Origin of the sequence: Bradyrhizobium sp. (assembly GCF_035309285.1) — a bacterium.
Taxonomy (GTDB): Bacteria; Pseudomonadota; Alphaproteobacteria; order Rhizobiales; family Xanthobacteraceae; genus Bradyrhizobium.
Genome location: NZ_DATGFH010000134.1, coordinates 1 through 56,384, shown reverse-complemented (window position 1 = coordinate 56,384; position 56,384 = coordinate 1). Strand labels below are relative to the sequence as shown.

54 protein-coding genes (1 of these 54 running past the window's edge) are annotated in these 56,384 nt (G+C 63.4%); 31 read left to right on the top strand and 23 right to left on the bottom strand.

Going from position 1 to position 56,384, the window contains the following annotated elements; all coding sequences use genetic code 11:
• The 3 genes from VKR55_RS25305 to VKR55_RS25295 all read left to right on the top strand — a co-directional run.
• A protein-coding gene (locus VKR55_RS25305) for an HD domain-containing protein (RefSeq protein WP_324407652.1) crosses the window boundary here: on the top strand, positions 1-395 show its 3' end. Its footprint begins 466 nt before the window's first position; 395 of the gene's 861 nt are visible here — the last part of the coding sequence; its start codon lies beyond the left edge, outside the window; the stop codon is at positions 393-395.
• Between the two features lie 71 nt (positions 396-466).
• Positions 467-907, top strand: a complete 441-nt coding sequence (locus tag VKR55_RS25300; protein WP_324407650.1) for a MarR family winged helix-turn-helix transcriptional regulator — start codon at positions 467-469, stop codon at positions 905-907.
• Positions 904-1,677 carry an enoyl-CoA hydratase gene (locus VKR55_RS25295; protein ID WP_324407648.1) on the top strand — a complete coding sequence of 258 codons (774 nt, stop codon included), beginning with the start codon at positions 904-906 and terminating at the stop codon, positions 1,675-1,677. The genes VKR55_RS25300 and VKR55_RS25295 overlap by 4 nt, the downstream gene beginning before the upstream one ends.
• Positions 1,678-1,683: 6 nt before the next feature.
• On the opposite strand, the gene VKR55_RS25290 is transcribed toward VKR55_RS25295, so the two are convergent.
• Complete coding sequence (locus VKR55_RS25290; RefSeq protein WP_324407646.1) at positions 1,684-2,889, bottom strand: OpgC domain-containing protein; 1,206 nt, start codon at positions 2,887-2,889, stop codon at positions 1,684-1,686.
• Positions 2,890-3,318: 429 nt separating this feature from the next.
• Here VKR55_RS25290 and htpG point away from each other — a divergent pair, with 429 nt between their 5' ends.
• Positions 3,319-5,187, top strand: a complete 1,869-nt coding sequence (gene htpG / locus VKR55_RS25285) for a molecular chaperone HtpG (RefSeq protein WP_324407644.1) — start codon at positions 3,319-3,321, stop codon at positions 5,185-5,187.
• 46 nt (positions 5,188-5,233) lie between these two features.
• Here htpG and VKR55_RS25280 read toward each other — a convergent pair whose 3' ends face one another.
• From VKR55_RS25280 to VKR55_RS25260, 5 genes are all read right to left on the bottom strand, one after another.
• Positions 5,234-8,371 carry a multidrug efflux RND transporter permease subunit gene (locus tag VKR55_RS25280; RefSeq protein WP_324407643.1) on the bottom strand — a complete coding sequence of 1,046 codons (3,138 nt, stop codon included), beginning with the start codon at positions 8,369-8,371 and terminating at the stop codon, positions 5,234-5,236.
• 225 nt (positions 8,372-8,596) lie between these two features.
• Positions 8,597-9,295, bottom strand: a complete 699-nt coding sequence (locus VKR55_RS25275; RefSeq protein ID WP_324407642.1) for an ABC transporter ATP-binding protein — start codon at positions 9,293-9,295, stop codon at positions 8,597-8,599.
• On the bottom strand, positions 9,292-11,169 hold the full coding sequence (locus VKR55_RS25270) for an ABC transporter permease subunit (protein ID WP_324407640.1): 1,878 nt from the start codon (positions 11,167-11,169) through the stop codon (positions 9,292-9,294). Before VKR55_RS25270 ends, VKR55_RS25275 begins: the two co-directional genes overlap by 4 nt.
• Positions 11,170-11,182: 13 nt before the next feature.
• Positions 11,183-12,058, bottom strand: a complete 876-nt coding sequence (locus tag VKR55_RS25265) for a branched-chain amino acid ABC transporter permease (protein ID WP_324407639.1) — start codon at positions 12,056-12,058, stop codon at positions 11,183-11,185.
• 116 nt (positions 12,059-12,174) lie between these two features.
• A complete protein-coding gene (locus VKR55_RS25260) occupies positions 12,175-13,518 on the bottom strand; it encodes a substrate-binding protein (RefSeq protein WP_324407637.1) in 1,344 nt (447 codons plus the stop codon).
• A 260-nt stretch (positions 13,519-13,778) separates the two neighbouring features.
• Between VKR55_RS25260 and VKR55_RS25255 the strand changes: the two genes are divergently transcribed.
• From VKR55_RS25255 to VKR55_RS25220, 8 genes are all read left to right on the top strand, one after another.
• Positions 13,779-14,387, top strand: a complete 609-nt coding sequence (locus tag VKR55_RS25255) for a hypothetical protein (RefSeq protein WP_324407635.1) — start codon at positions 13,779-13,781, stop codon at positions 14,385-14,387.
• A gap of 185 nt (positions 14,388-14,572) precedes the next feature.
• Complete coding sequence (locus VKR55_RS25250; protein WP_324407634.1) at positions 14,573-14,965, top strand: MarR family winged helix-turn-helix transcriptional regulator; 393 nt, start codon at positions 14,573-14,575, stop codon at positions 14,963-14,965.
• Positions 14,966-15,042: 77 nt separating this feature from the next.
• Complete coding sequence (locus VKR55_RS25245) at positions 15,043-16,842, top strand: long-chain-acyl-CoA synthetase (protein WP_324407632.1); 1,800 nt, start codon at positions 15,043-15,045, stop codon at positions 16,840-16,842.
• 156 nt (positions 16,843-16,998) lie between these two features.
• Positions 16,999-17,244 carry an acyl carrier protein gene (locus tag VKR55_RS25240; RefSeq protein ID WP_324407630.1) on the top strand — a complete coding sequence of 82 codons (246 nt, stop codon included), beginning with the start codon at positions 16,999-17,001 and terminating at the stop codon, positions 17,242-17,244.
• Positions 17,231-18,613, top strand: coding sequence for a class I adenylate-forming enzyme family protein (locus VKR55_RS25235; RefSeq protein ID WP_324407628.1), 1,383 nt, complete (start codon positions 17,231-17,233; stop codon positions 18,611-18,613). The genes VKR55_RS25240 and VKR55_RS25235 overlap by 14 nt, the downstream gene beginning before the upstream one ends.
• Positions 18,606-19,331 (top strand): SDR family NAD(P)-dependent oxidoreductase, encoded by a 726-nt coding sequence (locus tag VKR55_RS25230; RefSeq protein ID WP_324407625.1) that lies wholly within the window; start codon positions 18,606-18,608, stop codon positions 19,329-19,331. The genes VKR55_RS25235 and VKR55_RS25230 overlap by 8 nt, the downstream gene beginning before the upstream one ends.
• 76 nt (positions 19,332-19,407) lie before the next feature.
• Complete coding sequence (locus VKR55_RS25225) at positions 19,408-20,124, top strand: MgtC/SapB family protein (RefSeq protein WP_324407623.1); 717 nt, start codon at positions 19,408-19,410, stop codon at positions 20,122-20,124.
• A gap of 46 nt (positions 20,125-20,170) precedes the next feature.
• The gene (locus VKR55_RS25220) at positions 20,171-21,808 is read left to right on the top strand and encodes a metallophosphoesterase family protein (RefSeq protein WP_324407621.1); all 1,638 of its coding nucleotides are present in this window, start codon (positions 20,171-20,173) and stop codon (positions 21,806-21,808) included.
• A 7-nt stretch (positions 21,809-21,815) separates the two neighbouring features.
• Here the strand turns inward: VKR55_RS25220 and VKR55_RS25215 are convergent, their stop codons facing one another.
• Positions 21,816-22,610, bottom strand: coding sequence for an RMD1 family protein (locus tag VKR55_RS25215; RefSeq protein ID WP_324407619.1), 795 nt, complete (start codon positions 22,608-22,610; stop codon positions 21,816-21,818).
• Positions 22,611-22,818: 208 nt separating this feature from the next.
• On the opposite strand from VKR55_RS25215, the gene VKR55_RS25210 reads away from it, so the two are divergent.
• Positions 22,819-23,973: a DUF3095 domain-containing protein gene (locus tag VKR55_RS25210; RefSeq protein ID WP_324407617.1), complete on the top strand. Its 1,155-nt coding sequence runs from the start codon at positions 22,819-22,821 to the stop codon at positions 23,971-23,973.
• Positions 23,974-24,005: 32 nt separating this feature from the next.
• Here the strand turns inward: VKR55_RS25210 and VKR55_RS25205 are convergent, their stop codons facing one another.
• Entirely contained in the window at positions 24,006-24,533 is a 528-nt protein-coding gene (locus VKR55_RS25205; protein WP_324407615.1) for a GNAT family N-acetyltransferase, read from the bottom strand.
• A 104-nt stretch (positions 24,534-24,637) separates the two neighbouring features.
• Between VKR55_RS25205 and VKR55_RS25200 the strand changes: the two genes are divergently transcribed.
• The 9 genes from VKR55_RS25200 (at position 24,638) to VKR55_RS25160 (ending at position 31,800) form a co-directional block, all read left to right on the top strand.
• Positions 24,638-25,237 carry a superoxide dismutase gene (locus VKR55_RS25200; RefSeq protein ID WP_324407613.1) on the top strand — a complete coding sequence of 200 codons (600 nt, stop codon included), beginning with the start codon at positions 24,638-24,640 and terminating at the stop codon, positions 25,235-25,237.
• Positions 25,238-25,600: 363 nt separating this feature from the next.
• The gene (locus tag VKR55_RS25195; RefSeq protein ID WP_324407612.1) at positions 25,601-25,795 is read left to right on the top strand and encodes a hypothetical protein; all 195 of its coding nucleotides are present in this window, start codon (positions 25,601-25,603) and stop codon (positions 25,793-25,795) included.
• A 5-nt stretch (positions 25,796-25,800) separates the two neighbouring features.
• Positions 25,801-26,556, top strand: coding sequence for a metal ABC transporter ATP-binding protein (locus VKR55_RS25190; protein ID WP_324407611.1), 756 nt, complete (start codon positions 25,801-25,803; stop codon positions 26,554-26,556).
• 50 nt (positions 26,557-26,606) lie between these two features.
• Positions 26,607-27,431, top strand: a complete 825-nt coding sequence (locus VKR55_RS25185) for a metal ABC transporter permease (protein WP_324407691.1) — start codon at positions 26,607-26,609, stop codon at positions 27,429-27,431.
• A gap of 3 nt (positions 27,432-27,434) precedes the next feature.
• Complete coding sequence (locus tag VKR55_RS25180; RefSeq protein WP_324407610.1) at positions 27,435-28,304, top strand: metal ABC transporter solute-binding protein, Zn/Mn family; 870 nt, start codon at positions 27,435-27,437, stop codon at positions 28,302-28,304.
• A 60-nt stretch (positions 28,305-28,364) separates the two neighbouring features.
• Positions 28,365-29,411 (top strand): CobW family GTP-binding protein, encoded by a 1,047-nt coding sequence (locus VKR55_RS25175; RefSeq protein WP_324407608.1) that lies wholly within the window; start codon positions 28,365-28,367, stop codon positions 29,409-29,411.
• Complete coding sequence (locus VKR55_RS25170) at positions 29,411-30,430, top strand: WD40 repeat domain-containing protein (protein ID WP_324407606.1); 1,020 nt, start codon at positions 29,411-29,413, stop codon at positions 30,428-30,430. Before VKR55_RS25175 ends, VKR55_RS25170 begins: the two co-directional genes overlap by 1 nt.
• 69 nt (positions 30,431-30,499) lie before the next feature.
• The gene (locus tag VKR55_RS25165) at positions 30,500-30,853 is read left to right on the top strand and encodes a hypothetical protein (RefSeq protein WP_324407690.1); all 354 of its coding nucleotides are present in this window, start codon (positions 30,500-30,502) and stop codon (positions 30,851-30,853) included.
• Positions 30,854-31,059: 206 nt separating this feature from the next.
• On the top strand, positions 31,060-31,800 hold the full coding sequence (locus tag VKR55_RS25160) for an acetoacetate decarboxylase (RefSeq protein ID WP_324407603.1): 741 nt from the start codon (positions 31,060-31,062) through the stop codon (positions 31,798-31,800).
• A 41-nt stretch (positions 31,801-31,841) separates the two neighbouring features.
• Here the strand turns inward: VKR55_RS25160 and VKR55_RS25155 are convergent, their stop codons facing one another.
• The 7 genes from VKR55_RS25155 to VKR55_RS25125 form a co-directional block, all read right to left on the bottom strand.
• Positions 31,842-33,449, bottom strand: a complete 1,608-nt coding sequence (locus VKR55_RS25155; protein ID WP_324407601.1) for a lyase family protein — start codon at positions 33,447-33,449, stop codon at positions 31,842-31,844.
• Between the two features lie 135 nt (positions 33,450-33,584).
• Positions 33,585-35,015, bottom strand: coding sequence for a homospermidine synthase (locus tag VKR55_RS25150; protein WP_324407599.1), 1,431 nt, complete (start codon positions 35,013-35,015; stop codon positions 33,585-33,587).
• 44 nt (positions 35,016-35,059) lie between these two features.
• Positions 35,060-35,449 carry a RidA family protein gene (locus VKR55_RS25145; protein WP_324407598.1) on the bottom strand — a complete coding sequence of 130 codons (390 nt, stop codon included), beginning with the start codon at positions 35,447-35,449 and terminating at the stop codon, positions 35,060-35,062.
• A 79-nt stretch (positions 35,450-35,528) separates the two neighbouring features.
• Positions 35,529-35,696, bottom strand: coding sequence for a hypothetical protein (locus VKR55_RS25140; protein WP_324407597.1), 168 nt, complete (start codon positions 35,694-35,696; stop codon positions 35,529-35,531).
• Between the two features lie 10 nt (positions 35,697-35,706).
• On the bottom strand, positions 35,707-36,474 hold the full coding sequence (locus tag VKR55_RS25135) for a GNAT family N-acetyltransferase (RefSeq protein WP_324407595.1): 768 nt from the start codon (positions 36,472-36,474) through the stop codon (positions 35,707-35,709).
• A gap of 123 nt (positions 36,475-36,597) precedes the next feature.
• Positions 36,598-37,740, bottom strand: a complete 1,143-nt coding sequence (locus VKR55_RS25130; RefSeq protein WP_324407593.1) for a type III PLP-dependent enzyme — start codon at positions 37,738-37,740, stop codon at positions 36,598-36,600.
• Between the two features lie 696 nt (positions 37,741-38,436).
• Positions 38,437-38,697 (bottom strand): hypothetical protein, encoded by a 261-nt coding sequence (locus VKR55_RS25125; protein WP_324407592.1) that lies wholly within the window; start codon positions 38,695-38,697, stop codon positions 38,437-38,439.
• A gap of 132 nt (positions 38,698-38,829) precedes the next feature.
• Here VKR55_RS25125 and VKR55_RS25120 point away from each other — a divergent pair, with 132 nt between their 5' ends.
• On the top strand, positions 38,830-40,914 hold the full coding sequence (locus VKR55_RS25120; RefSeq protein WP_324407590.1) for a M3 family metallopeptidase: 2,085 nt from the start codon (positions 38,830-38,832) through the stop codon (positions 40,912-40,914).
• A gap of 86 nt (positions 40,915-41,000) precedes the next feature.
• Here the strand turns inward: VKR55_RS25120 and VKR55_RS25115 are convergent, their stop codons facing one another.
• Together VKR55_RS25115 and VKR55_RS25110 are read right to left on the bottom strand one after the other, a co-directional pair.
• The gene (locus VKR55_RS25115) at positions 41,001-42,719 is read right to left on the bottom strand and encodes an FAD-dependent oxidoreductase (protein ID WP_324407589.1); all 1,719 of its coding nucleotides are present in this window, start codon (positions 42,717-42,719) and stop codon (positions 41,001-41,003) included.
• A 16-nt stretch (positions 42,720-42,735) separates the two neighbouring features.
• Complete coding sequence (locus tag VKR55_RS25110; RefSeq protein WP_324407587.1) at positions 42,736-43,134, bottom strand: MAPEG family protein; 399 nt, start codon at positions 43,132-43,134, stop codon at positions 42,736-42,738.
• Positions 43,135-43,221: 87 nt separating this feature from the next.
• Between VKR55_RS25110 and hemH the strand changes: the two genes are divergently transcribed.
• The 3 genes from hemH (at position 43,222) to VKR55_RS25095 (ending at position 46,038) form a co-directional block, all read left to right on the top strand.
• Complete coding sequence (hemH, locus tag VKR55_RS25105; protein WP_324407585.1) at positions 43,222-44,259, top strand: ferrochelatase; 1,038 nt, start codon at positions 43,222-43,224, stop codon at positions 44,257-44,259.
• 309 nt (positions 44,260-44,568) lie between these two features.
• Positions 44,569-45,567 carry an SPFH domain-containing protein gene (locus VKR55_RS25100; RefSeq protein ID WP_324407583.1) on the top strand — a complete coding sequence of 333 codons (999 nt, stop codon included), beginning with the start codon at positions 44,569-44,571 and terminating at the stop codon, positions 45,565-45,567.
• 24 nt (positions 45,568-45,591) lie between these two features.
• Complete coding sequence (locus VKR55_RS25095; protein WP_324407581.1) at positions 45,592-46,038, top strand: NfeD family protein; 447 nt, start codon at positions 45,592-45,594, stop codon at positions 46,036-46,038.
• Between the two features lie 10 nt (positions 46,039-46,048).
• Here the strand turns inward: VKR55_RS25095 and VKR55_RS25090 are convergent, their stop codons facing one another.
• Positions 46,049-46,375, bottom strand: coding sequence for a winged helix-turn-helix transcriptional regulator (locus VKR55_RS25090; protein ID WP_324407580.1), 327 nt, complete (start codon positions 46,373-46,375; stop codon positions 46,049-46,051).
• A gap of 85 nt (positions 46,376-46,460) precedes the next feature.
• Between VKR55_RS25090 and VKR55_RS25085 the strand changes: the two genes are divergently transcribed.
• Positions 46,461-47,000 (top strand): carboxymuconolactone decarboxylase family protein, encoded by a 540-nt coding sequence (locus tag VKR55_RS25085; RefSeq protein ID WP_324407579.1) that lies wholly within the window; start codon positions 46,461-46,463, stop codon positions 46,998-47,000.
• Here the strand turns inward: VKR55_RS25085 and VKR55_RS25080 are convergent.
• Positions 46,997-47,989: a KpsF/GutQ family sugar-phosphate isomerase gene (locus tag VKR55_RS25080; protein WP_414642448.1), complete on the bottom strand. Its 993-nt coding sequence runs from the start codon at positions 47,987-47,989 to the stop codon at positions 46,997-46,999. The genes VKR55_RS25085 and VKR55_RS25080 overlap by 4 nt on opposite strands.
• Before the next feature lie 223 nt (positions 47,990-48,212).
• Between VKR55_RS25080 and VKR55_RS25075 the strand changes: the two genes are divergently transcribed.
• Complete coding sequence (locus VKR55_RS25075) at positions 48,213-49,976, top strand: outer membrane beta-barrel protein (protein ID WP_324407688.1); 1,764 nt, start codon at positions 48,213-48,215, stop codon at positions 49,974-49,976.
• Positions 49,977-50,945: 969 nt separating this feature from the next.
• On the opposite strand, the gene VKR55_RS25070 is transcribed toward VKR55_RS25075, so the two are convergent.
• Positions 50,946-51,929: an ABC transporter substrate-binding protein gene (locus VKR55_RS25070; protein ID WP_324407575.1), complete on the bottom strand. Its 984-nt coding sequence runs from the start codon at positions 51,927-51,929 to the stop codon at positions 50,946-50,948.
• 517 nt (positions 51,930-52,446) lie between these two features.
• Here VKR55_RS25070 and VKR55_RS25065 point away from each other — a divergent pair.
• Together VKR55_RS25065 and VKR55_RS25060 are read left to right on the top strand one after the other, a co-directional pair.
• Positions 52,447-53,379, top strand: coding sequence for a hypothetical protein (locus tag VKR55_RS25065; RefSeq protein WP_324407573.1), 933 nt, complete (start codon positions 52,447-52,449; stop codon positions 53,377-53,379).
• Positions 53,380-53,514: 135 nt separating this feature from the next.
• The gene (locus VKR55_RS25060; protein ID WP_324407572.1) at positions 53,515-53,679 is read left to right on the top strand and encodes a hypothetical protein; all 165 of its coding nucleotides are present in this window, start codon (positions 53,515-53,517) and stop codon (positions 53,677-53,679) included.
• Between the two features lie 246 nt (positions 53,680-53,925).
• Here the strand turns inward: VKR55_RS25060 and VKR55_RS25055 are convergent, their stop codons facing one another.
• On the bottom strand, positions 53,926-54,093 hold the full coding sequence (locus VKR55_RS25055; protein WP_324407570.1) for a hypothetical protein: 168 nt from the start codon (positions 54,091-54,093) through the stop codon (positions 53,926-53,928).
• 594 nt (positions 54,094-54,687) lie between these two features.
• Between VKR55_RS25055 and VKR55_RS25050 the strand changes: the two genes are divergently transcribed.
• Positions 54,688-54,894 carry a hypothetical protein gene (locus VKR55_RS25050; RefSeq protein WP_324407569.1) on the top strand — a complete coding sequence of 69 codons (207 nt, stop codon included), beginning with the start codon at positions 54,688-54,690 and terminating at the stop codon, positions 54,892-54,894.
• A 319-nt stretch (positions 54,895-55,213) separates the two neighbouring features.
• On the opposite strand, the gene VKR55_RS25045 is transcribed toward VKR55_RS25050, so the two are convergent.
• A complete protein-coding gene (locus VKR55_RS25045; RefSeq protein WP_324407567.1) occupies positions 55,214-55,402 on the bottom strand; it encodes a TadE/TadG family type IV pilus assembly protein in 189 nt (62 codons plus the stop codon).
• A 746-nt stretch (positions 55,403-56,148) separates the two neighbouring features.
• The coding region (locus tag VKR55_RS25040) for a hypothetical protein (RefSeq protein WP_324407566.1) at positions 56,149-56,384 on the bottom strand (236 nt) is incomplete at its 5' end.

Sequence of the window (56,384 nt, the reverse complement as noted above, 5' to 3'; positions counted from 1 at the left end):
ACCGCATCGCGCGCGCCATCGAATATACCCGATTTCCCTATCCGTCGGAATCCAACAACAATGGGCCCGTGGACGACCTGAACGAGGAGGAGGGCCTGCTGTTGCGCGCAGCCGACCTGATCGGCCAGCTCGGCGATCCCAACTACATGCGCAAGGCCAATGCGCTGTTCTACGAGTTCGAGGAGATCGGCCTGAACAAGAAGCTCGGCTACAAGACGCCGGCCGATGTCGTCTACAAATACCCGCAGTTCTACTGGAAGAACGTCGCGCCGCAGATCCCGACCGCCATCCGTTATCTCAATGTCACGTCCAGCGGCCGGCAATGGGTCGCCAACCTCTACAGCAACGTCTTCCGCGCCGAACGCGAGCTGACGCAGTCGGGGCCGCAGATCTAGCATGCCGATTTTTTGAATTTTTGCGTGACATCAGGTCACTTCACGATTAAATACTTCGCATGCGAACTAATTTGAGGCAAAAACCCGACCGCCGGCTGATCTTCCTGCTCAACGTCGCGCAGCGGCGGCTGCAGCGCTTCATCGCGGCGCAGACGAAGGAAGGCGGGGTGACCTCGGCGCAGAGCGGGCTCCTGTTCGTGCTCGGCCGGCGCGACGGCGTGCTGATGGGCGAGGCGGGAGCCGCGCTCGATCTTGGCATGCCCGGCATCTCCGGCCTTGCCGAGCGGATGGTGGAAGCCGGCTTGATCGAGAAGCGCGCCGACCCCGACGACGGTCGCGCCTGGCGGCTCTGGCTCACTGCCGCCGGCCGCAAGGCGCTGGCGCGAACAAAAGCGCGCGTCGGCGAACTCAATGCCCGCCTGACCGAAGGCTTCAGCGACGCCGAGATCGACGCTGTGTCGCGCTGGCTCGCCAGCGTGCAAAGCAAATTTCCCAAAGGAGAAGACGAATGACCGAGCATATCAAGATCGAAAGCAAGGACCACGTCCTGACGCTGACCTTCGCGCGTCCCGACAAGAAGAACGCGATTACCAATGCCATGTATGGCGCGCTGGCCGATGCGATCATCGCCGCCGAGACCGATGCCGCCACGCGCGTGATCGTGCTGCGCGGCGAAGGCGATATGTTCACCGCCGGCAACGATGTCGGCGAATTCGCGATGATGGCGACCGATGCCTTCAACGGCGAGCGCCACGTCTCCCGCTTCGTCGAGGCGATCGCGCGGTCGACAAAACCCCTGGTCGCCGCCGTGCAGGGCCGCGCGGTCGGCATCGGCACCACCATGCTGCTGCATTGCGATTTCGTCGTGCTCGCCGAGGACGCACAGCTCTCCACGCCCTTCGTCAATCTGGCGCTGGTGCCGGAGGCGGCCTCCACACTGCTGATGCCGCTCCGCGTCGGCTATGCCCGGGCCTATGAGATGTTCGCGCTCGGCGAAGCCATGGATGCAAGGGCTGCGCTTCAGCTCGGCGTCGCCAACCGCGTCGTGCCGCTTTCCAGGCTGCATGCAGAAACCGCATCGGTCGCCGCGCGGCTCGCCAAGCTGCCGTCGGGCTCGCTTGCCGCGACCAAGCGGCTGATGCGCAACGCCGAAGTCCTGACCGCGCAGATCAGCGCCGAAAGCGAATGCTTTGCCGCGCGGCTCAAGACCGCCGAGGCGCGCGAAGCCTTCTCCGCCTTCGCCGAAAAGCGGCCGCCGGAGTTCACCAAGCTGGCGTCCTGAACGGTGCTATTCGGCGGGCAATTGCGGCGGCAGGGTACCGGCGAGCCCAGCATCATGCGATTTCTCCGCTCGGCGGCGCGCGGAGACGGATTTGTCGTCCTGTCGCCGTGACCAGGAGATGTAATAGGCGATCGCCGTCATGATCGCGATCCCGCTGGCGCTGACCAGCATCTGGATCGCGATCGAATTCGGTTGGGTGATCAGCACGAAGTGTCCGGCAAAGGACAGGAACACGCCGACGCAGAACGAGGCGAGCCATTCCTCGCCGCACTTCATCACCGGCTCGAGCCACCTCGACTGCAGCGCGGGCCAGTCGCGTGGCACGAAATAGGTAAAGAGCAGGGCGAGCGCGAGCAGATGCACGACGCGATAGAAGGCGAGGTTTTCCTTATCGCCAGCCGTGAGCAGATCGAGCCCGGGATGCTGCGCGAGGCCGGCGAGCGCAGGCACCTGCAGCCCTACCGTGATGGCCAGCGCGAGGAGGAGATAGCTTGCGGCGGCGATGCGCAGCCAGGACAGACGATGCGCGGCAGCAGTCAGCTTCGCGCCATCAACTGCAAACCAGCCGCCGAGCACGGCGAGGAGCTGCCAGCAGAACGGATTGAAATACCAGCTTCCGCTCGGAAATGCCGGCAGGCTCCAGTCGAACGCGCGCGCGGCGACATAGAGCGCGATCGAGCCTGCGAGCGTGAGGTTCGGCCGGCGCAGCATCGACCACAGGAGCAGGGGAAACACCAGCATCAGCGCCACGAACAATTGCAGCGTATCGAGATTGAGCGGCTTCGCCTGCAAAAGCAGGCCGTGCATCAGCGTCCGTATCGGATGATCGACGATGCCGGTGACGTTGTATTCGTCGAAAATGTCGGTGGTGGCGTACCGCGTGGCGACATTGCTGATGATGTCGATATAGATCACGAACAGCACGACATAGGCGGCGTAAAGCTGCCACGCCCGCCGGAAGATCCGAGTCGTCGTCACCAGGAAACCCCGGTCCAGCGCCATCTGGCCGAAGAAGACCGTGGCGCCGTAACCCGCGACGAACACGAAAACGTCAGTGGCGCCGCTGAAGCCGAAATTCCGCAAAGTCAGCAGGTTCACCACGTTGTGGGGGATGTGGTCGAGAAGAAGAAACCAATTGGCGAACCCGCGCAGCAGATCAATCCGCTTATCGGAGCCTTGAGTAGCAAGATTTTTCTTTACAGAGGCGTTCATGCGGTCGGACGTAAAAGAGGACGGAGCAATATCTATGTTAGCAACGCAGCGAATCCAGCGGCGTGGATCGATCAACTCTGAGTAGACTTTGCGTGAAGTCACCGGCTGCGATCTCGCCCTGCGAAACGGGAGCGCCGAATCGGTTAATCATGGGTTACGATGACGCCTGCTTGCGCGTCAAATCTCCGGCGCGGGCGCACTCACTCCTCCTTCGCCGTTGGCACAATGCATTTCGGCACAGCCTCGGCAATCGAGACCAGCCGGATCGCCGCGGAATGTTGGCAGGGACGCAAGCCGGGACGCGGTGGACAAGGGCCCGGCAACGGCCAGAATTGATGGCCTCCGGTCCAAGCCTGCCGCTTCAAGGCTTGATCCCACGAATAGCGGCGCTATATCGACGTTTTCCCACTCAATGATCCGGGTAAACGCATGTCGATGAGCGATAGCGCCACCGTGTCTCAGCCGTTCCAGGCCGAGGTTTCCGAGCTTCTCTACCTGATGGTGCATTCGGTCTATTCGGAGACCGATATTTTCTTGCGCGAATTGATCTCGAACGCGTCGGACGCCTGCGACAAATTGCGCTACGAGGCCATCTCCCGGCCCGAGCTGATCGCCGACGGCGATGCGCCGAAAATCCGGATCATCGCGGACAAGAAGGCTGGCACGCTTACTGTCGCCGATACCGGCATCGGCATGGATCGGCAGGAGCTGATCGACAATCTCGGCACGATTGCGCGCTCCGGGACCAAGGCCTTTGTGGCGAAGCTCGCGGAGGCCAAGGATGGCGCCCGACTGATCGGCCAGTTCGGCGTCGGCTTTTATTCGGCGTTCATGGTGGCCGATCACATCGCGGTGACCAGCCGCCGCGCAGGCTCCAGTGAAGTCTGGACCTGGTCGTCGTCGGGCGGCGCCGGTTTTGAGGTCGCATCCGCCAGTGAGGAAGATGCGAAGCGCGTGGCACGCGGCACCGAGATCGTGCTGCACTTGAAAGAGGACGCGAGGAAATATCTCGAGACCTATGAGATCGAGCGTATTGTCGGTGCCTATTCCGACAACATCCAGTTCCCGATTGAGCTCGTTCCCGAAGAGGGTGAGCCGCGCCAGATCAATTCGGCGAGCGCGCTGTGGCAGCGCTCCAAATCAGAGCTGAAGCCGGAAGATTATGCGCAAGCCTACAAACAGGTCGCGAACGCCTTCGACGAGCCGGCGATGACGCTGCATTACCGCGCCGAGGGCCGCTACTCCTATGCGGTGCTCCTGTTCGCACCTTCCACAAAACCGTTCGACCTGTTCGAGCCGGCGCGCAAGGGCAAGGTGAGGCTTTATGTGCGGCGCGTCTTCATCACCGACGACGCCGACCTGCTGCCAGCTTACCTGCGCTTCATCCGCGGCGTGATCGACAGCGAGGATCTGCCGCTCAACATCTCCCGCGAGATGCTGCAAAACAATCCGCAGCTCGCGCAAATTCGCAAGGCGGTGACCGGCCGCGTCATCGGCGAATTGGAGACGCTCTCCGAGAAGGAGCCGGAGAACTTCGGCAAGATCTGGGATGCGTTCGGCGCCGTGATCAAGGAAGGCATCTACGAGGATTTCGAGCGACGCGAGAAATTGCTGGCGCTGTCGCGATTTTCCTCGACTGCAGGCGACAAGCGTACGCTCAAGCAATATGTCGCCGACTTGAAGCCCAACCAGACCGAAATCTATTTCCTCGTCGGCGACAGCATCGAGCGGCTGAAATCCAATCCGCGGCTGGAGGCCGCGAGCGCCCGCGGCATCGAGGTGCTGCTGCTCACCGATCCCGTCGACGCGTTCTGGACCTCGGCGCGGCTCGATTTCGAAGGCAAGCCCTTGAAGTCGCTGAGCCAGGGTGATCTCAATTTCGATCTTATTCCCCCGCTCGAGGAGCAAAAGGACGAGGCCGCGCCGGCCGCCGACGAGGCGGCGACGATTGCGATCATCAAGGCAAGCCTTGGCGAGCGCGTCACCGACGTGAAGGCGTCAACGCGGCTTACGACCAGCGCGTCCTGTCTTGTTGCGGGCAGCCAGGGGCCGGATCGCGAGCTGGAACGACTGTTGTCACAGCAAAATCGCGGCATGCGGACCAAGCCGATCCTGGAAATCAACCTGCGCCATCCCCTGGTGTCGGCGATCGCAGCTAAGGGCAGCGACAAGAGCATCGCGGACGATCTCTCGCTGCTGCTGTTGGAGCAGGCGCAAATCCTCGACGGCGAACTGCCGGAGGACCCCGCCGCCTTCACCGCGCGGCTCAACCGCCTGGTGCTGCAGGGCCTGGCGTAAAGCATGATCGGAAAAAGCGGGCACGGAAGCGCCGCAAAAAGCGGGGTTACTCTGCGGCGTCCTTGAGCGACCCGGTTTTCTTGTCGGTCCCGTCGGACCGCTTGCCGGTCCAGCGCAACAGCCAGTTGGAGAACGTGTCGAGATAGAGATAGACCACCGGCGTCGTGAACAGCGTCAGCGCCTGGCTGACCAGGAGGCCGCCGACCATGGCATAACCGAGCGGCTGACGGATCTCCGATCCCGTGCCGGTGCCGAGCATCAGCGGCACGCCGCCCAGGAGAGCGGCCATTGTCGTCATCATGATCGGGCGGAAGCGCAGGATCGCGGCCTGCCGGATCGATTGCTCCGGCGTCAGATGCTGGTCGCGCTCGGCGGCGATGGCGAAGTCGACCATCATGATGCCGTTCTTCTTCACGATGCCGATCAGGAGAATCATGCCGACCAGCGCAATCAGGCTGAAATCGAATCCGAACACCATCAGCATCACCAGCGCGCCGACGCCGGCCGACGGCAGCGTCGATAGAATCGTGAGCGGATGGATGTAGCTCTCGTAGAGGATGCCGAGGATCAGGTAGACCACTACGAGCGCCGCGATGATCAGGAGCGGCACCGTGCCCAGCGATTGCTGGAATGCCTGCGCTGTGCCCTGGAAGCTCGAGCTCAGCGTCGCCGGCGCGCCCATCGTCGCCATCGCGGCTGCAACCGCGCCGGTCGCCTGTCCGAGCGCCGTTCCCTGGGCGAGGTTGAAGCTGATGGTGACCGCAGGGAACTGGCCCTGGTGCGCGATCGCGAGCGGCCGCACCGGTACGCTGGTCCATTTGCAGAACACCGAGAGCGGCACTTGGTCGCCGGTGATCGGCGACTTCACATAGATCTTGTCGAGCGTATCGATCTTGCCCTGTAGCTCGGGCAGGATCTCCAGGATCACGTGATAGCTGTTGAGCTGCGTGAAATATTGCGTGACCTGGCGCTGGCCGAACGCGTCATAAAGCGTGTCGTCGATGAGCTGCGGTGTGATGCCGTAGCGCGAGGCGGTATCGCGATCGATGGTCAGTTGTACCGTCGTGCCCTCCGTCTGCTGGTCGGTGGCGACATCGCGCAGCTCCGGCAGCGTCTTCATCCTGGTCAGGATCCTCGGCGCCCACTCGTTCAGTTCGGCGAGATTGGCGTCCTGCAGGGTGAATTCGAATTGCGTGCGGGTAGCGCGACCGCCGAGTCGCACGTCTTGCGACGCTTGCATATAAAGTTTGGCACCCTCGACCTTCGCGAGCTTCGGCCGCAGCCGCGCGATGATCTGCTGTGCGCTGGCATCGCGCTGGTCGTGCGGCTTCAGCGTGATGTACATGCGCCCCGAATTGAGCGCGGTGCCGCCGCCGCCGATGAACATCGCGATGCTTTCGACGGCGGGATCGGCCTGCACGATGCTGCTGAGCTCTTCCTGATACTGCTTCATCTGGGCAAAGGAGACATCCTGGGACGCCTCCGACACGGCGGTCAGGAAGCCGTTGTCCTGCTGCGGGAAGAAGCCCTTGGGGATGATCGTGAAGAGGTAGACGGAGAGCGCAACCGTCGCGAAGAAGATCAGAAGCGTCGTCCGCTTCCAGCGCAGCGCGCGATCGAGCCCGCGCTCATAGGCATGCAGCATGCGATCGAACAGGCGCTCGCTCCATTGATAGAAGCGCCCGTGCCTGGTTTCGCTGTGCGCGCGCAGGAAGCGCGAGGCCATCATCGGCGTCAGCGACAGCGACACGAACATGGAGACGAAGATGGCCATGGCCAGCACGATCGCGAATTCGCGGAACAGACGGCCGATGACGCCGCCCATCAGCAGCAGCGGGATCAAAACTGCAACCAGCGAGATGCTGATCGAGACGATCGTAAAGCTGATTTCGCTCGCGCCCTTGAAGGCGGCCGCCATCGGCTTCGCTCCGGCCTCGACATAGCGCGTGATGTTCTCCAGCATCACGATGGCGTCATCGACCACGAAGCCGACCGCGATGGTGAGCGCCATCAGCGAGAGATTGTCCACCGAATAGCCGAACACCCACATCAGCGCGCAGGCCCCGAGCAGCGCGAGCGGCACGGTGACCGCAGGGATGACCGTCGCCCAGAAGCTGCGCAGGAAGATGAAGATCACCATCACGACCAGGAAGATCGTGATCCCGAGCGTGATCTGCACGTCCTCGACCGCGGCACGGATCGTCACCGTGCGGTCGGAAATGATCTTGATCTTGATGGCGGGCGGGATCGCCGCGATCAGGCGCGGCAACTGCGCCTTGATCCTGTTGACGGTGTCGATGACATTCGCGCCGGGCTGCTTGAAGATGACGAGGAACACGCCGCGCTTGCCGTCGGCCCAGGCGGCCTGCTTCATGTCCTCGGGCGCGGCGACGGCCCGTCCGATGTCGCGTATGCGCAACGGACCGCCGTTGCGATAGGCGATGATGACGTCATTCCATTTCTCGGCGTCGACGAGCTGGTCGTTGGCGTAGATCGTATAGGCCCGCTTCGTTCCGTCGATATTGCCCTTGGGGCTGTCGACGGTGTTGATGGTGATCTGGTTGCGCACGTCCTCCAGCGATAGGCCCTTGGCGACGAGCTTCGCGGGATCGATCTGCACGCGGATCGACGGCTTCTGCTGGCCGCCGATGAACACCTGCGCGACGCCTGAAATCTGGCTGATCTGCTGGCCGAGCTGGACGTCGATCGCATCGCTCAAGCGGATCAGCGGCACCGTGTCCGACGTCGCCGACAAGAGCATGATCGGCGCGTCCGCCGGGTTGACCTTTCGATAGGTCGGCGGCGAGGGCAGGTTTTTCGGCAACTGGCCGCTGGCAGCATTGATCGCGGCCTGGATGTCGTTGGCGGCGCCGTCGATCGAGCGGTTGAGGTCGAACTGGATGGTGACCGCGGTCGAGCCGAGCGAGCTGGTCGAGGTCATCTGCGCGATGCCGGGAATCTGCGCGAGCTGCCGCTCCAGCGGCTGCGCCACCGAGGATGCCATGGTCTCCGGGCTGGCGCCGGGTAGCGACGCGTTGACCTGGATGGTCGGGAAGTCAACCTGCGGCAGCGGCGCGACTGGCAGCAACGGATAGGAGACGAGGCCAATGAACAGGATGCCCGCCATCAACAGCGAGGTCCCGATCGGAAAGCGGATAAACGGCGACGAAATACCTTCGTTCATGGCGAGACCTCTGGGAGGCCGGCGCATCTTGTTCCGCGCCCCGCTGCACAGGCGCGAACGTGCGTTTCCTCAACCCCGCCAAGCGGTTCCCGGAAATCCGGGCCCGCTCTTTGGCGTGCAGCATACCCGCTCCGGGAGTCGTTGAGAACGGAAACGGGGGCAGCTCCATTCGACCTTCGTTCTATCGTCGATTTCGTCCGGTCGCGGGGCGCTCCGACCCGGTGGCTAGACGCCGAGGTAGCGTTGCAGCACCTCCGGCTGGGCCTTGATTTCTTCTGCCGGTCCTTCGTGAACGATATGTCCGTTGTTGATGATGTAGATGCGCTGGGCGAGCGCCAGCGTCGCCGCCAGGTTCTGCTCGACCAGCACGATAGTCTGGCCGGCCGCGGCCAGATCGCGGCAGACTTTCATCAGGTCGCGCACGATGATCGGCGCCAGTCCCTCGAACGGTTCGTCGAGCAGCAGGATCTTCGGATCGCGGACCAGCGCCCGCGCGATCGCCAGCATCTGCTGCTCGCCGCCGGAGAGATCGGTGCCGCGGTTGGTCCGCCGCTCCCTCAGTCTCGGAAACATCTCGTAGATGCGGCCGAGCGGCCAGCGTTGCGACGCGGTCAGGCCCGCGATGATCAGGTTCTCCTCGACGTTGAGGCTGCCGAAGATCCGGCGCTCCTCGTGCACGAGCTGCATGCCGGCCTGTGCGATGGTGTGGCTCTTGCGGCCCGCGAGGTCCATGCCGTCGAGCATCACTGAGCCGGTGCGCGGCGTCACGACGCCCATCAGGCTCTTCAGCGTCGTGCTTTTCCCCGCGCCGTTCCTGCCGAGCAGGGCCACGACCTCGTTGCGTTCGACGCGCAACGACACGTCGAACAGAATGTGGGAATCTCCGTAATAGGAGTTCAGCGCGTTGACCTCGAGCAGGTTCATGCGTCGATCACTCCATGCACGCCGCCGAGATAGGCTTCCTGCACCGCGGCGCTCTTCCTGATTTCGTCAGGTGTGCCCTCGGTCAGGACCTTGCCCTCCTGCAGCACGGTGACGCGTTCGGCAAGCTCGAACAGCGCATCCATGTCGTGGTCGATGACGACCATGGTGCGGTCGCGGCCGATCGACTTCAAGAGGCTCACCGTCTCGACTCGTTCGCGCGGTGACATGCCGGCGAGCGGCTCGTCCAGCAGCAACAGGCTGGGCGAGGTCGCGAGCGCAAGCCCGATCTCGAGTCGCCGCTTCTCGCCATAGGCAAGCTCCGACACCGGCGTGAGCCGCCGGGAAGAAAGGTTGACCAGCGCGAGCGTGTGTTCGACCCGTTCGTTCAGGCCCGGGATCCGGTCGAGGCTGGAAAACATGTCCAGCCGGAATTTGCCGCGAAGCCCCGCGAGCGCGGCAATGACGATGTTGTCGCGCACCGTGAGGCCGCTGAAGAGCTGGTTGACCTGGTAACTCTTGGTCAGTCCGAGCTGGCAGACGTCGGTGACGTTCATACCGGTGATGTCGCGCCCCTCGAACACGATGCTGCCGGAAGTCGGGGGAATTTCGCAGGTCAGCATCTTGAAGAAGGTCGACTTGCCGGCGCCGTTGGGACCGATGATGCCGCGCAGCTCGCCGCGATTGACCGTGAAGTCGATATCGCGATTGGCTATGATGCCGCCGTATCGCTTGGTCAGCCCGGTCGCCCGCAGGATCGGGCCCGAACCTTCGTCGCGGTTGGCGTGTCGCAACGGCGTCGCGGCGGCTGGGCCCGGATTTGCGATCTTGGCCTCCGCCACCTTTTGCTCGGCCTCGGCAGTCGGGCCGGACGAGGCTTCCTCCTCAGCAGGGACCTTCAGTCGCTGGCCCACGACAAGGCGATAGAGGTCTGCGAGGCCGCCGATGATGCCGCCGCGCAGGAAGCATACCAGCAGCACGAACACAACGCCGAGCACCAGCTTCCACGCAGCGCCAAGGCCAAGCGCACCCTGCAGGAAGTCCTGCAGGAACAGCCAGACCGCGGCGCCGACCAGCGGACCGAACAGCGTGCCCCTGCCGCCGATCGCGGTCTGCATCACAAGCTGGCCGGAGGTATCGAAGGTAAAGGCGTCGGGCGGCATGAAGGCCTGCAGCACGCCGAGCAGGCCGCCGGCGAATCCCGCGTAAGCGGCGGCGATCACGAAGGCGGTCAGCTTGTAGCCGTGTCTGTTGTGGCCGACGGCCGTGGCACGCAGCGGATTGTCGCGGATCGCGCTGAGGATCGCACCAACCGGCGAGCGCACGATGCGCAACGCAATGACGATACCGATGAAGTAGCACAGCGCGATGAAGATATAGAGCGACCAGCCGGTGGTGAACTGGTACGTGATGAAGCCGAGGTTGAAGCTCGGCGCCGGCACGCCGGGCAGGCCATTCTCGCCGCCGGTCCAGTCGGAAAGAGGATTGAATTCGACAAAAAAGAAGACTTCGGCGATCGCAACCGTGATCATGGCAAAGTAGATGCCGATGCGCCGCAAGGCAATCAGCCCGACGAGGTAACCGGTCGCGGCGGCGGCGATCATGCCGATGATCAGCGCGCCGACCACGTTGGTAAAGCCGGTGCGGGTCAGCAGGTAGGCGGCGACAAAGCCGCCGGTGCCGTAGAATGCCGACTGGCCGAACGAGAGCAGGCCGGTGAAGCCGAACAGGAGATCGAAGCCGATGCCGAACAGGCCCCAGACCAGGATGCGGTTGACAGTGTCCGGTGCAAAGCCGAGATAGGGCAGCAAGAAGGGCGCCGCGATCAGCCCGATGGCCGTGAGCGTTTCGATCAGGAAGGGTCGTTGTCTCAGCATCTTGCGGTCACGCTTACTCGCGGCCCTGCACGCCGAGCAGGCCGTGCGGTCGCACCACGAGGACGAGCGTCATCGCCGCAAACAGCATCACATAGGCGTAGCCGGGGTTGAACATGGAGGTGACGCTGATGATTTCGCCGGCGATCAGGCCGCCGAGGATGGCGCCGGGGAACGATCCGACACCGCCGATCACCACGACCACGAAGGTCTCGACCAGGATGTCGTCGCCAACGCCCGGCGTCAGCGAGACGACCGGCGCATTGACGATGCCGGCAAAGCCGGCGGCCATGGCGCCGATACCGAACACGATCATGAAGACGCGATAGACGTTGATGCCGAGCGAATCCACCATCACGGAATCCTCGATGCCGGCGCGCACGATCATGCCGAGCCGCGTGCGGTAGAGGACGAGGAACAGCGCGGCAAGCGCGACCGCGACGATGCCGACCACCCAGAGCCGATAGGTCGGATAGAACGCGAAGCCGAGATTGGTGATGCCCTGGAACAGTGCCGGAGGCGGCACGATTTTCGAATCGCTGGAAAAGATCAGGCGGACGATTTCGACAAAGCAGATGCCGAGCCCGAAGGTGACGAGGAGTTGATCCTCGTGCGGGCGGCTGTAGAAATGCCGGATGATGACGCGCTCCATGACGAGGCCCAGGATCATCACGAACAGCGAGCCCGCGATGACCGCGACGGCGAACGAGCCCGTATACTGGTAGGCGACGAATCCGGCATAGCCGCCGATCATGAACATCGCGCCGTGCGCGAGGTTCAGCACCCCGAGGGTGCCGTAGATGATGGTCAGGCCGGAACTGATCAGCGCGAGCAAGGCGCCCAGCGCCAGCCCGTTGAAGAGTTGAGAAACGAAGTTGGGCCAACTGATCATGAACGACGATTATGGTGGTGATTTGCAAACGGGCAAGCCCCGCGTGAGAGGCCGCACAAAAAGTTGGCGCCGCGGCAAGCGCATGCCTGCCAGCGGCGCCAGAAGTCAAGCTATGTTCAAGTGTAATCGCCGAGCTTGCAGCCAAACGCGTCGGGTTTCTGCATCAGGCCGGCGCCCGGCACGATTTCGACGACGTCCCAATAGTCCTCCTTGTTCTTCATGTCCTTTTGCATCTTGCCCTTGACGATGATGACAGGACGGACGCACTGGTGGTCTTCCGGGCGATAATGCACGTCGCCCACGAATGAGGGCACCGTTTCGCCCTTCTCGTAGGTCTTGATGACATCAGGCGGATAGAAGCTTTTGGCCTCCTCCACCATGTGGGCCCAGTGCGCGAAGCTGATATAGGCGTTGGCCGCGCCCCACTCCGGCTTGTAGCCGAACTTCTTGTCGAAGGCATCGTTGAACATCTTGGCGAGCGGGTATTTGTCCTCGAGCGTCCACCAGTAGTCGGTGGCGGCGAAGACGCCCTGCATCAGTCCATTGGTGTCCCTAGCGATGAACGGAATCTGGTAGGGGATCACCAGCTTCATCTTGTCCAGCACGCCGAATTGCTTGGCCTGCTGGGTCGACAGCACGGCATCGTGTCCCCAATTGACGTTGAGCAGCACGTCGGCGCCGGAGTTGGCGACATTGAGGAGATATGACGAGTAGTCGGGTGCGCCGAGCGGCGCGACCTGATTGGTCGCGGTGGTCCATCCCGCGGTCGCAAGATAGTCCTCCATCGACTTGGTGACGGTGTGGCCGTAGGTGTAGTCGGGCGTCAGGTAGGCCGCCTTCTTGTTCTTGCCAAAGTTCTTCACCACGATCGGACCGATCGCGGCGGCCGCGGTCTGGCCGTAGAAGTCCTGACGGAAGCCGTAGCGGACGCAGTCCTTTCCGGTGGTGTCGTTCGAGCCCGAGATACCGGCGAGATAGAGCACCTTCTCGCGCTGGGCGAGCTTGTTCAGTGCGACCGCGACCGCGCTCGACGTCGATCCGGTCAGCAGTATCGCCTTGTTCTCGGTGATGAAGCGCTGCTGGGCCTGCACCGCGTCGTTGGGCTTGGCGGCCGAGTCGGCGATGCCGAGCTTCAGCTCCTTGCCGAGCACGCCCTTGGTGGTCTTCGGCGAGATCTTCTTGATCAGCTCATTGCCGCTGTTGATGTGCTCGACCGCAAGCTGCCAGCCCTTGAGTTCGTCCTCGCCCTGAACGGCGTAGGTGCCGGTGCGCGGCACGGCGACGCCGATGAATACCGACGAGCCCGATGAGCCCGCCGGATAGGTGCCGAGCGCGGGATGATCCTCCGCGAGTGCGATCGGCATGCCGGCGGGTAGCATCGCGCCCCCTGCCAACCCTGCCGCGCCCTGCAGCAAACCGCGACGCGAAAGCAAAAAGAAATTGCTGGTTCTTTTCGTCATCAGCCAACGTCCTCCCGAAGATATTGTGATGTTGTAGTATTTTGCCCGGCGCAGGTCCCGTCAGACCTCCGGCCCGTCGCGAGTTCCGACATGCCGCAATCGCGACATACTATGCTTGCGTGAAACATATCGTTCCACGACAGATAGTGCTGTCAATGTCACCTTTCGTCGAAGGCGGATCAAAATGCACGCCACAACGTCGCAGGGCAAGATATTGTAGTGGGCCTCAACCGTTTGTCGTTCAGGCCAGGACGTGAAGCATGGCTGCAAGCAAAGGAGCTGCCCACGCTCGCCCGCCAGGGAGAGGAGCCACCCGTGCCCGCCCGTCCCTCGCCGCGCCGGCGGACGAGGAGATTCCGCCGGTACATATCGTCAATACCTGCTTCGGCCTTGCATTGGCCAGTCCGGCCAAACACCCGTCGGGGAATGCCCCGGCGGGCGCGGGGGACGATCATGTGCTCAGCGTGCGGGCGATCAATGTCCTGAAGATTCTGGCTGATGACATCATGGGAGAAATCCCACCGCAGGACGATTGGGTCCCGCCTGACGAGCTGCTTCGAAAGATCACGGTGGAGCGCCTGTCTATCGCGCGGAATTGCGGTCCGCGCACGGTTGAGGAAATCACTCGCTGGGCCCAGGCGCGCGGCGTGACGATCCAGCCGCTGTTTCACGCCGGCAAGTCCCTTTCCGAAGCCTGGCGGGACCTGGTCGCAAGATTCTCGGCCGGCGAGCTCACCAAGGCCGAGCTCGCAGAGGCGCTCGAAAAATCGGTGCGCCGCAATAGCACTCGGGTACCCGTGGCGATTCAACGCATCCTTCTGAGATATCTGAACAAGGCGGCCGACGATCGGCGGGGAGGGCGATCCTGACCGCCGACGCGGTGTGGGCAGCGGTCCACAGATATTGCCGGTATCGATGTGGCGATTGCCAAGGGGTTGGTGTCAACGTCCTCTGAACGACAGCGGGTACGGGATCAGGAATGCGAACTCCGACCGGAAGCAAGCAGCGTCCGACGAAGGCCCGTGCGTCCGGTGGACGCGGCCGCAAGGGCTCGGTGGACTACGAGGCGCTGGCCCGGTTTCGCTACGAGCTCAGGCGCTTTCAGGCGTTCAGCGAGGCGGCGGCCAACAAATCGGGGCTAACGGCGCAACAACATCAGGCGCTGCTGGCGATCAGGGGCTTGTCCGGCCGCGACCCGCTATCTGTCGGTGATCTCGCAAACTATCTCCTCATTCGGCATCACACCGCGGTCGAGCTGGTCGACCGGATGGCGAAGCTCAAGATCGTGAGCCGGAGCATCGACCCTTCCGATGGCCGGCGGGTCCTCGTGCAACTCACAAAAGAGGGCGAGCGGCGTCTGCAGCGGCTGTCGCGAATCCATTTGCAGGAGCTGCGGAATATGGGGTCGACATTAACGAAGATGGCGAAATTGATCCGGCGGTCGTGAAATCTCAGCCCCGGCCGAGGCATTTTTAACCGTTCCGCTTAACACCTGGTCAGGCCAATCCGCTTATGAAAGAGGTCATGACCACCGGCCTCATCGATCGACCCACCGAAGCCCCGGTGCCGCGCGCAAAACCCTCGGCGGCAAAGGCGTGGCTGAAGGCGATCGAATTGACCTCGCGCATCGAGGCCGCCCCGCGGCGGCTGTTTGCCGATATCGTGGAGGAATGGGCGGTGCGGCAGGGTGACTTCCCGGCGCTCGTGTCCGACGCCGAGACCTTCACGTACGGCGCGCTCGCCGGGCGCGTGAACCGCTTCGCGCGCTGGGCCCTGGCGGCGGGCATCAAGAAGGGCGACACGATCAGCCTCATGATGCCTACGCGGCCGGATTACGTCGCCGCCTGGCTCGGCATCAGCCGCGTCGGCGGCGCGGTGGCGCTGATCAACACCAGGCTGGTCGGGCAATCGCTCGCGCATTGTGTCAATGTCGCCGATGCCGATCATATCATCGTTGCAGCTGAACTCACCGAGGCCTTCGAAGCGGCGCAGCCGCTGCTTGCGCACGCGCCGAAGGTCTGGACGGACGCCGCCCTCGGCGCGGCGCTCGCCGGGCTTGACGGCAGCCCGCTTTCGCCCGGCGAGCGGCGCGACATCACCATCAACGACCGCGCGCTTTTGATCTACACCTCGGGCACGACCGGCCTGCCCAAGGCCGCCAGCATCAGTCATCGCCGCATCCTGAACTGGGGCGGCTGGTTCGCAGGTCTCACCGACGCGAGGTCGGACGATCGCCTGTACAACTGCCTGCCGGTCTATCACTCGGTCGGCGGGGTCGTCGCGCCCTGCAGCATGCTGTTCGCCGGCGCCTCAATGGCGCTCGCAGAACGATTCTCGGCCACGCATTTCTGGAGCGATCTGGTCCGCCTCGACTGCACCCTGTTCCAGTATATCGGCGAGCTCTGCCGCTATCTGTTGAAGGCGCCTTCTTCCGAATTCGAGACCAAGCACCGCCTGCGCCTGGCCTGCGGCAACGGCCTGCGCGGCGATATCTGGGAAGAATTCCAGGCGCGCTTTGCGATCCCGCGGATCCTCGAATTCTACGCGGCGACCGAAGGCAACTTCTCGCTCTATAATGTCGAGGGCAGGGTGGGTGCGATCGGCCGGATACCGTCGCTGCTCGCGCATCGTTTCCCGGCGGCGATCGTGAAGGTCGAGCCCGAAAGCGGCGCTTCCTTGCGCGACGCCGACGGCCTCTGCATCGGCTGTGCCCGCGGTGAAGTCGGAGAAGCGATCGGCCGCATCGGCACCGCAGACGAGGGCGGCGGCCGCTTCGAGGGCTATACCGACAGGTGCGAGACCGAAAAGAAGATTCTGCGCGACGTCTTCGCCAAAGGCGATGCCTGGTTCCGTACCGGCGATATGATGCGGCTCGACGAGCAGGGCTTCTTCCATTTTGTCGATCGTGTCGGCGATTCCTTCCGCTGGAAGGGCGAGAATGTCGCAACCAGCGAAGTCAACGACGCGATCCGCGAGTATGAAGGCGTGCTCGACGCCACGACCTATGGCGTCGAAGTGCCTGGTACCGACGGCCGTGCCGGTATGTCGGCGATCGTTACGCGAGAGGACTTCGATTTCAAAGCCTTCGCCGATCATCTCGCGCGGCGGCTGCCTTCTTACGCGCATCCGCTCTTCATCCGCGTCTGCGCGAAGCTCGACGCCACCGAAACATTCAAGCAGAAGAAGCAGCTCTTGATGCGCGAAGGATTCGATCTTGCGGTCGTCGGCGAGCCGCTCTATCTCAAGGACCCGCAATCCGGCGCCTATATTCAGCTCGATGCGGAAATGTTCGAGCGCATCGCGAGCGGCGTCATGCGCCTCTAAAGTTTTACAAAAACTTTCCGCGTTATTCGGAACTCTGCTGATCGAACTTGCAAGGTGTTTACCAACCAAGGCGAAAGGCCGAATGCGAGGCTCAGTTAATTCACACTTGCACAGTATGATGCGCTCCAACGATTTAACGAAAAGGCGAGGCAATCCATGTCGGTCAGATTAAGGATCATTGCGGCGATGAAGCAGATCGCGGAGGAGCAGCAGGTCAACCTGCCGCCGCTCAACGACGAGCTCTCGCTCCACGAAACCGGCTTCGACTCGCTTGCTTTTGCGATCCTGGTCGCACGGCTGGAAGACGATCTCGGCATCGATCCGTTTACCATCTCGGAGGACGCAGCGTTCCCGTTGACGGTCGGCGATTTCGTCCGGGCTTACGAAAATGTCCCCGCGTGAGGTTTTTGCGCTTCGCGACTATCTCGGCCCGGAGCTGAAGGGGCGCACGATCTCCGACGCCGGGCATGTCGTATCGCTGACCGATATTCTGTCAAAGACCTGTCTCGATGGCCCCCTAGGCGAGCTGTCGGGACGTTCGGTGCTGCTGTCGGTGACGGGACAGCTCGTCTCGGGCCTTGTGATGATCGAGATCGACGGCATCGCTCGGCGCCTACTGCTGTGCCCGCCCGACGTCAACCCGGATCATCTCGGCGCGCTGATCGAGGACGCCGGGATCGACGCCGTGATCACGGACCGCCCCGAGCAATGGGCGGACAAGGGCATCGCCCTTGTCGTGACTGCGGCCCTGCGGCTGAAGCAGGCCTCGCCTGCGCAGACCGAGCGCGCGACGGAATGGCTGATGCTGACCTCCGGCACGTCGGGCGTGCCGAAGATCGTGGGCCACACGCTCGAAGGCCTGTGCGGCGCAATTGTTGCCGAGGGCCCGGCGCGCGGCACCCCGCCGGTCTGGGCGACCTTCTATGACATTCGCCGTTATGGCGGACTTCAGATCTTCTTGCGCGCCATCATCAGCGGCGGCTCGATGGTGCTGTCGGAATATGGCGAGCCGCTCGCCGACCATGTCGCGCGGTTGCATGCGCGCGGCGTCACCCACATCTCCGGCACGCCGTCGCATTGGCGCAAGCTCTTGATGAGCGGCTCGGCCGCGGGCTTTGCGCCGCGTTATGTCCGCCTCTCCGGCGAGATCGCCGATCAGGCCGTGCTCGATGGCCTCAAGCAGGCGTTTCCCAACGCCTCAGTCGGCCATGCCTATGCCTCGACCGAGGCCGGCGTCGGCTTTGCCGTCAATGACGGCCGCGAAGGCTTTCCCGCAAACCTGATCGGACAAGGCAGCGGTGGCGTCGAGATGAAGATCGTCGACGGCTCGCTCCGCATCCGCTCCAGGCGCACCGCGCACGCCTATGTCGGCAAGCGTGCCGCTGCGCTCACCGACGGCGACGGCTTTGTCGATACCGGCGACATGGTCGATCTCCGCGGTGACCGCTATTACTTCGTCGGCCGCCGCGGCGGCATCATCAATATCGGCGGCCTGAAGGTTCATCCCGAGGAGATCGAGGCCGTCATCAATCGCCATGTCGACGTGCGAATGTCGCGCGCGAAATCACGCCGCAGCCCGATCACCGGCTCGGTCGTGGTCGCCGATGTCGTCTTGACAGCCGATGGCGCGTGCCGCGCGAAGGACATTCGTGACGAGATCTTGAGCCAGTGCCGCGCCTCGCTCGCTTCCCACAAGGTGCCGGCCGTGATCCGCTTTGTCGACGCGCTGGACGTCACGCCGGCCGGAAAGCTTGCCCGCTCCGATGCGTAACGTCCTCGTCACCGGCGGCAGCCGCGGCATCGGGCTTGCGATCGCGAAGCTACTGGCTGCGGCCGGCTTCAATGTGATCGCAGTGGCGCGGCGCGAAAGCGACGAGCTGCACGCGGCGATCGGCGAGGCGAAACAAGGCAATCTGCATTTCCGCGCCTGCGACCTCGGCGTCGTTGACGAACTGCCGGCCTTCGTGAAAGCCATGCGCGATGAGTTCGGCCCAATTTACGGCCTCGTCAACAATGCGGGCATCGGTACCGAGGGCCTGCTGGCGACAATGCACAACTCCGACATCGAGGCTTTGGTGCGCCTTAACGTGCTGTCGCCGGTGATCCTCACCAAGTATATCGTGCGGCACATGATGGCCGACGGCGAGGGTCGCATCGTCAACATCTCATCCATCATCGCCTCCACCGGCTATAACGGCCTGTCGGTGTATGGCGCGACCAAGGCCGCGGCGACCGGATTCACCCGCTCGCTGGCGCGGGAAGTCGGCAAGATCGGCATCACCGTGAATGCGATCGCGCCGGGTTTCATCGACACCGAGCTGACCCAAAGTCTCGGCGGTGAAGGCCGCGAGCGCATCGTCAAGCGCAGCGCGCTGCGCCGGCTGCCGGAGGCTGCCGATGTCGCGCGCATGGTGGAATATCTGTTCAGCGACGGCGGCCGGAATATCACCGGCAGCGTGCTGACCATCGACGCCGGCAACACGGCCTGATTCAACCTTCACATTGCGATCTTGTTCGTAGGTGATATTGGGCGCAGTATCGCGCGCGATCCGATCGAGGTGTTCGGTGCAATTCATCAGGACGTTCGAGCTTCACGATTTCCTTGATACCCTTGTCAGCCTGTTTGCTGCATTCGTGTTGGGGACGCTGATCGGCGCCGAGCGCCAATACCGCCAGCGCAGCGCGGGACTGCGCACCAATGTGCTGGTGTGCGTTGGAGCTGCGGCCTTTGTCGACCTCGCCAATCGCATTAACGGCGCCGAGGGCGCAACCCGCGTGATCGCCTATGTCGTTTCCGGCATCGGCTTTCTCGGCGCCGGTGCGATCATGAAAGAAGGCGTGAACGTCCGCGGCCTCAATACCGCCGCGACGCTGTGGGCAACAGCGGCGGTCGGGGCCTGCGCCGGTGCCGACATGGCGGCGCAGGCGGTGGCGCTGACGATCTTCGTGCTCGCCGGCAACACGCTGCTCCGCCCGCTCGTGAATGCGATCGACCGCATCCCGCTGAACGAGGACACGTCGGAGGCGACTTACGAGATCAGCGCCACGACCGATTCCATGCGAGCGGGCGAGGTGCGTGATTTCATGAACGAGCGGCTGGAGGCTGCGAGCTATCCGGTCCGTGAGACCAAGATCGTGTTTCACGGCGATGACAATGTCGACGTGTCCGCGGTGCTGGTGCCGCTGGCCGCTGAGCCCGACGATCTCGACGGCGTGGTCTCGGAGCTGTCGAAGCTTCCCGGGGTAAGTCATGCGGCGTGGCATATCAGCGCGCTGGAATGACATTTCCGAACCGCCCGTTTGAGCTTGGGACAACGAGGAGGACGCCATGGCGACGCGACGGGAGTTCGTCTGGGGCGCAGCCGCGGCCACACTGCCACGATTGATCACGACCGGCATCGGCGGGCCGGCGGCTGCCGCCGAAAATCCCGCGACGCGCGAGAAGGACTGGGACCAGGGCGCGGTCCAGCATGTGATCCCGACTGTCAGCCCCGACCGCTTCCTGATCAAGGCGTCGTTCCGCGAGGCGCAGGTCGCACCGCCTGAATTGCAGGTGGGCTCTACGAGAGTACGTGGTCAGGCGAACACGTCCACCGGCGATTTCTGGCAGTTCGACGTCACCGGGCTGTCGCCGGCTACGTCCTACACGCTTTCACTCAAAGGTGCGAGCGGCCGCGCGTTGTGCGAGCCGTGGCAGCTTGCGACTTTTCCCGCACCCGAGGCGATGCCGGAGCGGCTGCGGGTGATGATCTATACTTGCGGCGGCGGCCATGACGGCTTCAACCAGGGCCTGCCTGCAGGCAGGATCAATTGGCTGCCTTCGGCGCTACGCCGCCGCCTCCTGGCGCGCGGGCTTTCCTTCAAGCCGGATGCGCTGATCGCCAATGGAGACCAGATCTATTGGGACCTGCGCGCGCCGCGAGCGTCCAAGGGCACTGGCGCGTCGCCGCGCGCCAGTGAGCTCGCCGGCACTTTCGACCGCGCCCAGCCGGTGTTCGGCACGCCGAACGAGGTGGTGTTCCGCCGCGCCACCGGTCCGCAGATCATTCCGCAATATGGCGCGGCTCTCCGCTCGACGCCGGTGTTCTTCATGCAGGACGACCACGATTATTTCGACAATGACGAGGCGACCGACGACATCGTCACCTTTCCGCCCGATCATTTCATGCTGGAGCTCGCCCGCGCCACGCGCAAGCTCTACTACCCGGAATATCTGCCGGACCGGAATCGCCCGCTCGGCCTTCCCGGCGCATCCGCAGCCGACCGGCCGCCCGGCGTGGCCGAAGCCTTCGGCACGCTGCGCTACGGCAAGCTAGCCGAAATCCTGCTCTATGACGTGCGCCGCACGCAGACGCTGGCGGGACCGAGCGCCGTCTTCGTTGACGGCACGGTCGAGGCCTGGCTGAAATCGCGCATGACCGACCGCGAGATGATCCATCTCGTCAACATCCCCTCCAATCCACCGGGATGGAGCGCCGGCAAATGGGGCGAGTGGTATCCGGACGTCCTGGGCAGGGACGGCAAGCTCACCACCGAGAAGCCAAAGCCTTATTGGCAGAGCGGCTGGCTCAAGCAGCACGACCGGCTGATGGCCGAGGTCGCGGCGATGCCGGGACGGATTCCGCTTGTGATCTCCGGCGATCTGCATGCCATTGCCGAGGGCCGAATCCAGCGCAGCGGTGCGCTGGATTTCGGGAAAAATCCCGTCGTTGTGATCCTGTCGGGACCGCTCGGCACCGGCGATCGCGGCTGGCCCTCGGCGTCCCGCGGCATCGGCGCCTCGCCATCGACGCATCTCACCATGGTCGAGGATCTGAAGCCGATCGAGGAGAACGGTTTCATTCTCGCCGACTTCACCAGAGACGGCATCACCGTGCGCTATTTTCGCTTCAGCTATCACACGCAATCGCCTGAGGCGATCGACACCCTGGAGCCGTTCCGTGTCACGGAGCTGAAGCGGCCGTGAAAACGCTTCAATGGCCGCGGCTGAAGATCTCGTAGCCGGTCACCACGATCTCGAACGCGATCAGGAAGATCACGATCAATTCCAGCCGGAGCGAGCGTTGGGCGTCGATGATGTCGGCGAGCGTGGTCGCGGTGTCCGAGATGACCTCGAGCTTGCGGTTCAGAATCTCGACGCGCTCGGAGAGCTCGTATTCGTCCTCGAGCCAGGAATAAAGCCGCTCGAGATCGGGCCGGTCCCAGAGTACGTCGGGCTTCTCGCCGACCGCGACGCGGCCCGAGACGCGATGCTGCACGAGGAGCGAGCTGCCGAGCAGCTTCAGCAAGTCGGACCGGCTCTTGGAAGTCTTGCCCATGGTCGCAAGGTCGCGCGCGAACGGCTCGATGGTGTCGATGACGCTGGCGACCTCGCGCTCGTGGCGTCCGAGCACGACGCTCTTGGCGAGCGCGTCGGAGACGACGAGCAAGCGCTCCAGCGACATCTCGCGCACCGGGATGGGCCCGCCGACCGGGATCGGCCCCTCGGCTTCCTTGGCGACCTGGACCTTCGCCCATTCCTCTTCGCGCGTAGAGATCCTGCCGAATGTGCGAGGGAGCAACTGCTCGAGGAATTCGGCTTCCTGGTCTGCGGTGAGTCCGAGGAAGACGGCGACGCCGTAGCGAAACACCACGGCCAATCCGCTCGCGCCGATACGCACGGCGAGCGGCGTGCTCGACAGAATCTCGCCGTCGAAGCCGGCCGTGTTGATACGGTCGCCGATCTGCACTGCATGCACGGACATCTGTGTCGGAGCCGGGTCGCTCATGCCCTAGACCTAGCAGAGGAGGGGCGGTTTTGCGATGAGGGGTGAGGCTCTTGCATCCTGCGGCGTCCCGTCGCTGCCGGGAACATCTCTGAAGGCATTTGGCTTTCGGCCCTCTTTGCGTTTGATGGCCGGCTTCGATACGTTTCCGTGAACCCGACTCTTCGGCCCAACCGTACCTTCGGCATCTCAACTGCGACGATCGCCACCGATGACCCAGCCAGGCGGCAGCGAAACGTTCTATGGCGGCATTCCCGTCTTCCGCGGCTTCACCAAGCTGATGGAGCCGTCGTTGTATTGGCCCCTGCCGGACGACTGGACCGTCGGGGTCGCCGACATCGTGGAATCGACCAGGGCGATCGCCGACAAGCGCTACAAGGCGGTCAACATGGCGGGCGCTGCGGTGATCGCCGCGGTGACCAATGCGCTGGAGGGCCGCGAATTTCCCTTCGTATTCGGCGGCGACGGGGCGAGCTTTGCGGTGGCGCCTGAGGACCTTGATCGCGTGCGCGAGGCGTTGGCCGCGACCGCGATCTGGGTCAGGGAAGACCTCGACCTCGTCATGCGCGTTGCGCTGGTGCCGCTCAGCGCCATCCGCGCGCAAGGCCTGGACGTGCGCGTTGCGCGCTTCGGGCCGTCGGCGAACCTGTCCTATGCGATGTTCTCCGGCGGCGGGCTCGGCTGGGCGGAGGCCGCGATGAAGCGTGGCGAATTCGCAATCCCAGCGGCGCCGCCTGGCACGCAGCCTGATCTGTCGGGGTTGTCGTGCCGGTTCGAGGAAATCCCGGCCGCGCGCGGCCTCATCCTCTCCGTGCTGGTGGTGCCGACGGCCAGGGCCGACCCGGCAGCCTTCCGCAAAGCGATCGAGGACATCATCCAGCTCGTCGAACGGACTCCGGATGCCGGGCGGCCGGTGCCGACAGGCGGCCCGCCTTTGAAGTGGCCTCCGCAGGGCATCGACTATGAAGCGCGCGCTGCGCGCGGCGGGCCGTTATTCGCGCGCAAGGGCATGGTGCTGGCGCTGACGCTATGGGCCTATGCCATCATGCGCCTCGGCATCAAGGTCGGCAATTTCGTGCCGGCGAACTACATCCGCCAGGTCGTGGAGAATTCCGACTTCCGCAAATATGACGATGGCTTGCGCATGATCCTCGACTGCACCGAGGAGCTCGCAAGTGCGCTGGCCGAGCGGCTTTCGGCTGCCGCCGCCAACGGCGTGGTGCGTTACGGGCTGCACCGTCAGGATGCGGCGATGATGACATGCTTCACGCCGAGCGTGATGCGCGCGGACCATGTGCATTTCATCGATGGCGCGCGCGGCGGCTATGCGTCCGCCGCGACCGCCCTGAAGGCGATGGCGGCATAAGCCCGTTCAGCCGGGTGCGTTGCCGATCATTGCTAGAACGGCGGGCCGTTGAGGTCGATGACGCCATCGCGTGGCGCGCGGCGGATGTCGAATACGAATGGCGCCATGACGTTGAAGCGGATGCGGCCGTCGGGTTGCTCGCAATAGACCTCGCCAGTGAACGGATGCCAGCCGCGCGCCTGGTAGAAAGCGAAATTGTGCGGCTCGCAGAACAGCATCGCAAAGCGCACCGCTTCATTGGCGCGCAGGGTCGCGATCGCCGCATCGAGCGCGATGCTCGCTAGCCCTCGGCCACGGCGATCCTCTCGCGTCATGACGCCGCCGATGCCGCCGACATGGACGTCGTGGCCATTCCAGCCGATGGTGCGGAAATAGATGCCGACATGGCAGGCCAGCCCGCCTTCTGGCGCGTCGATCAGCACGCGCAGATCGGCATGCGCCCACACGATGTGACCCCAGGGCAATTTCTCGACGATCTCGCGGCCAAAGACTGCGTTGTGCAGCGGTTCGGTCCTCGCCCATGAAGCGCTGCCGTTGAGGACGTCGATCTCGATGCTCATTTGGGGATGCCTGTTTCACCAATTTGCGGTGTTTTACACCGATGGAACCTTCTATAAGGGGGTCCGTTAAGTCACGTCTTCCCCTCAGTTGCGGACAAAATCCCATGACCTTTACGCTCCCCCCCCTGCCTTACGCCTATGACGCCCTCGGGCCCCATATGTCGAAGGAAACGCTGGAATTCCACCACGACAAGCACCATCAGGCCTACGTCACCAACGGCAACAACGCGATCAAGGGGACCGAATTCGAAGGCAAGTCCCTCGAGGACATCGTGAAGGGCTCCTACAACAAGAACGCCGCGGTCTTCAACAATGCGGGCCAGCACTTCAACCACATCCACTTCTGGAGCTGGATGAAGCCGAACGGAGGCGGCGGCAAATTGCCGGGCCGGCTCGAGAAGAAGATCAACGAGGATCTTGGCGGGCTCGAGAAATTCAAGACCGATTTCGCCGCCGCCGGCGCCGGCCAGTTCGGCTCCGGCTGGTGCTGGCTCTCGGTCAAGAACGGCAAGCTCGAAATCTCCAAGACCCCGAACGGCGAAAACCCGCTGGTGCACGGCGCGACCCCGGTCCTCGGCTGCGACGTCTGGGAGCATTCCTACTACATCGACTATCGCAATCGCCGTCCGGATTACCTGAAGGCGTTCGTCGATCATCTCATCAACTGGGATTACGTGGACGCTTTGTTCGGCAAGGCGAGCTGATCGTTGCGGTCATTCCGGGGCGGGGCAAAGCACCGAACCCGGAATCTCGAGATTCTCTGGTGCGCGATTGCGCACCAGAGTTCGCGCGGAGCCTGTCAACAGGCCGCGCTTTGCGCGGACCCGTTGGCGCGCCCCGGAATGACGAAAAGAAAAATCAGGGGCGATGTCATCGCCCGGGCACTGTTCGCCTTCCAGCGCTTGCCCTAGTGGGAAATCCCGTTCATGCCGGCCTGCTTCGTCTGGTTCCGGTGCGCGGGTGTCGATCCCGTTCCCTTCCTGGCCGCCACCAACGCCATGGCCATGGGCAAGCCCTAAGGCTTTGAACGCCTTGGCAGATGTAATGTTATAATATAACGTTGGCTCATGGTTCCTGACACCCACCATGACCACGGGCACGCGCATCACCATGCGCATTCCCATAGCCATGGCCCCGCCGCGCCGCATCCGGCGCAGGCGGCGACCTGGTCGATCCTGCGCATGCCGGTGGTCTCCAGGCTCAGCGTCGCGGTTATCGTCGGCGCCGCGCTCTGGGTCGTGGTGTGGCTGGCGATGAGGTGAGGCCCGTGTCCGCGCAACTGCAATTCCGCGACGTTACTCTCGGCTATGACCGCCACCCAGCCGTGCACCATCTCTCGGGTGAGGTCGCGGCCGGCGCACTGCTTGCCGTGGTCGGTCCGAACGGCGCCGGCAAGTCGACGTTGTTTCGCGGCCTCGTCGGTATCCTCAAGCCGCTCTCGGGTTCCATCTCGCTCGGCGGCATCGACGCCCGCGATATCGCTTATCTGCCGCAGACCACCGACATCGACCGCGGCTTTCCGATCACCGTGTTCGATTTCGTCGGCACCGGGCTCTGGCGCGCGACCGGCGTGTTCGGTGGCATCGGCAAGCCCGAGCGCAAGACCATCGGCATGGCGCTCGCCGCCGTCGGTCTCACCGGCTTCGAGAAGCGCATTATCGGTACGCTGTCTGGCGGGCAGATGCAGCGTCTGTTGTTCGCGCGGGTGATGCTGCAGGACGCGCGGCTGATCGTGCTGGACGAACCTTTCAATGCGATCGATAGCCGAACCTCGGCCGATCTGCTCCTCCTCGTCAAGCGCTGGCACGCCGAGGGACGAACGGTGCTGGCAGCGCTCCATGATCTGGAAACGGTGCGCGCGCACTTTCCCGAAACGCTGCTGTTTGCGCGCGGACCTGTGGCGTGGGGGCCGACCGAAGACGTGCTGACACCGGACAATCTTGTGGTTGCGATGCGTATGTGCGAAGCCTTTGACGATTCCGCGGCCGCCTGTGTCGACGACCAACAATCGCGGGCCGCCTGACCGTGCCGCTTACAGACGCGCTGATCACGCCCTTCACCGAGTTCGAGTTCATGCGCCGCGCGCTGGCGGCGGTCATCGCGTTGTCGCTCGGCGGCGCGCCGATCGGCGTATTTTTGATGTTGCGGCGGATGAGCCTCGTCGGCGATGCGATGGCGCATGCGATCCTGCCGGGGGCGGCGATCGGTTTCCTGCTCTACGGGCTCAACCTGCTTGCGATGATCCTTGGCGGGCTCACCGCCGGCTTCCTGGTCGCGATCCTCGCCGGAGTCGTCTCGCGCTCGACCGGGCTGAAGGAGGATGCCTCGCTCGCGACCTTCTATCTCGCTTCGCTCGCGCTTGGCGTGACCATCGTCTCGGTCAAGGGCACCAATATCGACCTCCTGCATGTGCTGTTCGGCAATATCCTCGCGATGGACGACCAGACCCTGCTGGTGGTCGCCTGCAACGCCACCATCACGCTCGTCGTGCTCGCGGTAATTTATCGCCCGTTGGTGATCGAAAGCGTCGATCCGCTGTTCCTGCGCACGGTGAGCCGTGCCGGTACACCGGCGCATCTGGCTTTCCTCGCGCTGGTCGTCATCAACCTTGTCAGCGGCTTTCAGGCGCTTGGCACCCTGCTTGCGGTCGGGTTGATGATCTTGCCGGCGGGCATCGCCAAATTCTGGTCGCGCGACATCTCGGGCATGATCTGTGCCGCCGTGGTGAGTGCGATCATCTCGGGCTATGCCGGACTCGTGCTGTCGTTCCAGACGCGCATTCCTTCCGGCCCTGCGATCATCCTGGTGGCCGCGGTGCTTTACATCGCCTCCGTGCTGTTCGGCAGCGTCGGCGGCGTGGTGCGGCAGCTCTTCCCCGGCCGGCATCTTGAAGCCTGAACCATGCGGCGGCTGTTGCTCATCGCGTTTGTCGCTGCACTCCTGGCAAGCCCGGTGCGCGCGCAAGATCGCGTCAATGTGGTGGCAAGCTTTTCGATCCTCGGCGACTTCGTCAAAAACGTCGGCGGCGACAGGGTCAATATGACGACGCTGGTCGGTCCCAACGGCGACGTGCACGTCTATACGCCGGCGCCATCGGATGCAAAGAAGAACGCCGCCGCAAAGCTCCTCGTCGTCAACGGCCTCGGCCTTGAAGGCTGGCTGCCGCGGTTGGCGCAAGCTGCCGGCAGCAAGGCCACGATCGTTGTGGCCTCGAACGGCATCGCGCCGCTCAAGGTCGGCTCCGAGACTGACCCGCATGCCTGGCAATCCGTTCCGAACGCCAAGATCTATGTTGTCAATATCCGCGACGCGCTGGCCGCGGCTGATCCGGCCGATGCCGAGGTGTTTCGCGCCAATGCCGCGCGCTATCTCGGCGAGCTTGACGTGCTCGACGCGGAGGTGCGGGCGGCGGTTGCGAAAATCCCGCCCGAGCGGCGCAAGGTGATCACGACCCACAAGGCCTTCGGCTATTTTGCCGCCGCCTACGGCATCGCCTTCCTCGCGCTCGTCGGCGTCTCCACGGAAACCGAGCCCTCGGCGCGCGACATCGCGGCCCTGATCCAACAGATCAAGGTCGATAAAATACCGGCGGTATTTCTGGAAAATCTCAGTGACGACCGGCTGATCGGCCGGATCGCGGCCGAGACCGGCGTCAAGGCCGGCGGGACCCTCTATTCGGACAGTCTGACTGACGAAAAGGGGCCTGCCCCCACTTACATTGCCCTCGTCAGGCACAATATAAAGGCCCTGACCAGCGCGCTCGGCAACTAGAGGGCAGGGGCCACCTTGCCCGCCGAGAGTGGCCTGCAAAAATTCCGTTCTGAGGTTGTGATGCCTGAAGCTTCCAAAATTCCCGTGACCGTGCTGACCGGCTATCTCGGCGCCGGCAAGACCACGTTGTTGAACCGGATCCTGTCGGAAAACCACGGCAAGAAATACGCCGTCATCGTCAACGAATTCGGCGAGATCGGCATCGACAACGACCTCATCATCGGAGCCGACGAGGAAGTGTTCGAGATGAACAACGGCTGCGTGTGCTGCACCGTGCGCGGCGACCTCGTGCGCATCATGGAAGGCTTGATGAAGCGCAAGGGCAAGTTCGACGCCATCATCGTCGAGACCACGGGGCTTGCCGATCCGGCGCCAGTGGCGCAGACCTTCTTTGTCGACGAGGATGTGCAGAAGAATGCGCGGCTCGATGCCGTCGTTACCGTGGCCGATGCCAAGTGGCTGGCTGATCGGTTGAAGGACGCGCCGGAGGCCAAGAACCAGATCGCGTTCGCCGACGTCATCGTGCTGAACAAGACTGATCTCGTGTCCAAGGGCGAGCTTGCCGAGGTCGAGGCGCGCATTCGCGGCATCAATCCCTACGCGAAACTGCACCGCACCGAACGCTGCAAGGTCAGGCTGTCGGACGTGCTGGAGCGCGGCGCGTTCGATCTCGACCGTATCCTCGATCTCGAGCCCGATTTCCTCGAGGTCGACGACGATCATGACCACGACCATGACCATCATCATCACGGTCATGATCACGATCATCATCATGATCACGGCCATGGCCTGAAGCACTATCACGACGAGGACATGCAATCCCTGGCGCTCAAGACCGACAAGCCGCTCGATCCGACAAAGTTCATGCCGTGGCTGCAGAATCTGGTGGCGACCGAGGGCCAGAAGATCCTGCGCTCCAAGGGTATCCTCGCCTTCACCGACGATGACGACCGCTATGTCTTCCAGGGTGTGCACATGATGCTGGAGGGCGACCACCAGCGCAAATGGAAGGACGGCGAGCCGCGCGAGAGTAGGCTCATCTTCATCGGCCGCGAATTGCCGGAGCAGGCGATCCGCGACGGTTTTGAGAGCTGCATCACCACGTGATGAGCACGTTCGAGCCGGGCGGCCAGCAGGCCTCCATCGTATCCGTCACCGACCGCGTGCGTCCCGTTAGAATCGGCGCGGCGGTGTCGGCTGTGCATTTCCTTGGCGAGCGCGCCGGCTTCGTCGGTGCCGAGGAGAACATCTCGTTCGTGGATACGGAAGGAGACGTCTCGCGCATCGCCGTGCATGGCGGCGGCATCCTCTGCGCGGTGTCCGACGGCAAGCGCATTGTCACCGGTGGCGATGACGGCAAGGTGGCGGCGATCGATGCCAAGGGTGAGGTCACTCAACTTGCGCAGGATGCGAAGCGGCGCTGGATCGATAATGTCGCCCTTCATACTGACGGCGCGTACGCCTGGTCGGCGGGCAAGATCGCTTACGTGCGCAGCGGCAAGAACGAGGAGAAATTCTTCGAGGTGCCGTCCACCGTCGGCGGACTCGCCTTTGCGCCCAAGGGGCTGCGGCTTGCGATCGCGCATTATGGCGGCGTGACGCTGTGGTTTCCGAACATGGCGGCGAATGCCGAATTTCTGGAATGGGCGGGCTCGCATCTCGGCGTGACCTTCAGCCCCGACAACAAATTCCTGGTCACAGCGATGCACGAGCCGGCGATGCATGGCTGGCGGCTCGCCGATAACCGCCACATGCGGATGTCCGGCTATCCCGGCCGCGTCAAATCGATGTCGTGGAGCGCGGGCGGCAAATTCCTCGCGACCTCGGGTGCCGACATGGTGATCATGTGGCCCTTTGCGAGCAAGGACGGCCCGATGGGCAAGGAGCCGGCGATGCTGGCGCCACTGCAGGCGCGGGTAGCGGTCGTCGCCTGCCATCCGAAGCAGGACATACTCGCCTGCGGTTACAGCGACGGCACCGTGCTGATGGTGCGGCTCGAGGACGGCGCTGAAATCCTGGTGAGGCGTAATGGCACACCACCGGTCGCAGCACTGGCCTGGAACGCCAAGGGCACGCTGCTCGCTTTCGCCGATGAAGAGGGCGACGCGGGCCTGCTTCCGCTTTAAGCGAAGGTTCCGGCAGGAACCATTGCGCCGGGCCAATCGTTCATATCACGGATATGGCGAGTGAACGTGATGTGGTCCGGCGATTCGAAACGCAGCGTCAAAAGCGATTTATGGCTCGCCGCCATTCTATTTGCGGCAGGCGTCGTGACGATCGGCGTCTCGCTGGTCGAGTTGCGGGCGCGGAATCAGGTGGACATGGCGCAGGCCACCGGCACACCGGGCAAGCCGTTGCAGGCGACGCCGGCGCCCACGCCTAACCCCTCGAACACACCCGCCGAGTCGAAGCCCGGCGGCACGCGCCCGACAACACCTGCGCCCGAGCCAGCCCAACCGAATGCGGAAGCGCAAAAGCAAGGCGCCAAGCCGGCGCTCCCGCCTGCGCCCGCCGAAAAGATGGCGCCGCCGATCAGGGAGAAGAAGTAACAGCCCTCGTCATTCCGGGATGCGTGCGGAGCACGCATCCTGGAATCCATAACCACCATCGGGGTTATGGGATTCCGGGTTCGCCGCTTGCGCGGCGCCCCTGAATGACGAGATTTGTGTGACGGCATACCTGCCGGTTTCACCGTCTCGTTCCTGACGCAGTGCCGCCGTATCATGGCGCCTCACACGAGGAAGCGAGGCACCCCATGAAGATCGACGACGTCCGGCGAAACGCCTATTCGATGCCGCTGAACAACCCGGCTTTCCCGCCAGGGCCCTATCGCTTCTACAACCGCGAATATTTCGTCATCACCTACAAGACAGATCCCGAAGCGCTTGCGGCCGTGGTCCCGGAGCCGCTCGAGATCACCGAGTCCGTCGTCAAATACGAGTTCATTCGCATGCCCGATTCCACGGGCTTTGGCGATTACACCGAGACGGGACAGGTGATTCCGGTGCGCTTCAAGGGCGAGGAGGGCGCTTACACGCACGCGATGTATCTCGATGACGAAGGCCCGATCGCCGGCGGCCGCGAGCTCTGGGGTTTTCCGAAGAAGCTGGCGCGGCCGAAGATCGAGGTGGAGAGCGACGTGCTGGTCGGCACGCTGCACTACGGCTCGGTGCTCTGCGCGTCTGCCACCATGGGCTACAAGCACCGCTATGTCGACCACGACATCGTGCTGAAATCGATGAGGGCGCCGAATTTCATTTTGAAGATCATTCCGCATGTCGACGCCACCGCGCGCATCTGCGAGCTGGTGCGCTTCCAGCTCGAGGACATCACGCTGAAGGAAGCCTGGACGGGACCCGCCGCGCTCGGCCTGTTTCCGCACGCGCTCTGCGACGTCGCGCGGTTGCCGGTGCGCGAGGTGGTGTCGGCCTTGCACTTCAAGGCGGATCTGACGCTAGGACTGGGGAGTGTGGTGTTCGATTATATGGCGAGGTGAGGAAGTGGCGGGCCTCACCGGCAACTTCCTCCGGTTCGCGACTACTGTGCGTTGCTTTGCGTTAACAATGCCGCGAAGGCCTGATCGAGCGCGGCATCGGCCTTCGCGAGATTGCCGCGCCGCTCGGCGAGCCAGGCCGTGTCGGCTTCAAGACGCTGCCGGGCCTGCTTGAGCATGCGCTCGGTTTCGGCCGGCTGCGGGCCACCCACGCCCTTGGTGTGCGTCACGATCCATTCAGGCGACATGACATCCCTGAACTCGGCTTCGCTCATCGGGAAAGGCTGTGCGGGCATCTCGAATTTCGCGAGCGTCTTGGCGAACAGGTCGGTCACCACATTGAACGGAATGGTCTTGGGCGTCAGGTTCAGGGGCCGCGCGTAGCCGACCATTTGCGAGGCGAAGCCGTGCCCTACGCGGAACGGAATCTGATGCGCCTGCAACAGCAATTCCGCGAGGTTCATGGTCGACGTCCAGTCGGCTTCCAGCTCTTCCCTGGCGCGCGCCTTGTTGACCACGATCGCGTCGAACACCCGATCGGCTGCGTTGATCATCTTGACGGCATGGGGAAACACGCCGAGATTCTCGAATTCGAATTTGTAGTCGACCATCCCTGATGTGACGTTGTGGGCGCGGATGGACACGGCATCCGAGAGTCCCACGACGTCGGAAGCGGCGATGCGGGCCTGCGTGATCAGGCCCGGATTGCGCTTCTGCGGCATCGCGCTGCTTGTATAGGTCGAGCCTTCCTGCAGCAGCAGCCACGGCCGCACTTCCGCATATTGAGTGTGCAGGTCCTGCATCATTACGCCGATGCGGATGGCGGCCGAGTTGGCGATGCCGGTGGCCTCGAGCTGATTGTCGAACGGGATCACCTGGTTGGCGTCCATCGAGTTCTCGACGATGCCGTCGAAGCCCAGGAGTTGAGCGAGGCGGGCGCGGTTCAATGGCCAGATCGAGTCCGACAGCACGCCGACGCCCATCGGGCTGAGGTTGAGCCGGCGCCAGGCTTCACTGATGCGTTGCTGGTCCCGCTCGAAGGATTCTTCGTAGGCGAGCAGGTAGTGACCATAGGTGATCGGCACTGCCTGCACGCCGTTGGTATATGCGGGCATCAGCGTGTCGAGATTGTCGGCCGCCTTGGCCAGCAGCCTGGCGCGCAGGCCGAGCAGGGCTTCGGCAAAGTCCAGCGTCTGGTCGCGCAGCTTGGCGGCGCGATAGGTCGCATACATGTCCTGACGGCTGCGCCCGGCATGGATGACGGACGCTTCCTCGCCGACCTTATCGGTCATGATCTTCTCGATCTGCAGGACGTCGCTGGGACGCTTGCCGCCCGGCTGCTGGGCCTGGCGAATGGTGTAATCCACGCCCTTGGCGATCAACTGGCCGACTTCCTTGGGAAAGATGCGCTCTTCCACCAGCATGACGGCGGAAGCCTTGTTGATCTTGTTAAGCCAGTAGAACTGGTCCTCGGCGGCATCCACCTTGCTGGTGTGGAGCTGGGCGTCGCCGGGCGCGTTGACGCCGATCTTCGCGGCGGCCTCGTTGCACTCCTGCGTGGTCTTGCAGGGCAACTGCCCGGTATCCGCCGCGAAGGCGCTGGATGCGATCAAGAGGCCGACGCCTCCCGCGATGCAGGCAGGGTAGTTCACGCAAATCCTCCCGGTGCCCCGCGGCACGCTGTCAGCCGGCGATGTGGCCGGGGCGGTTCGTTGGCACCGCCGCCCCTCGCCATAGACCTTTGGCGGCATCAGGGGAAGGACACACGAAAAGAAGAGGTCCGCTCCTCACCGTACCAGCACGTTCCTGAATTGCCAGGGATCGGACGTGTCGATGTCCTCCGGGAACAGGCCGGGGCGGTCGGTCAGCGGCGTCCAGTCGGTATAGAAGCCTTTCACCGGGCCCAAGTAAGGCCGCTGGATCTGAAGGCAGCGGTGAAAATCCATCTCGTCGGCCTCGACGATCCCGGCGGTCGGGTTCTCCAGCGCCCAGACCATGCCGGCGAGCACGGCTGACGACACCTGCATGCCGGTGGCGTTCTGGTAGGGCGCGATCTGGCGCGTCTCCTCGATCGAGAGCTGCGAGCCGTACCAATAGGCGTTCCTGGCATGGCCGTAGACCAGCACGCCCAGTTCGTCGATGCCGTCCTCGATCTCGTTCTCGTCCAGAATGTGCCAGGACGGCTGCATGCGCCCGGTGGCGCCGAACATCTCGTGCAGCGACAGCACGGCGTCGTTGGCCGGGTGATAGGCGTAATGGCAGGTCGGCCGGTAGATCACGTTGCCGCCGTCGCGCACGGTGAAATAGTCGGCGATCGAAATCGACTCGTTGTGGGTGACGAGGAAGCCATATTGCGCGCCGGGCGTCGGGCACCAGGAGCGCACGCGCGTGTTGGCGCCGGGCTGCTGCAGATAGATCGCCGCACCACAGCCATCGGGATGAGTGCGGCCGTTGTCCGGCATCCATGTCTCATGCGTGCCCCAGCCGAGTTCGGCCGGCTGCATGCCCTCGGAGACAAAGCCCTCGACCGACCAGGTGTTGACGAACACGTTGATCGGCTTCGGCCTCTTGGAGCGCTGGGTATCGCGCTCGGCGATATGGATGCCCTTGACGCCGAGCTTCATCGCGAGCTGCCCCCAGCCCTCGCGGCTCTTCGGCTCGTTGATCTTCTGGCCCGTGTCGAGCGCAATGTCGATCAGCGCCTGCTTGACGAACCACGACACCATGCCGGGATTGGCGCCGCAGGTGGAGACCGCGGTGGTGCCGCCTACGCTCTTGTGCTTGGCGGCCAGCAGCGTCTCGCGCAGCGCGTAGTTCGAGCGCTTCTCGGTGCCGATTTTCTTGTCGAAATAGAACCCGGCCCACGGTTCGACGACGGTGTCGATATAGAGCGCGCCGATCTCCCGGCACAGCATCATGATGTCGACCGAGGACGTGTCGACCGAGAGGTTGACGCAAAAGCCCTGGCCGCCGCCCTCGGTGAGCAGCGGAACCAGGAGCTCGCGATAATTGTCCTGGGTCACCGCCTGCTTGATGAAGCGTACGCCGTGCTTCTTCGCAAGCTCGCCCTCCTCATGCGGATCGATGATGACGAAGCGCTTCTTGTCGTACTCGAAATGGCGCTCGATCAGCGGCAGGGTGCCTTTGCCGATCGAGCCGAAGCCGATCATGACAATGGGGCCGGAAATCTTGGCGTGAACGGGCGAGGCGGGGCTCATCGTGTGGATCTCTCCGGAAAAGTGCGGGCGGGCAAAGGCTAAGATCAGGCGGTACGCCGCTTGGCGGTGACTTCGATCTCGATTTTCATCTCGGGCTTGAGAAGACCGGCGACGACCAGAAGGGTTGCGGCGGGACGGATGTCGCCGAGAACTTCGCCACAGACGGCCAGATGCGCATCGGCATCCTTGGCGTCGGTGATGTAGTAGGTCGCGCGGACGATGTCGGTGAGCGCGAAGCCACCTTCCTTCAATGCGGCTTCGATGGTCTTGAAGCAGTTACGTGACTGGCTCGTGACATCGGCCGGCATGGTCATGGTGGCGTAGTCATAGCCGGTGGTTCCGGCCACGAAGGCGAAATCGCCGTCGACGACGGCGCGGCTGTAGCCTGCGGTCTTTTCGAAGGGCGAGCCGGTCGAAATCAGGCGGCGTGGCATTGTCGGACCTCTCGGTTCGTTTGACGCGAGGTTTAAGGGCTTTTTTTCGGCTCGCGCAAGCGGGCCAGGGTGGCTCGGATCAGGGCAGTCGGCGTGTCATGTCGGGCGCGGAGGGCGGTGAACTCCAGCGGCGCACCAGGATGTCGCGCACGATCATCGCCATCATCAGGATCATCACGATCGTAGCAATGGCGTTACGAAAGCGCGGGCGCTCGGCAGCCCGCGCCATCGCTCGCTTCTTCGGCATGGTGGCGGCCCTATGCCACGGCGGCAGCAGTACGCGGCGATTTCTTCGCCCGCGCTACCTTCGGTTTGGGCAGACGGGCGCCAGTCGGCACGATCATGCCCCAGGCACCGTCAAGCGCGCCCGCTACAAGCTCCAGTCCAAGCAGACGCTCGCGCTCGAATGCGCCGGGGAGGTTCAACTCGCCGGTCTTGTCGGCCGAGAAGCCGAAGCGCGTATAATAGGGCGCATCGCCCAGAAGCAGTGCCGCGCGATGGCCACGCGCTCTCGCCGCCGCAAGCGCGTGGTCCATCAGCGCGGCCCCGACCCCCAGCTTGCGGTAGGCGCTGTCTACCGCGAGAGGGCCGAGAAGAAGCGCCGGGATGCCCCCGGCGCCGACGTGCCACAGCCGCACGGTGCCCACGAGGCGTGTGGCGTTTCGGCAATTCCCCCCACCCTCGCGGCAGGCACCGTCTGGGGAATTGCCGAAAGAATCGCCACACGCAGACTTTAAGTCTGCTGTTGTCCTGATCGAATTCGAAGTTCGTTCCCAGCCTGCCGCGAGCAGCGCGAACTTCGAATTCGGGACAACAGCCCCTCGCGTAACGGCCGACAGGGCAAGGCCTTCGGCGGGCGCACGTCCGTCGCGCAGGCGCTGGCAGGTGCGCATATGGCGGTCCTCGCCAAAGCAGGTATCCAGCAGCGCTTCACGCGCGACGATGTCCGAAGCCCGCTCCGCACGGATCGCGAACGGAGCGGCTTTCGAGGTGAGGACAACAGGGGTCTTCCGAACAGCAGTCATGGCACGTCAGTCCTCGCTGGCCACGGCGGGTTGCGCCGTGGAGCGTTGTTCAGGTGTCGCGATTGATCAGGGAGGAAGCCGGCGTGCCGGCTCCCGCTTGACTTAAGCCTCAGAGAGGCGGGATCAGATGTGGTAGGTCTTGAGCGGCGGGATGCCGTTGAAGGCCACCGACGAGTAAGTCGACGTATAGGCCCCGGTCCCCTCGATCAGCACCTTGTCGCCGATCTCGAGCGTCACCGGAAGCGGATACGGCATCTTCTCGTACAGCACATCGGCGGAGTCGCAGGTGGGACCTGCGAGCACGCACGGCGTCATCTCGGCCCCGTCATGCGGGGTGCGGATGGCGTAGCGGATCGACTCGTCCATGGTCTCGGCGAGACCGCTGAACTTGCCGATATCGAGGTACACCCAGCGCACCTCGTCCTCGTCGCTCTTCCTGGAGATCAGGACGACTTCGGACTCGATGATGCCGGCATTGCCGACCATGCCGCGTCCCGGCTCGATGATAGTCTCCGGGATCTGGTTGCCGAAGTGCTTGCGCAGCGCACGGAAGATCGACCGGCCGTACTGCACGACCGGCGGAACGTCCTTCAGGTACTTGGTCGGGAAGCCGCCGCCCATGTTGACCATGGTGAGGTTGATCCCCCGCTCCGCGCAATCGCGGAACACGGTGGAGGCCATCGCCAGCGCGCGGTCCCACGCCTTCACCTTGCGCTGCTGCGAGCCGACATGGAAGGAGATGCCACACGGCTCGAGCCCCCGGCGCTTGGCGAGGTCGAGTACCTCGACCGCCATCTCCGGGTCGCAGCCGAACTTGCGCGACAGCGGCCATTCGGCGCCGGCACAGTCATAGAGGATACGGCAGAACACCTTCGCAGCCGGCGCGGCACGGGCGACCTTCTCGACCTCGGCGGCGCAGTCGACCGCGAATAGCCGAATGCCGAGCGCAAAGGCGCGTGCGATGTCACGCTCCTTCTTGATCGTGTTGCCAAAGGAGATGCGCTCCGGCGTCGCACCTGCGGCCAGCGCCATCTCGATCTCGGCGACGGTTGCGGTGTCGAAGCAGGAGCCCAGCGAGGCGAGCAGCGACAGCACTTCCGGCGCGGGATTTGCCTTCACCGCGTAGAACACGCGGCTGTCGGGCAGCGCCTTGGCGAAGGTCTGATAGTTGTCGCGCACGACTTCGAGGTCGACCACGAGGCACGGCTCGGTGTCCAGGCCCTCGCTGCGGCGGTTGCGCAGGAATTCCCTGATGCGTTCGGTCATAGCACCCTCCAAACGGACCTTTGCGACGGGCCCCGTTCAAAATGTTCCCGGACGTGAGCGCTTTGGCGATGCCGCACGATGGAGACGCGACAAGGCCTCGAACTCGATCCGATTTGTGCTGCCGTGGATTGGTTGGGAATTTTTCCCGCCCGCTCACCTGGCAATGAAGGACAAGCCTTTTCAGTAGCCCGCGCCGGCGTTGGACTGCCGGTAGAGACCAAAAAAGCCCGATCCGTCGTTGCTTTAAGTCGCGTCCCCCGTTGAGAGCGGGGTGCGCCGGTTCGCCTCCGGCTGTCAGTCACGGTTGCAAGGAGTGGAGAGACCTTCAACGGCATCCCTGGAGAGAGATGCTGGCCGCTGTTTCGTCTTCGACGTTTCGTCTCCGACGCGAGCCTTAAGCTCGAAGCGACCCTCGGTTCTTCCAACCCTTGGCGGCTGTCCGGCCTCTTGTCCGGATACCTACCGACTGACACACGACCACAGGCACGTGCGAAATTGGGCAAGGCTGGAAATAATCTTTTTGACTCTGCTTCGCAAGAAATTTTTTAGGCTGAGGACAAATTTCCCTAACAGCTCATTACGCAGCGCGCTTCGAGCATGCGCGCCCGCGACCGAATATGAACGAACGTTAACTCTTTTCAAGACGGTGCGATTGAAGTTGTGCCTGCGGCACAGCGATTTCTTGAATCGCTTCACTCACGCGCGCTTGAAGAAGGGTTCGACGCGCTGAGCCGCGCGGACGAAGGCGATCATCACGAGCACGCCAAGGGCAAACAGCACCGCCTGCAGGATGTGGGCGCCGGTGTCCTCGAGGCCGAGCAGAATAGCCAGCGCCCAGCCGCCGGCAAACGCGGCTCCGAACACTTCGGCGCCGATCAGGATCGCAGCCGAGATGACGGTGACGACGCTGGACCAGACGATCTGGCGGGAAGCGGTCGAGGAGGGCTGTGAGCTCATGGCTTCGTCCTTTATTGAGGGGCGCAATCTCTCCGAAAAGGGGGCCGCCCGCAAGCGTAAAAGCCCCCAAAAAAGGCCCATCGCGTGATATACGAGGCCGCAAGGGAAGCCCTAGAAAATAAGGGAAATTTGATGTCAGAAACCGCTGCAAATGTGGCCTCAAGCGAAGCCAATCCGCTGCTCGTCGCCTGGCAGACGCCGCATCAGACGCCGCCCTTCGCCGAGATCCTCCCCGAGCACTTTATGCCCGCCTTCGAGCGCGCCTTTGCCGATCATTCAGCCGAGGTTGCCGCGATCACCCACGACCCGTCGACGCCCGATTTCGACAACACCATCACGGCGCTGGAGCGCTCGGGCAAGCTGCTCACCAAGGTCTCGGCGGTCTTCTACGACCTGGTGTCGGCCCACTCCAATCCTGCGATCCTCGAGATCGACAAGGAGGTGTCGCTCCGGATGGCGCGGCACTGGAACCCCATCATGATGAACGCGGTGTTGTTCGGCCGCATCGCCCTCCTGCACGAGAACCGTGCGACCATGGGCCTCACCGGCGAGCAGATGCGGCTTCTGGAACGCACCTATACCCGCTTCCACCGCGCCGGCGCCGGCCTCTCCGAGGACGCCAAGAAGCGGATGGCCGAGATCAACGAGCGGCTCGCCCATCTCGGCACCAGCTTCAGCCATCACCTGCTCGGCGATGAGCAGGAATGGTTCATGGAGCTCGGCGAGGGCGACCGCGCCGGGTTGCCCGACAGCTTCATTGCCGCCGCGAAGGCTGCGGCCGAAGAGCGCGGGATGGCCGGCAAGGCGATCGTGACGCTGTCGCGCTCGTCCGTCGAGCCGTTCCTGAAGAGCTCGGTGCGGCGCGACTTGCGCGAGAAGCTCTACAAGGCCTTCATCGCCCGCGGCGACAATGGCAACGCCAATGACAACAACGAGATCATCGTAGAGATCCTGAAGCTGCGCGAGGAGGCCTCAGGGCTGCTCGGCTTTCCGAACTTTGCCGCCTACCGGCTCGAGGATTCCATGGCCAAGACCCCGGATGCGGTTCGGGGCCTTTTGGAGCGGGTCTGGAAGCCGGCGCGGGCCCGCGCGCGCGCCGATCGCGACGAGATGCAGGCGATGATCTCAGCCGAGGGCGGCAACTTCGCACTGGCGCCATGGGACTGGCGCTACTACGCCGAGAAGCTCCGGCTCGAGCGCGCCAATTTCGACGATGCCGCGATCAAGCCTTATCTGGCGCTCGATCGTATGATCGAGGCTGCCTTCGACTGCGCCACCCGCCTGTTCGGCATCACCTTCGCTGAACGCAAGGATATCCCGGTCTGGCACCCTGACGTTCGGGTCTGGGAGGTCAGGGACCGCGAGGGGCGCCACAAGGCGCTGTTCTATGGCGACTACTTCGCCCGGCCCTCCAAGCGTTCGGGCGCCTGGATGACCTCGCTGCGTGACCAGCAGAAGCTGGACATCGAGGTCGCGCCGCTGATCATCAATGTCTGCAATTTCTCCAAGGGCGCGGATGGTCAGCCCGCGCTGCTGTCACCGGACGACGCGCGGACGCTGTTCCACGAATTCGGCCACGGCCTGCACGGCATGCTCTCCAACGTCACTTATCCGTCGCTGTCGGGCACGTCCGTGTTCACCGATTTCGTCGAGCTCCCCTCGCAGCTCTACGAGCACTGGCAGGAGCGGCCGGAGGTGCTGCAGAAATTCGCACGGCATTATCAGACCGGCGAGCCCCTGCCGGAGGATCTGCTGCAGCGCTTCCTCGCCGCACGCAAGTTCAACCAGGGGTTTGCCACCGTTGAGTTCGTCTCTTCCGCCCTGGTCGATCTCGAATTCCATACCCAGCCGGCCTCCGCCTGCCGCGACGTGCGCGCCTTCGAGAAAGCGGAGCTTGAAAAGATCGGCATGCCCGAGGAGATCGCGATGCGTCACCGGCCGACCCAGTTCGGCCATATCTTCTCCGGCGACCACTACGCTGCGGGCTATTACAGCTACATGTGGTCGGAAGTGATGGATGCGGATGCCTTCGGCGCGTTCGAGGAGGCCGGCAATATCTTCGATCCGGCGACCGCCAGGCGCCTGCACGACGACATCTACTCCACCGGCGGCTCGGTCGATCCGGAAGCGGCCTATATCGCCTTCCGAGGCCGCGAGCCCGAGCCCGACGCGCTCTTGCGGCGGCGCGGATTGTTGGAGACGCCGGCGGCCGCGTGAAGCGCTCAAACCTCCCTTGAAAAGGGGAGGTCGGTTTGCTCGGCACGAGCAAACCGGGTGGGGATCTTGTTTCCACAGCGTGGTGATTAGTCTGCTTCTCTCAGTGCGGCGTTGACGGCACGATAGGCGAAGACCACGGCGGGGCCGAGCGTGGTTCCCGGCCCGGGATAAGAGTCCGCCATGACCGAAGCCATGTCATTGCCACAAGCGAACAGCCCCGGCATCGGTTGCTCTTGCTCGTCGACGACGCGCCCATCCTCGTCGGTGGAAATTCCCGCGCTGCAAGCGATCTCTGCCGGCCAGACCTCCATGGCGTAGAGGTTGCCGAGATCGATCGGCGCAAGACACGGATTGGGCTTCACTGCGGGATCTCCATTGAAGCGATTCAACTCGGAATGTCCCCGGTTGAAATCCTCATCGACGCCGCGCGTCGCCTGTTCATTATACCGATCGAGCGTTGCCTTCAGCCCGACGGGGTCGACGCCCAGCCTGGCAGCGAGATGCTCCGCATTGTCGGCGTGCGCGACATACCCGCTGGCCACGTGCGAGCCGAGGTCGCTTGTGCCGGGATAAACAAGGCCCAGGCCGTATTTGCGAATGAATTCGCCATCGCAGATCAACCATGAGGGAATGGCGCCGTCGCGGTCGTTCGACCTGTACATGGCCTCGACGAAATCATGATAGGAATCGGCTTCATTGCAGAAGCGACGACCGGCGCGGTTGACCGCGATCAGGCCGGGTTTCGCGCGGTCGAGCGATAGATGAGGGAAAAGGCCGCGCGTGCCGTCCTTCCGGCGCGTGACCGAGACGGGTGCCCAGAAACCCCCGCTGCCATTTTCGCTTCCATTGACGCGGGCACCCAGGGCCTCCGCTGCGGCGATGCCGTCGCCGTGATTGGCTTCGCATGCGAGCGAATATTTCGGTGTAGGATCCGGCATGAGACGCTGGCGATAGGCGTCATTGTGAGCGAATCCGCCGGTCGCGAGGACAACGCCCTTGCGTGCCGTCACCAGCCTCGGGCCTGACGGCCCGACGATCGTAGCGCCCGTCACGCGACCGTTCTGCATGACGAGCTCGTCGAGCCGGGTATTGAATTCAGGCTTCACACCGAGCTTCAGCAACGAATGATACATGCGTCCAACGAGCGCATTGCCCATCATGAGCCTGGTCCCGCGCGAATAGCGCAGACGGTCCTTAAGATACCGCAGGAAGAGACCCGTCGAATAGATGAAGTTGGCGGGCGACTTGAAGCGGCCGACGAGGCGGGGGATATCCATCTTTCCGACCATCATGCCACCGAAGATCATGAACTCCGGAATTGGCGGGCGCACGCGCTCGAAATCGGAGCCGAGAACGCGGCCGTCAAAGGGAGCAGGCACGATGGCGCGACCCCGGAGGGCCGCTCCTGCCTTGCGGTGATAGTCGGGATGCACGCCGCAGGGCAGGAATTTGACTTCGGTATTTGCTTCCAGGAAGTCGATCGCCTCCACGCCGGTCGAGAGATAGGCGGCGCGCTGTCGGCGCGTACGCGGGGTATGGCCGGCGATGAGACTGTCGAGATAGGCAGCGGCCTCGCAGACGTTGTCCTTGTCGCCGGCCTTCGCGCCTTGACTGTTCCCGGGTATCCAGAGGGTGCCGGCGGAGGTTGAAGCCGTGCCACCGACCTTGTCGGATTTCTCGACAAGAAGGACGTCGAGACCTCTGAGCTTCGCGAAAATGGCGGCGGCCATGCCCGCAGCTCCGGCGCCGATGACCAAAAGGTCCACCGAGTTGGTCCGCAAAGCGTGTCGCTGTGGGGTTTGCATCGGATGGCCCCGCCGTTTATCCCGGCAACCACTTCCGGATCAGCGGCAGGAAGAAGATCGCGATGTTGATGATGAAGCCGACGCTCCAGAGGATCGAGCGCAGCGACGGGCGGTTGCCGATATAGGTCAACACATAGGCGATGCGCACGATCAGGAACAGGATCGCGAGCTCGTTGATGAGGTTCTGTGGCGCGGCGCGGAATTCCGCGAGCAGCACGGCGGCGGCAAAGAACGGGAAGGCTTCGATGCCGTTCTGGTGGGCGCCAAGCGCGCGGGCGCGGATGGCGTCCCGGTAGAAGGCGGGGTCGCGCGGCTTCGAATTGTCATATTGCCGAAACCCGATCCATTTGATCGGGACAATGCTCAGCAGATAAAGCGCTACACTTCCAAAAATGCAATATTCGGCGACCGTCATTCGTCCACTCCGCGCGGAACGGGACGGACAGTATCGAACGGCCGGCCAGCTTGACAAGGATGGCGCGTCTGCGCGAATCCACCTCTCATGACGTCAGCAGTTCCCATTGAGAGCACGGTGTCCGTGCCGGCAGCAAAGCTGCCGCATGTCGGCGTGCTCCTGGTCAATCTGGGCACACCCGACACGGCCCACGCCAGGGGGGTGCGGGTTTACCTGAAGGAGTTTCTGTCAGACCCGCGGGTGATCGAGAACCAGGGCCTCGTCTGGAAGCTGATCCTGAACGGCATCATCCTGCGGACGCGCCCGCGCGCCAAGGCGCGCGACTACCGCAAGATCTGGAACACGGAGCGGGACGAATCGCCGCTGAAAACCATCACGCGCGCGCAGGCCGAGAAGCTCGCCCGCGGCATCGCCGGCCACGACCATGTCGAGGTGGAGTGGGCGATGCGCTACGGCAACCCGTCGATCAAGGTCGGTATCGACGAGTTGATGGCGCGGGGTTGCGAGCGGATTTTAGTGGTGCCGCTCTACCCGCAATATTCGGCGGCGACATCGGCGACCGTCTGCGACGAGGCGTTTCGCGTGCTCAGCCGATTGCGCGCCCAGCCGACGCTGCGGGTGACACCGCCTTATTACGACTCGCCCGATTATATCGAGGCGATCGCGACCTCGATCGAGGCGCATCTTGCATCGTTGCCGTTCAAGCCGGAGCGGATCGTGGCCTCCTTTCACGGCATGCCGAAGGAGTATGTCGACAAGGGCGATCCCTACCAGACGCAATGCATCGCGACCGTGGACGCCTTGCGCAAGCGCTTGGGACTCGATGCGTCAAAATTGCTACTGACCTTTCAGTCACGCTTCGGCAGGGCCGAGTGGCTGCAGCCCTATACTGACAAGACGGTGGAGCAGCTCGCGCGGGACGGCATCAAGCGCATCGCGGTGGTGATGCCGGGCTTTGCCGCCGATTGCCTGGAGACGCTGGAAGAGATCGCGCGGGAGAACGCGGAAATCTTCAAGCATCATGGCGGTGAGAAATTTTCTGCGATCCCCTGTCTCAACGATAGCGACGCCGGCATGAATGTCATCACGCAGCTCGTGCGGCGCGAATTGCAGGGTTGGATCTAAAGAGGCTGGATTTCATTGTGCGGTCGTTAATGATTTTGTGACGCGCCGCAGCGACAAGCGCGACTCGTTCTCAAAAGCAATCCACACGGCGAATTGACGCTGGTCGTTTCTATCAAGCGGACAAGCCGTCTGCCCGCGCTGCATCGCCATACATCTGGCAGCTTTCAGGCCGCATACATAGCTTACCTGCTGCAAGAACAGCCGGATGAACCGGCGCATCCGCCGGATAGACATAACGAGATGGCGACCGCGAGCTGATTCTGGCGGGGACTTGGCGCGCGACCGCTTTTGTCGCGCTTTGGAGGAAATATGTCTGGCTTTGACGTCTTCGCGATCGTTCTGGTTCTCCTCGTCATTTTCACATTGCTCTCGGGCGTCAAGACGGTACCGCAAGGCTGGGACTGGACCATCGAGCGGTTCGGCAAATACACCCACACGCTGACGCCGGGCCTCAACCTCATCGTTCCTTTCTTCGACCGCGTCGGCCGCAAGATCAACATGATGGAGCAGGTGATCAACATTCCCGAGCAGGAGGTGATCACCAAGGACAACGCCACCGTCACCGTCGACGGTGTCGCGTTCTTCCAGGTGTTCGATGCCGCGAAGGCGAGCTACGAGGTCGCCAATCTCGCGCAGGCGATCACGGTCCTGACCATGACCAACATCCGCTCGGTGATGGGCTCGATGGACCTCGACCAGGTGCTGTCGCATCGTGACGAGATCAACGAGCGCCTCCTGCGCGTGGTCGATGCCGCGGTTTCGCCCTGGGGCGTGAAGGTCAACCGCATCGAGATCAAGGACATCGTGCCGCCGGCCGATCTCGTCGAGGCGATGGGCCGGCAGATGAAGGCCGAGCGCGTCAAGCGCGCCGACATTTTGCAGGCGGAAGGCCAGCGTCAGTCCGAGATTTTGCGTGCGGAAGGAGCGAAGCAGAGCCAGATCCTGCAGGCCGAGGGGCGCCGCGAGGCCGCCTTCCGCGACGCCGAGGCGCGCGAGCGCTCCGCGGAAGCCGAGGCGAAGGCGACGCAGATGGTGTCGGAGGCGATCGCCAGGGGCGACGTCGCCTCGCTCAACTACTTCATCGCCGACAAATACATCAAGGCGTTCGGCCAGTTTGCCGATGCGCCGAACCAGAAGGTCATCATGCTTCCGATGGAAGCGACGAGTCTGCTCGCTTCGCTCGCCGGCATCGGCGAGATCGCGAAGGCCACCTTCGGCGAAAGCGCGGTATCGGCGCAAGCGGCCGCGCGCCGCACCACCTCGGTGCCGCCGGCAGGGCCGACGCAGCCGCCCGTGACGCCGCAATAGGGGGTTCATCTTGAGGATCGCGTCATGACCGAGATGTTTTCGACATTGGGCACCTGGAACTGGCTGATCTTCGGCTTCATCCTGATGGCGCTGGAATTGGCCGCGCCAGGTGTCTTTCTGTTCTGGTTCGGGCTCGCCGCGCTGCTCGTGGGATTGGTGTCGTTCGCGGCGCATCCGTCCTGGCAGACGCAGCTTCTGATGTTCGCGGTGTTTGCCGTGGCGGCGGTGCCGATCTGGCGGCGCCTCGCAGCAAGCCCGAGCCGCGCCAGCCGCAGCAATCCCTTCCTCAACCGCCGCGCGGCCGCCCTGGTCGGGCGCGTGTTCACGCTGGAGAAGCCGATCATCGACGGTACCGGCACGGTGCGGATCGACGACACCATCTGGCGCGTCGCCGGCCCCGACGCGCCGGCCGGCAGTCGCGTCAAGGTGGTGCGGGCCGATGGCGCCAACCTGACGGTTGCGGCGGCGTAGCCGCACTCCGTCAACGCCAGCTCCATCTCTCCGCAAAATGATAGAGCGGCAGGCACGTCGCGTTGAGCTCACGGCCGAGCGGCGTCAGTCCGTAACCGCCGCCTTCGCCGAGCTCGACAAAGCCCGCCTCGCGCAATTCCTTCAGCCGCTGGTTCAGCACGGTAGGCGAGGCCTCGTCGCAGGCCGCGCGCAGTGCGCGCGAGGTCAGCGCGCCCTCGCGCAGCTCCCACAATATCCGCAAGGTCCAGCGCCGGCCCAACAGATCGAGCAGCGCCATGATCGGCCGCCCGGTGCGCGAGCCGCGGACGCGGCGTTTTGGCGTGGTCTCTTTTGTCATGGCTTTGAGCGGTCCGTTCATAAAGCTTGCGTTGCTACATAATACGTAGCATAGTGCTACTGATATTGTAGCATAGGAGTCCGCCATGTCACGCCTCGCTCCGCTTGAGCCGCCTTACGCGCCCGATATCCAGGAGCAGTTCGACCGCATCATGCGCGGCGCGCCGCCCCTGATCCTGTTCCGCGTCATGGCGGGGCATGCGCGCGCCTGGGAGAAATTGCGCGGCGGCAGCCTTCTGGACCCCGGCCCGCTCTCCTTGCGCGAGCGGGAGATCGTGATCGACCGCACCTGTGCGCTGAACGGTTGCGAGTATGAATGGGGGGTGCATGTCGCGTTCTTCGCGGCTGCCGCGCAGCTCACCGACGAGCAGGTCCGCGCCACGGTCGTGGGGCCGGCAGACGCCCCGTGCTGGTCCTCCGCCGAGCAGGCGCTGATCGCGGCCGTCGACGCGCTGCATCGCCGCGCGACGCTCAGCGATGGCGAGTTTGCGGCGCTCTCAGCGCATTATGACGACGACCAGATCCTCGAGGTCATCATGCTGTGCGGCGTCTACCGCACGGTGTCGTATCTGGCGAATGGCTTGCGGCTGCCGCTGGAGGAGAAGGCGGCACGGTTTCCGACCTAAGCCACCCCGGCCCGAAGCAGATCGTGCAGGTGGATGATCCCGACCGGCTTGTTCGCCTCGGTCACGAGGAGGGTGGTGATCTTCGCCGAATTGAGCAGCTCCAGCGCTTCGCTCGCGAGCGAGGCGCGTTCGACGACCTTGGGATTTCTGGTCATGACGTCATCGACGAGGAGCGTCATCAGATCGGGCCGCATCTGCCGGCGCAAATCGCCGTCCGTGATGATGCCCGCGAGATGGCCGCTTCGATCGACGATGGCGACGCAGCCAAAGCCCTTGGCCGACATCTCCACCAGCGCCTCCGACATCACCGTGCCGACCGGCTTGATCGGCAAGTCGTCGCCGGTATGCATGAGGTCAGAGGTATGCTTGAGCATCGCTCCGAGCTTGCCGCCGGGATGGAATTTCGCAAATTCGAGCGCCGTGAAGCCGCGGCTCTCCAGGAGCGCGATCGCCAGCGCATCGCCGATCGCGGCCTGCATCAGGGTCGAGGTCGTCGGCGCCAGGTTGTGCGGGCAGGCCTCGCGCACCTTCGGCAGCTCCAGCACGATCCGCGCCGCGGCGCCGAGCGAAGACTCCGCATTCGACGTCACCGCGATCATCGGGATCGCAAAGCGCGCCGAGTAGTTGACGAGGTTCTTCATCTCCGGCTGCTCGCCGGACCAGGACAGCGCCACGATCACGTCGTCGGGCGTGATCATGCCGAGATCGCCGTGGCTCGCTTCGGCCGCATGCACGAAGAAAGCAGGTGTGCCGGTGGAGGCGAGCGTCGCCGCGACCTTGCGCGCGACATGGCCGGACTTGCCAAGCCCGGTGACGATCACGCGGCCCCTGGCCTGCCGGATCAGCTCCACCGATGTCGCAAACGCCGCGCCGAGCGAGCCCTGCAGGGCGGCTGCGATGGCGCCGATGCCCTTGCTTCCGACCTCGAGCGTGCGCAGCGCCGACTGCACGGCAGTGTCTGCATTTTCGGGGCCGGATGATGGGGACATCAGCGGTTGGCTTGCCATGGTGAGTTCCCGAAAAGAGGGGTTCTGCCCGCCGCCTGCTTAGCACGGGGGTGTAGTCGAGGCGACGTGCAAGGGGGCGTCCTCAACGGGTCATTAACCATAATTGTTTTAACTCCATTAACGACTTTTTTGCGCTCTCCGCAGGCTTTGCGGCGTGCGCGAGACGGTCGACGAAGTGCATGATTTCGTTGGAGTTTTCCCCATCGTGACGGTGCCTCCAGGCCGGGGCCGAAAATCGCGCGCGTGTCTTTTGCGCGCTGCCTTCGCCTGCCTTGCGCTGATCGCCCTCGGTGAAACAAAGGCCGAGGCCCAATCGGTCACGCCGGATTTGTTCAATCCGCAACGCACCACCCAGACCGCGCCCGACAATCTCGCGCGGCGCCAGATCGCCGGCAGCCCGGGCAGCGCCGTGCTCGATCCCGACGCCACGCTCGATCCCTTGAGCACGATCGATCCCAATGCCGATCCTCGCAAGTTGAGGGCCGATCAGCCCGCGCCGTCGCGGATCGGCAATATCCCGACCTATGGCCTGCCGGCCGCCAACGGCGCGTCCGATTCCGGTTTCGACTCGCTGAACCGGAAGCGAAAGCCGCCAAAATACTATCCGGCCCAGGCCAGGCCGAAGAAGCCGTTGGGACCTGGCTCGCCGCCGCCGAAGCAACCGCCGGTCAATTTCGCCGGACAGCTGCGGCTCTCGATCCCGCCGTCGGAGATGGCGAACAAGCAGCCGCTGCCGCCGGCGATGGCCGATACGGTGCCGGGCCAGCCGCAGCGTCGCCGGCTCAAGATCGACGACGATCCGTTCGGCGCGGTCGGCGATTATGCGGGCAGCTTCCTGATCAAGTCGGCGGTCGAAGTCTCGGGCGGCTACGACACCAACCCGGGCCGAACCTTCCAGGCGCATGGCCTGCCGTTCTGGGTGGTGGCGCCGGAATTTCTCGCGGTGTCCAACTGGGAGCGCCACGCCGTGGTCGCGGACCTGCGCGGCTCGTTCACCGGTTACGGCGGCTCGCTGCCGCAGACGCTCGACGGCACGGTCAATCCGGCGCCGACCAATGTCGATCGCCCGGATTTCACCGGCCATGTCGACGGCCGCCTCGACGTCACCAGGGATTTCGATCTCACCGCGCAGGCGCGGCTGCGCGTCTCGACCGATAACCCCGGCAGCCCGAACATCCAGGCCGGGCTCGCCAAATATCCGATCTATGCGTCGTTCGGCGGCACCTTCGGCTTCGACCAGCACTTCAACCGCCTGCAGATTTCCGGCGGCGCGACCGTCGACCGCACCGTCTATCAGGACTCGAAGCTCACGGACGGCGAGACCTCGAGCAACGACGACCGCGCCTTCAACCAGTATGGCGGGGTCGGCCGCGTCTCCTATGAGCTGAAGCCGGGTCTGAAGCCGTTCATCGAGGTCGAAGCCGACACGCGCCAGCACGACCTGCAGTTCGACCGCAACGGTTTTCAGCGCGATTCGACCGGCGGTTACGGCAAGGCCGGCACGTCGTTCGAGTTCACGCGGCTCCTCACCGGCGAGATCGCAGTCGGCTGGTCCGAGCGCAGCTACGTCGATCCCAGACTGAGCCGGCTTGACGGCCTGCTCACCTCGGGCTCGCTGGTGTGGAGCATGTCGCCGCTCACCACGGTGAAATTCACAACCGATACGCAGATCGGCGAGACCACGCTGCCGAACACTTCGGGCGTGCTGGTGCACACCTACGCGATCGAGGTCGATCACGACTTCCGCCGCTGGCTGACCGGCATCGGCAAGTTCACCTACGGCACCTACGACTACCAGGGCGACAACCGCAACGACAAGACCTACTCGGTCGAGGGCGACCTGATCTACAAGATGACGCGCAGTCTCTGGATCAAGGGCTCGCTGCGCTACGACGTCCTCAACTCCAACGCCCCGCTCGCGAGCTCGAACGCGACCGTGGTGATGCTGGGCGTGAGGCTGCAGAATTGATCGGCCTGCGCGGCCATCCGGGTCTCAACTCCTCGCGAGCTCGTCATGCGCGGGCGTGACCCGCGCATCCATCCTGGAAAACCTTTTGGAAGATGCGTCATCCGAGGCTGTTGCGCTTGGGCGCAACATCGCGGCACCGCTTCATATTCAATTGTCAAACAACCGTCATTGCGAGCGAAGCGAAGCAATCCATAATGCTTCCGCGGAGAACCGGCGTGGATTGCTTCGTCGCGGAGCCTGTCATCGGGCCGCGCGTTTGCGCGGACCCGTTGGCTCCTCGCAATGACGACGGAGGACACACCTCCGCATTCCCGCAGCGCGAAAGCGTCCGGGTCTTGCCAGAATCGCGTCCTCTGAAGTGAGAGGGCGCAGGGAATGCCGGATGCAGGCCGCACCCGCGAGCCTTGCGTGCAAAGAAAGTGCACTTACGCACGCAAGCAACAACAGGGCAGCCAAATCAACCGGCATTCCCTGCGCAATGGTTTACGGCTTATACGTGGTCTCCTCGGAGTGCCGGGCTTGTTAGCCTCCGTCCCCCCGGGATCTCGGCGTGTCGGCCGCGAGGCCGACATCGCTGTCACCCGGGGGTTGATCCCAGCGTCGGGGGATCGGGACCGCACGATTTCGCTCGTCCGCGCCGCATCGCACGTCTGACGATGTGATCACGTCCATCGCATCCCGCACCCAACACTCGTGACGATCGCGAAGCGCCCCTCTCGCGGGCACGGGATGCGCTTATGATAAGCAGAAATTTCCGGAAAATGGAAGAAAAATTTCTGAAGCCAGGCGCGACAAGCCCAAGAGCTTGAGTTGCCTCAAGAAATTTCGGTTACACCCCAATCTTTACGAGGGAGTCTTGACGAGCGCAGTGCTCCACGGAGCGGAGACTGATTCGCCAAAGGCTCGGGCGACATCATTTCCAAAAGGCGATTCCACTGGCTGGACGATACCAACTTGCGGGTGGCGCACCTATTCAATTACCTCGTCGGCGAGGGAGAGCACGTTGTTGGGTACCGTAAAATTCATTGCCTTTGCGGTTTTCAGATTGACGACGAATAGGTATCGTGTCGGGATCTCAACGGGCAGATCAGCCGGTTTTGCGCCCTGGAAAATCCGCGCGCTTAGATCTGCGGCCCGATCGAAGGACTCGCGTGCGTCGGCGCCGTACGACATCAGTCCGCCATCCCGTGCCATGAAATCCTGTTCATAGATGGCAGGAACTTTATGTTCGAGGGCAAAATCGAACACGCGCTTACGATTGAGAAGCGTAAGTGAGTCCGTCACCATCAGAATGGCATCCGGCATTTCGCGATTCATGGCGTCGAAGGCTTCGTTGAAGTCATCCGGTTCGCGAACGCCGAGCGGTTGCACAGTGACGCCGAGTTCCTCAGCGGCCTTTGCGGATGCGTCATAACGTTGTGTCATTCCACGATCGTCCCTGTTCCAGAGCATTGCGACCCGGCGAAGCTGAGGTAAGGCGGCCTTCAACAATCCCAGGCGCTTGGTGGAAAGTGCAGCGGCGTCGTCCGCAATTCCCGTCACGTTACCGCCTGGATGTGCGAAGCTTTGAACCAGCCCGGTCACGACCGGATCGCCCGAGCCACTGGCGATCACCGTTGGAACGCCCGATGCTTTGGCGGCCGCAGCGGAAGGGTATCCAATCGTCACCACCACATCGACCTTGGCGGCTTTCAACTCCTGCATCAGGTTCGGCATCTGCGCAATTTTTCCCGACGCACCACGCGCTTCATAGGCGAGGTTTTCCTTCAATCTGTATCCACGGCGAGCCAAGCCTTCGACCAGCATCTTTCCGGTGCCTTCGGTAGGAGGTATCGGCGGTCCAACGGTCAGCGTTCCGATCCGATACGTCTTTGCTGTGGTTTGCGCCGCAATGCCGGTAGGGACTATCGCTATGGTGCAGACCATCATTCGTAGAGCGTCGCGCCGTCGCATGATTGCCTCCATGCTTAATGACTGCACCGACTGGCAAGCGGGAATTACAACAGGGATTTGCGATCAGCGAAATGGGGCTCGAAGGCCAGGTTGCACAGCAGCAATTTTAACTCACCGATGTCTGCACCGGGTGAAAAGCACCGAATACAAGCCCTGCTTATGGTTTCTGGCTGCACCGATAAGCAGACGCGCCGTATCGGTCTTGCCACCTCTACGCTGGTGGCCCTGCCGGCGCAATTGATAGGCCGAAGCTCTCATAGGATGATCCTTGACCGGCGGGGCTTAGTCGCAGTGCCGCGCTTAAGAAGCGTCGATTCGTTGCCGAAATCGCGACGAACAGACGCACCGCTCGGGCGCCCACTCAATTCGACATTCTCAGGGTTCCCACTGTCACTCCGTTGCCTGATTGACGAATCGCGCGAAAAGGAAGGGACTCGATTCCAGCAAAGCGGCGCGGCGTCGTGTTCGAACGTAGCGCCGTGCCCCAGGCATCACAACCGACGGTAGTGGCGTAGCAATGTCCGACGAAGCGACCGCATCTGTTATTCCCCTCCATCTCGGCGCGCCGAAGAAGGTCAGGAAGCGTGCCGAACGCGCGAACGCCCACCGGCAGCGCAGGAAGAAGTCGCCTGCGGCGATTGTCGTGCCTCCATCGTCCGAAGACCTGATCCCCACGGAATTTCTATCGGAGGCGAATGAGACAGCCGCTCCAGTCCCGGCGACCGCATCTGCAACGGTGTCGGATGTGGCGGCAGAGATGTCGCGCGGTGCGCCGGCGGTCGCGGGTGGCGCTGTTGCGCCGCCGCGCTCGCTCGCATCCTATGTGCTGGTCGCCGCGGCGCTGGCTCTCGCCGGGGTCGGCATTGTCATCAATGGATGGTTTGCGCGGTCGCTCGGATCGACGGAGGCCGCGGGATGGCTGTTCCTGGCTATTGGCGTTGCGACCGATCTTGCTGCCCTGGCCGCGCCGTCATGCGCGGCCCATCTCTGGGGCGCGCGCCAGCGGGCAACGGCATTGGTCGCGTGGGCGGTCTGGCTGATGACCTTCCTCTTCGCCGTAACGGCCGGCGTCGGCTTTGCGTCCGTGAACATTGCGGATGTGACATTGGCGCGCGCGTCACGACCGACGCTTGCGGTAAGTGTGGCCCAGGCCGCGCTCGCGGACGCCGTGGCGGCGCGCGATCGTGAGTGCAGGGGCGGCGTCGGCAAGTTCTGCCGCGAGCGCGAGGCCGCCGTTGCGGAGCGACAGCAGGCGGTCGACGTGGCTATGCATTCTGTTGAGCAGACCGCGGACCCGCAGACCGACGCTGCGATCCGGCTGGTCGCCTGGCTCAGCCGTGGCTCGCTGCAGCCAAGCGCCAATGACTTCGCCATGCTGCGCCTGGTACTGCTTGCGCTGCTGCCGCAGATCGGCGGGATCCTGTTGATGGTTGGGCGCTCCCGCGCGTGATGAGGGAAGATCCGCCTGGTGAGCGGCTCTTTCGAAAGTCATACAAATGGCCTGGGAACCGGCCGCGTGGAACGTCGCGGCCCAACATGCATTGAATGGGCAGACACCTCCGGGGGCGACGCTTCGGAGCCAGCCATGCGCGACATCGCCGAACTTCTCGAGCGCAAGCGGAAGCTGCTGGATAGCAGGCAGGAAGTGGAACCCGAACGGCTCGCCGCGGTCGAGCGCGAACTTCAGGAAATCGATCAGGCCCTGACCCGCCTGGAGTCGAAAGAGGCGCCGCCGACCGCGCCCCATTAGCTCGGCACTGCTGGATCCATTGTGGACTGACGGCCCCGCTTCTGTGAACGAGAAAGCTTGCTTTCCGGCCCGAGCACGAGCGGCAGCCGAGCTGGTGGCCGCACGTTTCCTCTGTTGGCGAAGTCCACTCTGTCCTGGACGGCCGACGCAAAGCAGGCGTCAAGCCTCGGCGCGTTAGGCCAAAAAGAGACATCCTTGGAATGCGTTGCCCGCAGCGCCCCGCAAACCACCCCGCGCAGCCCGCTCTTATTTTTCATCGTCCTCATCTATCCTCGACGAGTGATCCTTGCTCGGCGGCCGCAGCGCCTTGCTCTTGGTCCATTCCCTGACATCAGCCGATTGCAGCGGGTCGATCTTGTCGCAGTACAAGCATTTGCTGGTCGGCTCTCCATCTGCTCCCGACACCGGCAGCATTGGCCTCCCGCACCTTTTGCAAAGCTTGCGTTGCGCGCCCGACAAGTTTATCCCCGCCGCCCCGCAAGCGAGCCGCGGCCATCATCCTGGTCGCAGCTTGGGGGCTCAGTTCGTGGTGCTGCCTGCCGAGAAACGTATCCGGGCGAGACTGTCGGAGCAGTTCCAAACACGCGGCTGTCACTTCGCGGGCGCTTGCGATTCTACGTCGAAATTCGTCGTCGGACGCTTGATGAATTTTGTTATGCGGCATGCGGCGCGTTCCCTTTGTTTTGCAGGCGGGAGCGCGATTGGTCTTTCGGCCATGACGCCTGCGGCGTCTCGGTCCCACCCCTGTAGCGTGCTCTTCATGCGCCGGGCGGTCAACAAAACAATAGGTAGTTCAATGCGTTGCTGGCAGCCTTGGCTAGCTTGGCAGTTTATCCATTAACCGAAGTGAGTGCGATTAAGGCGCCTAAGTAGCAACTGACACATCCAGCGTTGCTGCCGGCTTCGGCTATTTTGGCAGTTTATCCATTAACCTAAGTGAGTGCGGCTAAGGAGCCTAAGTAGTAACTGACTCATCTTGAGCCCTTTATCGGTTTGGGAGTGAGGCGGATGGGTGAGCTCAGTAGAGGCGAACGCCTTCAGATTATGCTGTCGCCACAGGAACTCCGCGCCATTGATACGTGGCGTTTTAAGAAACGGATGCCGAGCAGAGCTTCGGCAATACGGGAATTGCTGAAACGCGGCCTTGCTGCCGAAGGGTTTTTGGAAGCCGAGGACCGGCAAAGATCCAAGGACTTCTCGGTTCTCCAGGAGTGAGCTGCTCGTGTAGCCGCAATGTCACGGTTGCGATCAAACCGGGAAGTCTCTGACCACTGTGGAGCAGTCCGTTGCTCCTTGAGCGGCTGACTCACAAGACCAACATCTATCGAAGTCAACGCGAGGCCCGAAGAGCAGGCAAACGCCTGCGCGATCGAGCCTCCCGCAGCCGACCCTGCTCGTCAGGCGGGGAAGCACGCCTGTGCGGTGAGCGTCAGCGGACCGATGTTCATGATGTCGGGAAACTGGAACGTATAACTCGCGCTCACCTGATTTCCGCACGCCGGCGTGCTGTAGGTGAACGTTGAGGCCGGCAGGCTCAAAGCGTGGTGTGGATCGTCGCGCATCGGGCCGCCATCTCGGCGCCGTGCTGCAAGCCGATCTGCGTCCAGAACATCAGGCCAAGTTCAATGATACCGAAGAGAAAAAGGAAAAAGACGGGCGCGGTCAGCGCGAATTCCAGCGCGGACGCGCCCTGCTCATCGCGCCATAGTCCGGGACGCTTCACTTCAGCCTCGCCGTCGACTGTGCGGTGAAGTTGTAGCTGCTCGGCAGGGCCGGGTAGTTCAGGGTCGTGTTGTACGTCATCTGGGCCGAAACGGTCACATATGTTGCGGCCAGGGCTCCCCCCGGACATGTCGTTCCGCGGAGCTCAGCACCAGCGGCAGTGTCCCCAACGCCGGCAGCAGCCGCCGCAACCTCCGCAGCCGCCGCATCTGCAGGCACGCCAACCGCAGCCACGGCAACCGCAGCCACGGCAACCACCGCAACGGCAGCCCCAAGCCGTCTGCTGGGAGCCAGCCGTACCGTGCTCGTTGTCGAACAGATGGAATGTCGCGAGACTGACGTCGGCCATCTCTTCTTCGCCGAGAACGAAGCGATGCCCGGACCCGGACCAGTTGTTGTCGGATTGCGGAATATCCGCGGCGGGCAGCGTCGATGCGGATGTGCTCCCAGCCAGCGAAAGCCCCAGTCCGGCGGCACCCAGCGCCGCTGCGGCAGCGGCCTTGGTCGTGCGGTGCTCTCTTGCAGCCTGCTTCGTCCGCGCCATGGTCGTTTCCTTCGCTACGTTGTTAGGTACAAGTTGATATAACGAGCGTGCCCGTACCGCTTACGAATGCGGAGCGGCCCCATCCCGTTCCTATTGGCGAAAGGCTTTCAATCACCGGTTGGTGATGACCCTCGCCGAACCGTTTCACTCCCGGATCGCGAGCACTGCCTGATAGACGGAAGTGATGGCGGCCATTATGGAAATCAGCAGGTAACGGTTCCGGCCGCGGAACTGAATAGGACGCCGATGGACAACCGGCGCATCGTGATGCTGACGTCGTGGCTGAGAGGACCACTTTGGGTGTGCGCCGTGAGAAGGCGGCGCTTTCCAGTGGGTGCAAGTCCCACCCGGCAAACGCTCCAGCCGGAAGCAGCCGGAGCAGCTATGGAGGTGACGAGATAGCTGAAGCCTTCGGAATGCGTGTCACGAATTGGTGACA

What these genes read in the sequence shown, in the direction of transcription:
- VKR55_RS25295 (WP_324407648.1), top strand. Translation starts at nt 904, where the DNA reads ATGACCGAGCATATCAAGATCGAAAGCAAGGACCACGTCCTGACGCTG.
- VKR55_RS25290 (WP_324407646.1), bottom strand. Translation starts at nt 2,889, where the DNA reads ATGAACGCCTCTGTAAAGAAAAATCTTGCTACTCAAGGCTCCGATAAG.
- htpG (WP_324407644.1), top strand. Translation starts at nt 3,319, where the DNA reads ATGTCGATGAGCGATAGCGCCACCGTGTCTCAGCCGTTCCAGGCCGAG.
- VKR55_RS25280 (WP_324407643.1), bottom strand. Translation starts at nt 8,371, where the DNA reads ATGAACGAAGGTATTTCGTCGCCGTTTATCCGCTTTCCGATCGGGACC.
- VKR55_RS25275 (WP_324407642.1), bottom strand. Translation starts at nt 9,295, where the DNA reads ATGAACCTGCTCGAGGTCAACGCGCTGAACTCCTATTACGGAGATTCC.
- VKR55_RS25270 (WP_324407640.1), bottom strand. Translation starts at nt 11,169, where the DNA reads ATGCTGAGACAACGACCCTTCCTGATCGAAACGCTCACGGCCATCGGG.
- VKR55_RS25265 (WP_324407639.1), bottom strand. Translation starts at nt 12,058, where the DNA reads ATGATCAGTTGGCCCAACTTCGTTTCTCAACTCTTCAACGGGCTGGCG.
- VKR55_RS25260 (WP_324407637.1), bottom strand. Translation starts at nt 13,518, where the DNA reads ATGACGAAAAGAACCAGCAATTTCTTTTTGCTTTCGCGTCGCGGTTTG.
- VKR55_RS25255 (WP_324407635.1), top strand. Translation starts at nt 13,779, where the DNA reads ATGGCTGCAAGCAAAGGAGCTGCCCACGCTCGCCCGCCAGGGAGAGGA.
- VKR55_RS25245 (WP_324407632.1), top strand. Translation starts at nt 15,043, where the DNA reads ATGACCACCGGCCTCATCGATCGACCCACCGAAGCCCCGGTGCCGCGC.
- VKR55_RS25240 (WP_324407630.1), top strand. Translation starts at nt 16,999, where the DNA reads ATGTCGGTCAGATTAAGGATCATTGCGGCGATGAAGCAGATCGCGGAG.
- VKR55_RS25235 (WP_324407628.1), top strand. Translation starts at nt 17,231, where the DNA reads ATGTCCCCGCGTGAGGTTTTTGCGCTTCGCGACTATCTCGGCCCGGAG.
- VKR55_RS25230 (WP_324407625.1), top strand. Translation starts at nt 18,606, where the DNA reads ATGCGTAACGTCCTCGTCACCGGCGGCAGCCGCGGCATCGGGCTTGCG.
- VKR55_RS25220 (WP_324407621.1), top strand. Translation starts at nt 20,171, where the DNA reads ATGGCGACGCGACGGGAGTTCGTCTGGGGCGCAGCCGCGGCCACACTG.
- VKR55_RS25215 (WP_324407619.1), bottom strand. Translation starts at nt 22,610, where the DNA reads ATGAGCGACCCGGCTCCGACACAGATGTCCGTGCATGCAGTGCAGATC.
- VKR55_RS25210 (WP_324407617.1), top strand. Translation starts at nt 22,819, where the DNA reads ATGACCCAGCCAGGCGGCAGCGAAACGTTCTATGGCGGCATTCCCGTC.
- VKR55_RS25205 (WP_324407615.1), bottom strand. Translation starts at nt 24,533, where the DNA reads ATGAGCATCGAGATCGACGTCCTCAACGGCAGCGCTTCATGGGCGAGG.
- VKR55_RS25200 (WP_324407613.1), top strand. Translation starts at nt 24,638, where the DNA reads ATGACCTTTACGCTCCCCCCCCTGCCTTACGCCTATGACGCCCTCGGG.
- VKR55_RS25195 (WP_324407612.1), top strand. Translation starts at nt 25,601, where the DNA reads ATGGTTCCTGACACCCACCATGACCACGGGCACGCGCATCACCATGCG.
- VKR55_RS25185 (WP_324407691.1), top strand. Translation starts at nt 26,607, where the DNA reads ATGCGCCGCGCGCTGGCGGCGGTCATCGCGTTGTCGCTCGGCGGCGCG.
- VKR55_RS25180 (WP_324407610.1), top strand. Translation starts at nt 27,435, where the DNA reads ATGCGGCGGCTGTTGCTCATCGCGTTTGTCGCTGCACTCCTGGCAAGC.
- VKR55_RS25175 (WP_324407608.1), top strand. Translation starts at nt 28,365, where the DNA reads ATGCCTGAAGCTTCCAAAATTCCCGTGACCGTGCTGACCGGCTATCTC.
- VKR55_RS25170 (WP_324407606.1), top strand. Translation starts at nt 29,411, where the DNA reads ATGAGCACGTTCGAGCCGGGCGGCCAGCAGGCCTCCATCGTATCCGTC.
- VKR55_RS25165 (WP_324407690.1), top strand. Translation starts at nt 30,500, where the DNA reads ATGTGGTCCGGCGATTCGAAACGCAGCGTCAAAAGCGATTTATGGCTC.
- VKR55_RS25160 (WP_324407603.1), top strand. Translation starts at nt 31,060, where the DNA reads ATGAAGATCGACGACGTCCGGCGAAACGCCTATTCGATGCCGCTGAAC.
- VKR55_RS25150 (WP_324407599.1), bottom strand. Translation starts at nt 35,015, where the DNA reads ATGAGCCCCGCCTCGCCCGTTCACGCCAAGATTTCCGGCCCCATTGTC.
- VKR55_RS25145 (WP_324407598.1), bottom strand. Translation starts at nt 35,449, where the DNA reads ATGCCACGCCGCCTGATTTCGACCGGCTCGCCCTTCGAAAAGACCGCA.
- VKR55_RS25140 (WP_324407597.1), bottom strand. Translation starts at nt 35,696, where the DNA reads ATGCCGAAGAAGCGAGCGATGGCGCGGGCTGCCGAGCGCCCGCGCTTT.
- VKR55_RS25135 (WP_324407595.1), bottom strand. Translation starts at nt 36,474, where the DNA reads ATGACTGCTGTTCGGAAGACCCCTGTTGTCCTCACCTCGAAAGCCGCT.
- VKR55_RS25130 (WP_324407593.1), bottom strand. Translation starts at nt 37,740, where the DNA reads ATGACCGAACGCATCAGGGAATTCCTGCGCAACCGCCGCAGCGAGGGC.
- VKR55_RS25125 (WP_324407592.1), bottom strand. Translation starts at nt 38,697, where the DNA reads ATGAGCTCACAGCCCTCCTCGACCGCTTCCCGCCAGATCGTCTGGTCC.
- VKR55_RS25120 (WP_324407590.1), top strand. Translation starts at nt 38,830, where the DNA reads ATGTCAGAAACCGCTGCAAATGTGGCCTCAAGCGAAGCCAATCCGCTG.
- VKR55_RS25115 (WP_324407589.1), bottom strand. Translation starts at nt 42,719, where the DNA reads ATGCAAACCCCACAGCGACACGCTTTGCGGACCAACTCGGTGGACCTT.
- VKR55_RS25110 (WP_324407587.1), bottom strand. Translation starts at nt 43,134, where the DNA reads ATGACGGTCGCCGAATATTGCATTTTTGGAAGTGTAGCGCTTTATCTG.
- hemH (WP_324407585.1), top strand. Translation starts at nt 43,222, where the DNA reads ATGACGTCAGCAGTTCCCATTGAGAGCACGGTGTCCGTGCCGGCAGCA.
- VKR55_RS25100 (WP_324407583.1), top strand. Translation starts at nt 44,569, where the DNA reads ATGTCTGGCTTTGACGTCTTCGCGATCGTTCTGGTTCTCCTCGTCATT.
- VKR55_RS25095 (WP_324407581.1), top strand. Translation starts at nt 45,592, where the DNA reads ATGACCGAGATGTTTTCGACATTGGGCACCTGGAACTGGCTGATCTTC.
- VKR55_RS25090 (WP_324407580.1), bottom strand. Translation starts at nt 46,375, where the DNA reads ATGACAAAAGAGACCACGCCAAAACGCCGCGTCCGCGGCTCGCGCACC.
- VKR55_RS25085 (WP_324407579.1), top strand. Translation starts at nt 46,461, where the DNA reads ATGTCACGCCTCGCTCCGCTTGAGCCGCCTTACGCGCCCGATATCCAG.
- VKR55_RS25080 (WP_414642448.1), bottom strand. Translation starts at nt 47,989, where the DNA reads ATGTCCCCATCATCCGGCCCCGAAAATGCAGACACTGCCGTGCAGTCG.
- VKR55_RS25070 (WP_324407575.1), bottom strand. Translation starts at nt 51,929, where the DNA reads ATGCGACGGCGCGACGCTCTACGAATGATGGTCTGCACCATAGCGATA.
- VKR55_RS25065 (WP_324407573.1), top strand. Translation starts at nt 52,447, where the DNA reads ATGTCCGACGAAGCGACCGCATCTGTTATTCCCCTCCATCTCGGCGCG.
- VKR55_RS25060 (WP_324407572.1), top strand. Translation starts at nt 53,515, where the DNA reads ATGCGCGACATCGCCGAACTTCTCGAGCGCAAGCGGAAGCTGCTGGAT.
- VKR55_RS25055 (WP_324407570.1), bottom strand. Translation starts at nt 54,093, where the DNA reads ATGCTGCCGGTGTCGGGAGCAGATGGAGAGCCGACCAGCAAATGCTTG.
- VKR55_RS25050 (WP_324407569.1), top strand. Translation starts at nt 54,688, where the DNA reads ATGGGTGAGCTCAGTAGAGGCGAACGCCTTCAGATTATGCTGTCGCCA.